This is a genomic window from Salinadaptatus halalkaliphilus (assembly GCF_006543045.1).
GTDB lineage: Archaea > Halobacteriota > Halobacteria > Halobacteriales > Natrialbaceae > Salinadaptatus > Salinadaptatus halalkaliphilus.
In genome coordinates this window covers 1-57,347 of record NZ_RBZW01000042.1, presented here as the reverse complement: position 1 = coordinate 57,347, position 57,347 = coordinate 1, and the positions used below count along the sequence as shown (strand labels likewise).

Sequence of the window (57,347 nt, the reverse complement as noted above, 5' to 3'; positions counted from 1 at the left end):
CGCACCGGCGGCGACGGCGATTGCGATCGACTGGTCGAACTGGAGGAGAGAGACGAGGACGACGGTAAACGCGGCGTAGAGGATTGCGAGCACGATGCCGAACCGAAACCACTCCCGGTCGAACTGAACGCCGGTGCCGTCCTGTCTCTCGTCCATCTGAGTCACTACGGGAGCGTAGGGGACGGGACGACGTGTAGTTTTCCCAAGGGCGTCCGAAACGGCGGTGAGCGATTCGTCGACCCCGCGACCGCGGTCACCGCACAACCGGTGCCTCGACGTCGCCGATCGTCTCGACGCTCGCGCGAACGTGATCGCCGGGTTCGATCGGCTCCGCCCCAGGGGTACCGGTACTAAAGAGATCACCGGGCTGTAGGCTCATGACGCTGGAGTGAAACGAGACGATTTCCGCCGGCGGAAACAGCATGTTGCGAACCTCGTTTTCGGCAGCCACACTGTCGTTGACGATCGTCCGGACCGTCAGCTCTTCGAGATCCAGGGGCTCCTCGGGCACGACGAGCGCCGGACCGACGACGAGAAACGAGTCGAAGCTCTTCGAGCGCGTCAGGAATCGCGGATTGCGCTCGAGAATGTCCTCCGCGGTCATGTCGATGACTGGGAGATAGCCCGCAACGACATCGTCGACAGCCGCTTCGTCGACATCGCAACACTCCCGACCCATCACGACGGCGAGTTCGGCTTCCGCCGTCACGCCGTCGGTCCGTTCGGCCGGCGGCAGGCGAATGGGACCGCCCGGCCCCGTCAGGGCGGTGTTGGGTTTCATGAAACTCGCCGGTTCCTCGGGGCGCTGTTCGTCTAAATCGCCGGCGTGTTCCTCGTAGTTCAGCCCGATTCCCCACAGTTTGCCGAACCGCTCGAGGGGTGGACCGAACTGGACGTGCTCGGGATCGATCCGATCGGCGGGTGCGTCCTCGACGGCCGGCAGCGTTCCGGCCGCAGCACGCGGGAGTGCGTCCTGGACGCGCTCGAGGGCGGGATCGGCCGCCGAGAGCGGAACGTAGCCGTCTTCGTCACCGAGCAGCGCTCGCCCGTCGGTGGTTCGTGCGAGATACTGCATCGTCAGTCGTCCCGATCCGTCCAGAAGTCGAACGAGCGACCCGGTGCGAAGACATCGAGGCCGACCGCCAGTTCGTCGCCGGTATTTTCGACTTTGTGTGGCTCGTCGGACTCGAGGAGGACCGAATCGTACTGCTCGAGGGTGACGGCGTCGCCGTCCTCGGTCGTGACGGTCAACTCGCCGTGCAAGCAGAGACAGACCTGTTCGTTCTCGTGGTGGTGCATCGGGGAGCTGTGGCCCGGCGGCTTCTCGAACCACTCGAAGGAGAACTGATCGCTGCCCGCGAGCGAACGGCGCTGCCAGCCCTCGTCGGGCTCGTAGGTTTCGGCCGCATCGAACTCGACGGGTTTCATAGGTTCGCCCCCGTCGAGCCGCCGTCGATGAGCACGCTCTCGCCGTTGATGAATCCGGACACTGGCGAGGAGAGATAGGCGACCGTATTCCCGAGTTCCATCGGGTCGCCGACGCGCTCGAGTGGGTTACCGGCCCAGTCGTCGAGCCCCTCCTCGTAGGAGTCGTAGTCGCCGCGGTCGACGGCCTGTTCGACGAGATCCTGGATGCGTGCCGTCTCGTGGGGGCCGGGGAGGACGGCGTTCGTTCGGATATCCGGCGCGAACTCCTTCGAAAGCGTCTTCTCGAGGCCGATAACGCTCATTCGGACCGAGTTCGATAACACCAGGCTATCGATAGATTCCTTGACGCTTCGGGAGGTGATGTTGACGATCGTTCCCTCGCCGTCGCGGAGGTGGGGTTCGGCCTCGCGAGCGAGCCGGACGACGCTCATCACGAGCAGGTCGTAGGCGTCGTACCAGTCCTCGTCGTCGGTCTCGAGAAACGGACCGGAGGGCGGGCCGCCAGCGCTGGTCACGAGGTGGTCGATGCCGCCGAACTCGTCGACGGTTCGTTCGACCATCGCTTCGAGGTCGTCTTCGTCGGTGAGATCGCCCTGCTGGGCGACGACCTCGCCGGTGGCGACCGATTCGATTGCGTCGACTGCATCCTCGAGTCGATCCTCGTCGCGGCCGTTGATGACCACGTGTGCCCCTTCGCGAGCCAGTGCTTTCGCCGAGGCTTTGCCGAGCCCACTCGAGGAGGCCGTTACCAGTGCCGTGTTGCCGTCGATCTGTAGGTCCATCTCGTCCGTAACGCCCCACGAGAGAGGCAAAAAGATTACCGTTCCGGTAATGCGAAGGGTCGTGGTTTCCGGGGCATCGCTCGCCCGGCCGCATCAGTCGTCGACGACGTTTGCGAGCATCGTCTCGGACATGTTGGCGACGGTTCGGTCGCCAGTCTTCAGTTCGTTCATGACGAACGTCGAGGCGGTTTCGTTGACGCCGTCGATGCTGACCATCTCGTCGATGAGGTCGTTGAGTTGCTCTCGGTCCTGGAGCCGTGAGATGACGACGAAATCGATGTCACCCATCGTATAGTAGACCTGCGACGTCCCGTCGAGATCGGTGAGTTGCTGACCGATTCCCTCGGCGTAGCCCCGCTCGTGGACGACCGAAACCTCGGTGATGACGAGCATATTGAGCCCGAGTGCGAGCGGATCGATGTCCGCCGACACCGACGTGATGACGTCGGCGTCTTTGAGCTTGTTGAGCCGGTAGTGAACCGCCGACTTCGAGAGGCCCAGTTCGGCGGCGAGTTCCTCGAGGTTCGCCTCGTCGTCGCGCTCGACGCGTTCTAAGATCGCGAGGTCGGTCTCGTCGAGGTCGACGTCGGTTCGTTCCGCGTGTTCCATACTCGGGGTTCGATTGGACGGCGTTTAATACTCTCGGCTCGAGTGGAGGAGTATTCGGACAGCGTCCAATACGATCGAAAATAGGCGGGGATCGGTGCCGCTCGCGTATCGGATCCGTACGCCCGATACCGAACTGACACCGACGCGGTGGCGTTCAACGGTCCGTATCAGTCGAAGACATCCGCGATCGCTTCGCTCACCGCGTCGACGGCCGTCGTGATGTCGTCCTCGTCGGCGACCAGCGGTGGCGACAGCATAACCTGGTAGCCCGGTCGGCCGCTACCGATGAGGACGCCGCGGTCGGCTGCGCCGTCGACGACGTCGTCGACGGGATTGTGCCCGTCCTCGGCCAGCGGATCGTGGTACGGATCGCCTGTATCCGGATCCGTAAACTCGATCGCACGGTGAAAGCCACGGCCGCGTACGTCGCCGACGGCGTCGTGATTGGCCTCGAGGTCGGCCAACGCGGCCTCGAACGTCGGTGACTGCTCGCGGACGTTGTCGATGATACCGTCGCGGTACTCCTCGATGGCGGCGTTGGCGGCGGCACACGCGACGGGGTGGCCGCCGAAGGTCTGGCCGATCGGGAAGCCGTCCTCGCGGATCGACTGGGTTATCTCCGGGCGCGCGACGACGCCAGCGAGTGGCGCGTAGGCGCTCGTAACGCCTTTCGCGAACGTGATCATGTCGGGTTCGACGCCCTCCGTCTCGATCCCAAACCAGTCGCCACAGCGCCCAAAGCCGGTGATGACCTCGTCGGCGATCAGCAAGACGTCGTACTCGTCACACAGTTCTCGCACCCGCTCGAAGTAGCCCGGCGGCGCCGTGTACGCGCCACTCGTTCCGGCGACCGGTTCCATGACGATTGCGGCGACGCTGTCGGGGCCTTCGTTGCGGATGACGTACTCGAGGTGGTCGGCGGCCTGCTCGGCCAACTCCTCGGGCGAGTCGGCGTCGAAGGGCGAGCGATGTGAGACCGCCGGTAGGAACTTCGTGGCGCCGGTCGTCCCAGCGTGAGATTCGACCGCCTTCCGCGTCGAGGGATCGCCGGTCAGGCTCCCGGCACCGTAGGTCGACCCGTGGTAGGATCGCCATCGCGTCAACACCGTCGAGGCGTCGGTATACTCTCGAGCGAACTGGACCGCAAGTTCGTTGGCTTCGCTACCCGATACCGAGAGGACGACGTCGGAAAGCGAACCTGGGGCGACCTGCTCGAGCCGTTCCCCGAGTTCGGCCCGCACGGGGGTGCGCTTCGAGGCCGAGACGTACTGCACCCGCTCGAGTTGCTCGGTCATGGCCTCCTGGATCGCCTGGTTGCCGTGGCCCGCATTGACGCAGTACAGCTGGGAGAGAAAGTCGAGATAGTCGGTTCCGTCTTCGTCGGTCACGCGAACGCCGTCGCCGTCGGTAATCGAGATCGGCGGCTTCTCCGGATCGTACCAGTGTGGAATAGACGGACCGTCAGTACGTGTCATGGTACTAGCGGACACGGTGCGGAAGAACATAATATTTTGCAATACGGAATCCTGTTCGACTCGAGTTCGTCCGATGGCAGAAAGTAGTGGACAATATTCTGCTGTTACTCAATAGGGTTAAACAGTGCCCAAATATATCGGTTTGGGACCGAAAGAGCGGACGACACGCGTCGTCGTCGCATCGGTAAGCCGGCCCCGAGCCGTTCAAGTGGCGCTCGAGACAACCTGAATACGGTCCGAGGTACGACGGCCAAACGCAATCGCAACCCGTCCTGCAGTCGCGTCGGCACTGGCCGACAACAGGCCGTATGAGGATAATCGAACGAGTATGGTGGTATAAATCGGTGAGATTTCGCGTGGTTTTGCCCGCCGAGTGGTAATTCAGGACCGACACAAACGACGTTCAGCACATTCCGGAGCACAGAATCCCGTCGAACGACACGGGCGGACGGAATCGGACGCATTCCTGGATTCGTGGGTCGTTTTCGGGACTGACGACGACATCATTTACAGAAGTATGTATGTAATAACATTGGTGGAAAAACCCCACTAATAGATTAGCTGGTTCCGTGGAGTGATAAAGACCAGAACCAGCCACGGACGTTCGAGATCGTCCCTCTGCACTCCATTTTACCGTTCTAGTTGCTAGCCGAGAGTTAAATAGGATTCCGCTGTGCAGAATATATAAATACGCCGAGTAACAAATGAACGTATGACAGGCGAAAATCAGGCCACGGGGGACGGCGGCATTCAGAGCACGAAAACGAGTTTCGCGGTCGTCCACGCACTCGAAGAGCTCGGGCCGGCACGGCTCTCGGAGATCGCAGATCATCTCGAGCTCGCCGAAAGCACCACCCATCGCCATCTCAGTACCTTACGCGACCTCCGTTACGTCTCGAAAGACGGTGAAATGTACCAGATCGGCCTTCGGTTCGTCCGGTTGGGGCGGGGTGCTCGAACGCGAGACTCGGCCTACGAACAGGTCGAACCCTACGTCCAGACGCTGGCAGACGAGACCGACGAACGGGCGCAGTTCGTCGTCGAGGAGCACGGGCTCGGTACGTACCTTCACATGGGAACCGGCGACCGCGCCGTCAGGGTGGTCTTCGGCGTTGGACACCAGATCCACCTCCACTGTTCGTCGGCGGGGAAAGCGATCCTCTCCCAGTATCCACGCGATCGAGTCGACGAGGTCGTCGACCGTTGGGGACTGCCGGCCCACACCGACAAGACGATCACCGAACGCGAGAATCTCCACGCCGAACTCGAGGCGACCGCCGAACGTGGCGTCGCGTTCAACCGCGAAGAACACGTCGAAGGGATCAACGCGGCCGGCGTACCGGTCGTCCGCGACGGCACGGTACTAGGTGCGATCGCCGTTGCGGGTCCCTCCCACCGACTGACCGGTGAACGACTCGAGGAGACGCTCCCAAACGCGATGCTCGCCGCCGTCAACGAACTCGAGTTGAACATCACCTACGACGGGCAAAACGCCGCCGACTACGTCGTCGAATAAGCCAGTGACGGCTGGCAGACATACTCGTCGCCCCAGATCAGCCGAACTGCCGGCAAGCGGGTGATAACCGGGTCGACGACATCGATCGAAGAGGGGAAAATTGCCGCGAGACGATCGCTTTTGCCATTCGTTCGCAAGGGTATGCTGTGGAGATCACAGAGATCACGAGCGTTCCGGTAGCGATCCCGCTGGCCGAGCCAGTCTCGTTTTCGAACCGGACGCTTACGTACCGCGACCACGCGATCACGTACGTCCGTACCGCCGACGGTCGCGAAGGGGTCGGCTACTCGCTCGGCTACGAGGCCGCCGAGCTGATCGCCGACACCGTCGAATCGGTGCTCGCGCCGATGCTCGTCGGGGAGGATCCACGCGATACCGAACGACTCTGGCGAAAGATGTTCGACGGCACGGTCCAGATCGGTCGTTCAGGACTCGTCCTGCGCGCGATTTCGACGGTCGATATCGCGCTGTGGGACGTGAAGGCCAAAGCCGCGGACCAGCCGCTGTACAAGCTGCTGGGTGGATACGCCGACGCAGTGCCGTCCTACGCCAGCGGCGGCTACTACCGCGACGAGAAGGGCCACGAGGGACTCCGTGAGGAGATACAGCGGTATCTCGAGGAGGGTCACGATGTCGTGAAGATGAAGGTCGGCCGACGATCGATCGACGAAGAGGTCGACCGCGTCGCCGCCGTTCGCGACGAGATCGGGGAGGAACGAACGCTGTTGCTCGACGCCAACGGCGCGTGGTCGCACGCGACCGAGGCGATTCGTGCGTGTCGGGCGTTCGAACCGTACGATCCGTACTTCATCGAGGAACCGGTCATGATCGACAGCGTCGAAGCCATGCGCGAGGTCAACGAGGCCATTCCCTACCCGGTCGCGACCGGCGAACTCGAGGGGCCACGCTACGACTTCGAGCGACTCTATAGCGAGGGTGCAGCAACCATCCTGCAGCCCGACGCCACGGTCTGTGGCGGCATCACGGAGTGGCTCAAGATCGCCCATCACGCGGCCGCGCTAGATGTTCAGATCGCCCCCCACTACAACTGGAATCTCCACGCGTCGCTGCTTGGCGCGATCGAGAACGGCTGCTGGGTCGAGTACTTCTATCGCGACATGGACGTCAAGGTCTTCGACGACCTCGTCGTCGATCCCCTCGAGCCCGACGGCGACGGGACGATCGAGCTTCCGGACGACCCCGGCCACGGCGTCGAACTAGACCCCGACGCGATCGACGAGTTCCGAATCGAATAACGAACCGACGAGACGCCAGACGAAACAGGCCACACAAAACGAAACGTACACGAAACGACGAGATATGAAAGACTTCTCCAACCAGATATCGAACCGAGCCGAATCGCGCGACGTCGAAATCACCGACATCAGCACCGCCGTCGTCGAGGGCAACTTCGAGTGGAACCTGATCAAAATCGAAACCGACGCCGGCATCACCGGGATTGGCGAATCCTATCGCGGCGGCGGCGTCCCCGAACTCGTCGAGTACACCAAGCGGTTCCTCATCGGCGAAAATCCCCTCGACGTCCAACGACTCTACCGCCAGATCATCCAGGAGATGTCGGGCCACGGCGGGACGACCGGGAAAGTCGTCACCGCCGCCTCCGGCATCGAGATCGCGCTCTGGGATATCGCCGGAAAAGTCCTCGAGCTACCGGTCTACCAGCTACTCGGCGGCAAGTTCCGCGACGAGGTGCGGATCTACTGTGACTGCCACGCCGGCGAAGCCTACGCCGTCGACGACGGCTCGACCGAGTACGCCGAAGCCGACGCCTACACGCCACAGGCCTACGCGAACGAGGCCCGACGCGTCGTCGACATGGGCTTTACCGCGCTGAAGTTCGATCTCGACCTCGAGATGGACAACGATCCGGACCCGTTCAACGGCCGGCTGACCAACGCCGCGATCGAGCACAAACGCGAGATCGTCGACGCGGTGCGTGAGGAGATCGGCGACGACATCGATCTCGCGTTCGACTGTCACTGGGATTACTCCGTCGAGAGCGCGAAGCGACTCGCCTACGAACTCGAGCCCTACGACCTGATGTGGCTCGAGGATCTGATCCCACCAGAGAACATGGACGCCCAGACGGAAGTAACGAAGGCGACACGGACGCCGGTCGCGACCGGCGAGAACCGGTTCCGGGTGCACGAACTTTCCGAGTTGCTCTACGACCACGGCGTCGACATCGCCACCCCGGATCCGACCACCGTCGGCGGCCTCGCCGAGACGATGCGCATCGCGGATCGGGCCGAGGAAAACTACATCCCCATCTCGCCACACAACGTCTGTAGCCCCGTCGGCACGATGGCCTGCGTCCATCTGGGTGCGGCGATTCCGAACTTTGATCTCCTCGAGTACCACGCGCTGGAAGTCGAGTGGTGGGACGACCTGCTCGCACGCGACGAGGCGCTGATCCAAGACGGCTACATCGACGTCCCCGAGGAGCCCGGTATTGGCGTCGAGTTGGACGAAGATGTCGTCGAAGAACACGCGCTCGAGGGAACGTCTACGTTCTAGGACCTTCCCAACCGTCGACCGGCGCCGGTGACGGTCCGAGACAGAAACGGCAAACGAATCGTTAGCGATCGGTCGCCGACGCGAACGGGAGTTTGTTTCCGTTTGCTACGTACTTCTCGCCGAGGAAGACGATCACGAACACGGCAGCGCCAATTCCCTGCAACAGCCAGCCGGGATAGACCATCACGAACGCCCCGAGCCAGAACAGCACGAAGCGTACCGGATACGTATACCGCCGTTTCAACGGGAACGAGTAGTTGAGCGCGTAGATGATGGTAAACGAACCCATCAGGATGATGCCACCGCTGATCAGCGACTCGACATCGATCGCCGTCGAGACGATCTCCGGATGATAGATAAAGGAGATCGGCAACACGAAAAGCGGTGCGGCGATAGTGATCGCCGTCGCACACGATTTCCAGAAGTTCGACCCCGCAATCCCGGAGGCAACCACGACTGCGATGGCGACCGGCGGTGTCACCCCAGCCATCACCGCCGCGTAGAAGACCATGAAGTGAGCCGCCAGCTCGGGAACCTCGAAGACACTGATGAACGTCGGCGCAACCAGCGTTGAGACGATGACGTAGGCTGCGACCGTCGGCATACCGACGCCCATGACGATACAGACGGCCATCCCGAACAGCACCGCAAGCAGCAGTATGCCGCCGGACAGTTGCATCAGCATGATCGCGATTCTCGAGGGGACACCGGTCGTCATCAGCAAGTCGACGACCCCGTTGACGGCCGCCAGAATGATCGCGATCGGCGCGAGGATAACTGCGCCGCGTCGGAAGCCATGGATCGTGTTCCCGACTTCCGCGAGGAAACTATCGACGACGCGGTTGCGTCGAACGACGGATAGTTTCGGCCGGACCAGTCCCGACGACCACTCCTCCTCGAGGTCGACGTGTCTCGATTTGGCACCGTTCGAGACATCGTAGATGCTCTGAAGCACCGGCGTCGTGATCCCGAGGCCAATCATCGCAACGATCGTGTACAGCGCCGCCGTCATGACGGTGTACTGGAGGTAACCAAGCGTGATGAGCAATATCGCGAAGGGGATGCCAAAGCGGACTCCCTGCACGATTTTGTCGCTCTGGGTCATCTCTTCGTCGAAGTACTCGTCGAAGTCCATCTCCTGTTCACCGATCTCGTTGATCGACGTGTAGTGGACGGCGACCAGGATACTGAGGACGAGGATCGTAGCCGGAATGAGTCCGGCGACGATGATGTTCCAGTAGGGAATGCCAAGCACCGACGCCATCACGAAGGCGGACGCTCCCATCACCGGCGGGAGGACCTGTCCGGAGGTCGAGGCGGTTCCCTCGATGCCGGCTGCGGTCCGGCCCGAGAGTCCCGAGTCCATCATCGTCGGGATCGTAAAGGAACCGGTCATACCGGCGTTGGCCGCGTAACTGCCGTTTATCGAGCCGATGATCGCGCTCGAGATGACGGCCGTCTGGGCGACGCCGGATTCGATGTATTTGGCACTGATGATCGCGATTCGCAGGATGAGGTCGAACGCCCCGAACGCGAACAGCAACCCTGCATACAGCAAGAACGGGGCGATCCACGCGGCCGTCAGTTGTGTGAGTGAGCCGTAGAAGCCGGCGAGATCGGTGATCAGCATCTGCAGCATGAAAATCGTATCGAGGCCGCTGTGACCGAAGAGGCCCGGCACGTAGTTACCGTACATCGCGTACAGCATCACGCCGCCGATGAGCGCGAGGAAGACGTTGCCGTACGACCGCCAGGTCAGATAGAGGATGACCCCGATCACCAGCCACGCGAGTCGGTACTCGTGGTCGTAGGCCCACCCCTGTCTATTGATGTAGAAGCCTTCGTACCCGGTGTAGATGTAATACGTCGCGGCAACCATCACGGCCCCACAGGCGACCAGTATCAGCAGGTCGAGATAGTCGCCAGCTTCGACCGATTCCTTGGCTTCCGTGATGAGATACAAAAGGAGGATCCCACCGAGGAACAGTATGGCATACTGCGTTCGACCGATCCCTTGCGTCGCTGCCCACCACAGGACGATCGCCCAGAACGCAAGCGCACCGACGGTGATGAGGTTGTCGAGCACCCTAACCTGTATGGTCGACGCTCGTGATTCAGTGGTTGTGCTCATTTGTATTGGGTGTGTGTATCTATCATAAATATCTGTACGTGGGGCCAGGTGGTCCCGCCGCCGTTAGTTGAAGTATCCGCCGACGTTGTCGCGGTCGCCGACGACCCAGTCGTCGTTCCAGACGCCTTCGTCCTGGTAGTACTCGGCGACACCCGGATGGAACGGGTACTCGTCGAGTGCCCCCTGGACGAGACCCTCCGGATCTTCGGGGAGGAAGCGCTCTTCGGCCTCGCGAATGAGGTCGTTCTCCTCGCCGGCGACGCGAGCCAGTTCGTACGCAGCGTCGTCTTCCGTCTCGGGGTGGATCGCGATCGTCGGGGTGAAGTCCCACGTGACGATCTCGTCCGTGCCGATGTCCTGATCCCACAGGAACGTATCCTCCGGATCTTCGAACTCGGAGAGTCCCGCACCGTCGAACGCCTCGATCGAATCGACGAGCGCGTCGGTGTGTTCGACGTAGTGGACATCGACGCGGGCGTCGTACTCGACGTTCCAGCCCGTGTTACCGATCCCGGGCGTCCCGTACGCGATAGCGGCTTCGATTCGACCCTCCTCCATCGCCCCCGGCGCGTCGGAGACGTCCATGTCGATGATGTTCATCTCCTCGTAGATGTCGGCGGTCGGCTCCTGACTCCACACGTCGAGCGACGTCGCTCGCGTCGAGTAGCCGGGTTCCGCCGGATAGACATCCGCCCCAGCGAGGTCGTCGAACGTTTCGATCCCCGTCCCGTCGACGGCCATCATGTAGATGTTGTAGTCGAACGCCCGGAACCCCTGCCAGGCGAGTTGATCGACAGGATCGTCCTCGAACATGTCCAGGTTGTTTTGTGCCTTGTTCATCGTGTTGATGTCGATGAACCCGGCGTCGAAGGCGTCCTCGTTCATCCGGTACATCGTGCCGACGTAGCCCGGACTCTCGACCGTTGAGTAACTCAGCGTATCGCTGCCGTTGGCGACACCTTGTTCGACTGCGAGGCCGACGTCCATCGTCCCACCGGAGGAGGTCCCGCTATCGATGTGATACTCGCGATCCTCGTCTGGGTCACTTCCCGTCCCGTTGCCGCCATCGTCGTCATCGAGCGGATCGTCGCCATCCGGATCGACATCGTCGTCTCCGATGCACCCTGCGATACCTACTGTCCCCGTAATTGCAGCAGCTTTCAGGAACCGTCGTCGGTTCGAACTGCGGTTTGGCATGGTAACATTACACGGTAGTGTGGCTATTGCATATATACTCTTCGAAGATGATGATCAATATGTCAGGTTATGTTATTTCTAGGCTATACGTTCCGCCTCCATCGCCGTGGTGGGCACCTGCTGGACAACGATTATACCGATGGGCTTTGAAACGTCTCCACATGGATCTCCAGATCGACAGTAACGTTGCACTCGTCACCGCCTCGAGCGGCGGACTCGGCAAAGCCGCCGCTCGAGCGCTCGTCCAAAACGGAGCGTCCGTCGTCGTCAACGGCCGCACGGAAGCGAGCCTGGACGCGACGGCCGAAGAGCTCCAAGCGGAGGCAGCCGACGGGGCGACGGTACTGCCAGTCAGCGCGGATCTCACCGATCCGGACGACGTTTCCCGGTTAATCGAGACGACCGTCGACGAGTTCGGCGGCATCGACCACCTCGTGACCAGCGCGGGCGGCCCGCCCTCCGGTCCGTTTCTCGAGACCGACGACGAGGACTGGTACGACGCCTACGACCTGCTCGTGATGAGCGTCGTCCGAACGATCCGGGAGGCGGCGCCGCATCTCCGGGCCGACGACGGCGGAACCATCGTGACGATCGCGTCTCGAACGGTGAAAGAGGCCGTCGATCAGATGGTCCTCTCGAACTCGGTGCGTATGGGCGTCGTGGGACTCGAGAAGACGCTCTCCCAGGAGTTGGCTCCCGAGGTGCGAGCGAACGCGGTGTTGCCGGGGTCACACGAAACCGAACGCGTCGAGAATCTTATCGAACAGGGGGTCGACCGCGGTGACTTCGACTCCTACGAGGAGGGGTACGCCGACCGCGTCGCCGAGGTCCCCCTCGATCGTCTCGGGACGACCGAGGAGTTCGGGGCGACGGTCGCGTTCCTCTCCTCGCCGCTGTCCGGATACGTCAACGGCGCTGCAGTTCCGGTCGACGGCGGATCGCTCGGATCGAACCTGTAACTGTACCATCGATCGGCACGCGAAAATCAGCGCTCGTCGCGTCTCGAGCGGATCAGAATTCGTGGGCGTCTCGCTCGAGGTCGGCGACCGTCGCGCCCCCGTCGATCTTCGACTCGACCAGCAGTTCTTCGCCCAGGATCTCCTCCGCAGTCTCGGCGACATCGGCGACCGCGTCGGCCGGGACCGCGACGACGCCGGTCGCGTCGGCGACAAGCAAGTCGTCGGGGGAGACGGTGACGTCGCCGATCGTCACCGGCTCGCCGATTTCCTCGACGGTGAGCCGTTTCTGTCCGGTCTTCGGCGTCGGCGCGCGGCCAAATACCGGGAACGACCCCGCACGAATTTCGGCGACATCGCGATAGCCGCCGTCGACGACGAGCCCTTCGACGCCGGCGTTGGCCGCGAGCTGGGACGCGTTGCCGCCCCAGCAGGAGAGCCCTGGACCGCCGCCGTCGAGTACCAGCACCCTGTCGGCGACGAGTTCGTGAAGCATCGCGTACGGAAAGTTCGTCTCCGTGCCCGGGTTCGGCGCCGCCTCGAGACGAAGCGTGTGCGCCCGACCGACGGCAGCGTGGCTCGGGTGGACGGGCTCGAGGCCGGTGATCACGCCGTCGATGCCGTGCTCGTCGAGTGCATCCGACACGATGCTCGTCCCGAACGATCGATACACATCCGTGATACTCCGTGACATAACTCAGAGTGGATCTTCCGACCGCTTATACTTGTTCGTCGAACACCGCCGGGTTGACGACGGTATCCGGCCGCCCGCCGTCGAGGATCGTCTCGATTTTCTCGGCGGCGAGACGAGCGCCGCGCTCGAGGTAGCCGTCGGTTACCCCGGCGACGTGGGGCGTTACCAGCACCTCGGGCGACGTAAGTAGCGGGTCGTCGGCTGTCGGCGGTTCGGCCTCGAGAACGTCGAGGACGACGCCGCCGAGACGGTCCTCGGCGACGGCGTCGGCCAGCGCGTCCTCGTCGACGATGCCGCCGCGAGCGACGTTGAGTAAGTAGTCCCCCGAAAGCGCCGCCAGTTCGTCGGCACCGATCATGCCGCGGGTAACGTCGGTCAGAGGGGCGTGTAACGAGACGACGTCCGCTCGCTCGAGCAAGGCATCGAACTCGACCAGGTCGACGCCCGCGGCTTCGACTGTCGCGCGGTCGGTGCGCGGGTAGATCGCCGAGTCCGATCGATCGCCCGTAACGTAGGGATCGTAGCCGAGCACGTCGGCCCCGAACGCGTCGACCTTGCGTGCGACGTCGAGCCCGATAGTGCCGAGACCGACGACGCCGACCGTGGTCCGGCCGAGTTCGCGGCCCATGCTCTTTGCGGCCTGCCACTCGCCGCCGGTCGTCCGCTCGTGGATGCCGAGAAAGTCCCGGAGCAACGCGGTCATCGCCGCGAGCGTGTACTCGACGACGGCGGGACCGGGTGCCCCCGGCGAGTGCGTGACGACGACGTCGTGGTCGGTGGCGGCCGCGAGGTCGACGCGGTCGTACCCGGAGCCGTAGACGGCCAACGCCCGGAGCGAGGGCGCGCGTTCGAAGACGTCTCGAGTGACCGTGCCGGGGCGAAGCACCAACGCGTCGTGTCCGTCCACGGCCGCTGCCAGCTCGGCCGGTGAGGCGTTCTCGAGACCGGCCGCGTCGACCTCGTGGGTCTCGACGCGCCAGTCGTCGGCTAGTTCACTCTCGAGGACGTCCGCTCGGACGGGCCGAGATCGGCTCGTCGTGATCACAACGGAGCGCATACCCGCCACACGGTCGGCGACCGGAATGAACGTTTGCAATAGCGGGAGTCTCTCCGGAACGCTCACCGGGGCGGCCCGCGGGTTTTTATCCGTCGGCACGTGAACACAGCCCATGGCTTCGACCGACGATCCGCTCCGTCTCGGCAGCGGCGCGGGGTACGCAGGCGACCGAATCGAGCCGGCAGTCGAGTTGTCGGGGGATCCGACGCTCGATTACCTCTGTTTCGAGTGTCTGGGCGAGCGAACCGTTGCCCTCGCCCAACAGCGCCAACTGGCCGACGGAACCGGATACAATCCGCAACTCGAGGACCGATTCCGCGCGGTGCTGTCGAACTGCGTCGACAACGATATCACCATCGTCACGAACATGGGCGCGGCCGATCCGTCCGCGGCGGCGACGGCGACGACCGAACTGGCGGCCCAAGCGGGACTCGAGGGAGTTCGCGTCGCCTCGATCACCGGCTCCGACGTCGCCGACCGGTTCGACGATCTTCACGCCGAAACGTTCGACGGCGACCCGGTCGAGAACTACCGCGAGCGGACGATCGCCGCGAGCGCGTACCTGGGTGTGGGCCCGATCGTCGACGCGCTCGAGGCGGACGCGGACGTCGTCATCACCGGTCGCGTCGCGGACTCCTCGCTGTTTCTCGCGCCGATGATCCACGAGTTCGGCTGGGCGTTTCCCCACGCCGAACCCTCCCGGAAGATCGGACAGGGGATCACCGCCGGCCACCTGCTCGAGTGTGCCGGACAGATCACGGGCGGCTACTTCGCGGACCCCGGCCGTGCGGACGTCGACGGGCTGGCCGAACTCGGCTTTCCGATCGGCGAGATCACGGCCGACGGCGACGTGACGATCACGAAACGTCCCGACACCGGCGGCGCGGTGACGACCGAGACCTGCACCCAGCAACTCCTCTACGAGGTCCACGATCCCACGGCCTACCTCGTCCCCGACGGCGTCGTGAATCTCTCGGCGGTTACGTTCGGCGAGACCGGCCCCGATACGATCAGCGTCGACGGCGCCGTCGCCGAGGCCCCGCCCGACACGCTGAAGGTCTCGCTCGGCTACGACGCCGGCTACCGTGGCGTCGGCGAAATCTCGTACGCCGGACCGAACGCCCGCGGGCGAGCGGCACTCGCCGATCGCATCGTTCGCGAACGCCTCGAGATTCGCGGCCTCGAGCCCGATCGGCTCCACACCGACCTCGTCGGCGTCGACGCGCTTCACGGCGACGTTGGCGCGGCCGATCCCTACGAAGTTACCCTCCGCGTGGCCGCCCACTGTGAGGACGAGGCGACGGCCTGCGGCGTCGCTCGCGAAGTCGAAACGCTGTACACGAACGGCCCCGCTGGCGGTGGCGGCGCGCGCAAGGACGTTACTCGAGTCGTCGGTATCGTCTCGACACTGATCGATCGCGACCGCGTCGCGCCGACCGTCTCGGTCACGGAGGTGGGCGCATGACGACCGTTCGCGATCTCGCGCTCGTTCGAGCGGGCGACAAGGGCAACACCTCGAACATCGTCGTCGTCGCCAACTCGGACACAGCCTACGACCGCCTCGAGGCGGGGCTCACCGCCGACCGTATCCAGGAGCGGTTCGCTCATCTCGGCGCCGAGGGAGTCACCCGCTACGAGGTCCCGTCGACGAGCGCGCTGAACTTCGTTATCGACGGGGTGCTGGCGGGCGGCGTGACGACCTCCCTTCGGCTCGACAGCCACGGCAAGTCCCTCTCGTCGCTCGTCGCCGGAATGGAGCTTCCGGACGCGTAGAGTCGGTCGGCGAATTCGGGTACCGGGACCGAAACCATGACGTAAGCTCACACCTCACGGGAGGTATGGCGAACACAGACGAGACAGCCACCGGCAGCGAGTACATCCTCGAGGCGATCGCTGCGGAAGGTGTGGAGACGGTGTTCGGGATCATCGGCGAGGGGAACGCGCATCTGATCGACGCGATGAACGACCACGATCTCGAGTTTAGCCAAGCTCGTCACGAACAGGCAGCCGTTTCGATGGCCGACGGTCACGCCCGAACAGTTCAACAGGTCTCGGTCTGTACGCTCACGCACGGACCCGGCCTCACGAACGGCGCGACGGGAATCGCCGCCGCGGATCGCGACAACGTCCCGCTGGTCGTCCTCGTCGGCGACACGAGCGTCGAGGGACGAGAGACCTCGCTGCAGTATCTCGACCACCAGGCATTTGCGGCGCCGATCACCAGGTACACGACTCGGATCGAGCGCCCGAAGACGATCCCCGAAACCCTCTCCCGGGCGTTCGACCGTGCTCGGACCCGCAGCGGCCCGGTCGTCGTCGAGATTCCAGAAGAGATCCAGGAGCGCGAGCCACCCGAGTCATCCTACCGGCCGGTTTCGCGCCCGAGCCAGCGACCGCGTCCCGACGACGGACGCCTCGCGGAGGCCGTCTCGGTCCTCGAGGATGCCGACGAGCCGATGCTGCTGGCCGGCGGCGGTGCGCTGCGGTCGGACGCCGGCGAAGCACTCGAGACGCTGGCCGAGCACCTGGGTGCACCCATCGCGACGACGTACTTCGGCCGCGGCGTGTTACCGGACGCCCATCCGATGGTGAGCGGGATCGCGGGCACGTTCCTGTCACCGGCGAACGACGAACTGGCGTGGGACGTGGACGTCCTCGTCGCGGTCGGCGCGCGACTCTCGGGGAAGACAACGCGATACGGCGAGCTGTACGCCGACACCGACGTGATCCAGATCGACCTCGATCGAGAGGGGATCGGTGCCTACCAGCAGCCGGCGGTCGGCATCGTCGCCGACGCTCGAGCGGCACTCGAGGAGGTGACGGCGCGACTCGACGCGAGCCCGGATCGTGCGTCGCGCGTCGCCGACGCGATCGAGAGCGCACCCGATCCCTGGGCGGACGGCTTCGAGAAGCGGTCGGGCGAGATCGATCCCCGCGAGTTCACGATGGCGCTGTCCGATCGCGTCCCCGACGATTCGATCGTCGCGGTCGACTCGGGGAACAACACCGGGTTTCCGGCAGTCTTCCACGACATCGGGGCGTCCGGACGGCTGCTGGTCAACGGTAACTTCGGGACGATGGGGTACGCCCTGCCGGCCGCACTGGGCGCGAAGGCGGCGGCGCCCGACCGCCCCGTCGTCTGCTACATCGGCGACGGCGCGACGCTACAGGTGATCCAGGAGATCGAAACCGGCGTTCGCCTCGGTTTGCCGATCGTCCTCGCGGTGCTCAACGATCGAAGCTACGGCATCATCCGCCACCGACAAAATCTCGTTTACGAGCGCGAGACCGCGAGCAGCTACGACAGCCCCGCGTACGCCGACATCGCGAGAGGGTTCGGCGCCAAAGCGGCGACGATTCGGTCGGCCGACGAACTGGACGTCGTCGACGACTACCTCGACTCGGATCCGGACGTGCCGCTGGTCCTCGACGTGCGAACGATTCCTGAGGTCTCGCGGCCCGGCTTTCCGCCGTACTGAGTCCGTTCGAGTGTCGTCCGTCGTCGACGATCCCGCTTGCAATCAGCCAGACCGGCGCTCACTCTCGGTCGTCGACGATCCGCGCGAGTGTCGCGTCGTCGACGACCTCAGAAAGAACGCTTTCGGTGTGTTCGCCGAGCTGCGGCGGCGTGTGCCCGGATCGAGTCGTCCCGCCGGCGAAGTCGATCGGGCAGCGCGGATACGGAAATTCTTCGCCGCCGATAGTGAGTTCGTCGTCGAGGATGCCGCTTTCACGGATGTGTTCGTCCTCGAAGAGTTCGTGCGTGTTCTTGACCGGCGCGCCGGGAAGTCCGTGCTGGCGGAACGTCTCGAACCACGCCGCGTTAGTGCGGTCGCGAAACAGCGGTTCGAGCTCGCTCACCAGTTCCTCGCGGTGCTCGACCCGATCGTTGTTCGTCGTGAACCGCTGGTCCTCGAGGAGGTCCGGTCGGTCGATGGCCGTACAGAACGACTGCCAGGTTCCGTCGCTCGCAATCGCCACCGCGAACCAGCCGTCGGCCGTCTCGAACGTCTGGTAGGGGGCAAGCGTCGGGTGGGTCGTTCCCAACCGGGGGTACGGTTTGCCGGTGGCGAACGTCCGTCCGGCCCGCTCGGTGAGCCACGAGACCAGTCCCTCGAACATCGGTACCTCGACGTACTCGCCGCCACCGCCGTACAGCGAGGTGACGACACCGACGACGGCGTACATGCCGGCACAGATGTCGCCGATCGCGATCCCCGGTCGCATCGGTGGGCCATCTTCCTGGCCGGTGATACTCATACTGCCGCTGAGAGCCTGTGCGACCATATCGAACGCCGGGAGGTCGCGGTAGGGACCTTCGAGGAAGCCGGAGATCGAGCAGTAGACGATTTCCTCGTTGAACGTCCTGACGTCGTCGTCGCCGAGTCCCCACTTCGCCATCGTTCCCGGTCGGTAGTTCTCGACGAGAACGTCGGCGTCCGCGGCGAGACACGCGAACGCCGCTGCGCCGTCCTCGCTCGAGAGGTCGAGTTCGACGCTTCGTTTGCCCCGGTTCAGCGACGAAAAGTACGCGGAGAGTCCCGAATCACCGACATCGGGACCGGTTGATCGCGTGATATCACCGTGACCTGGGCGCTCGATCTTGACCACGTCCGCACCCAGATCGGCGAGCAGTTGCGTCGCGAACGGACCGGCGAGCATCTGCGTACAGTCGAGCACCCGAACACCCTCGAGCGGCGCCGTTGACGTATCGGTGGCCATCGATTGGTACACCCTTTCGTCCCAGACAGCATAATGCATTCCGTCCCCGCTCGGGCGGGACGGTCCATCCCGGACTACGCACCGGTGACGTAGACCCAGTAGACCCAGTGGGAAAGAACCGCAAGGAGGGCCAGTGCCAGTACGACCTCGATCACCCGGACGACCGAGGGCGTATAGTGGCGGACGCGATTTTCGACCCGGTCGTACGTATCGTGAACCTGAGAGAGATAGCCGGCCACGCGGTCACCGACCGACCGATCGGGAGCGTTCTCCGAAGACATAGTTGGTCTATAAACCCGAAGATATTAAAAATTCACCCCCTCGGCGTCACTCGCGGAACGAATCGACGGCATCGTCGTCCAGTTCCACACCGTGTCCGGGCTCGTCAGACAGCCGGATCGTCCCCGCATCGGGCCGGAGCGGTGACTCGACGACATCGTCGAAGACGACCACGTCCATGTCGCGATAGAAGTACTCGACCCAGCAGCCGTTTTCGATCGCGCCGACGAGTGGCGCGTGGAGGTTCCAGTTGTAGTGGGGCGCGATTGGGACGTCGTAGGCGGCCGCGTGGTGGGCGATCCTGAGCCACTCCGTAATGCCGCCACAGACCGTGGCGTCGGGCTGCAGGATAGTTGCAGCCCCCTGATCGCGCAGTCGAGCAAAGTTGTGACGGGTCCCCTCGAGTTCGCCGGTCGCGACCGGATACGAGATGGCGTCGTTGACCTGCGCCATCGTCGCTACCTTGTCGATCATCACTGGTTCCTCGACGAAGTACGGATCGTACGGTTCGAACGCCCGACACACGCGGGTCGCCTCGGTCGCGTTCGACCAGGCGCCGTTGGCGTCGAGCAACAGCGTTCGTTCCTCCCCGATCTCGTCGCGAACGGCGGCAACGCGGTCGACCTCTTCGTCGATCGATCGTCGGCCGACCTTCATCTTCACGACGTCGTGGCCCTCGTCGACGTACCGGCGTACTTCCGCACGGAGCCCCTCGTGGCCCTTCTCGTCGCGGTAGTAGCCGCCGCTGGCGTAGGACGGCACTGCGTCCGCGTATCCACCCAGCAGCTTGTACAGCGGCTGGTCCGCCGCTCTGGCCTTCACGTCCCACAGCGCGATATCGACCGTCGAAATCGCACGGAGCAGGATACCCGTACGGCCCACCTGGATGGTCCCCTCGTACATCTCGTGCCAGAGTCGTTCGGTATCGCGCGGATCCTCCCCGACGAGCATCGGCGCGAGCACCGATTCGACCGCATCGGCGATCAGCTCGGCGGCCTCGTAGCCGAGCGTGTAACCGACGCCGTTCCGGCCGTCGGTCGTTCGAACGTATGTGATCGCGTGATCCCGATACGTGAGTGTCCGATTCGAAAACGAAACCGGCTCCTCGAGGGGAATCTCGATCGGTACTGACGTTACCTCGGCAATCTCCATAGCGAACTGATGATGTCCAGTTACTTATGCGTATTCGCTACTCCGACAACGTTGAGATGACCACTCGAGTATGGGTCGTGAAATAGACAGTCTATCTGCAAGAACGAATATGCCACCAGCGGGGCTCACGACGAACGCCCACCGTGGTCGGCCTGGCTGGACCGGATAATCGAGACAATCACAAGCCCGACGTGACACTTTACTTATTAACCAATGGATCAGTACGTTTCGAACCGGCGGACGGTAACCGACGTGTCGGTACATCGACCCTACTATCAGAAATCTATGGTATTACGACTAGTGCCTTCCCAACCGTCGACTGATGAGTGAAATCATGCGGTGGGTATCAATGTCGCTCACCAGTCGACGCGTGGGGAGTATTAGCCTCGAGCGCTCTCCGGACGACGACCGAGATACGTTCTCGAGAGTTAGCCCGACAGTAAGTTCGTGATCTATAATTTAAATCACTATTAGCACACTATCGTGCCGCTCATCCACAGATTTTTGGTCGCATGTCCGAAGTGACTGGTATGTCATTAGAAGACGACTCACTCGAGTACCACGAACGTGAGCCACCCGGAAAGCTCGAGGTAACGACAACGAAGCCAACGACCAGCCAGCGAGAATTGAGCCTCGCGTACTCCCCGGGGGTCGCGGGGCCGTGTCGGGCGATCGCCGACGAGACCGACGATGTCTACCGGTATACGGGGAAGGGAAATCTGGTCGGCGTCGTCTCGAACGGCTCGGCCGTGCTCGGGCTCGGAGATATCGGTCCCGAGGCGTCCAAACCGGTGATGGAAGGGAAAGGTGTGTTGTTCAAACGCTTTGCCGACATCGACGTCTTCGACATCGAACTCGAGTACGACGACCCTGACCGGTTCGTCGACGCCGTCGCGGGGATGGAGCCGACCTTCGGCGGGATCAACGTCGAGGATATCGCCGCCCCGGCCTGTTTCGAAATCGAACAGGCGCTACGCGAGCGAATGGACGTTCCGGTCTTTCACGACGACCAACACGGCACCGCGATCATCACCGGGGCGGCGCTGTTGAACGCGACCGAACTCGTCGGGAAAGACCTCGAGAACCTCGAGGTAACGTTCGCCGGCGCCGGTGCGGCGGCGGTCGCGACGGCTCGCTTCTACGTCTCACTCGGCGTCCGCAGAGAAAACGTGACGATGGTCGATATCGACGGCATTCTCACGACCGAACGCGCAGAGGCGGGCGAACTAAATCCCCACAACCGCGAGTTCGCTCGAGACGTTCCCGAAGGCGACCTCGGGGACGCGATCGCGGGGGCGGACGTCTTCGTCGGGCTAAGCGCAGGCGGGATCGTCTCCCAGGAGATGATCCGCTCGATGGCCGACGATCCGATCGTCTTCGCGATGGCGAATCCCGACCCCGAAATCGGCTACGAGCAAGCGAAGGCGGCCCGCGACGACCGAGTGATCATGGCCACCGGTCGCTCCGACTACCCGAATCAGGTCAACAACGTGCTGGGCTTTCCGTTCCTCTTCCGGGGCGCACTCGACGTCCGCGCGACCGAGATCAACGAAGCGATGAAAGTCGCCGCCGCCAGCGCCCTCGCCGACCTCGCGAAAGCCGACGTCCCCGACGCCGTCCGCAAGGCCTACGGCGATCAACCCCTCCAGTTCGGTCCCGAGTACATCATTCCGAAACCGATGGATCCCCGCGTCCTGTTCGAGGTCGCGCCCGCGGTGGCCCAAGCGGCCATCGACAGCGGCGCGGCCCGAGCCGACTTCGAGCGTGCGAGCTACGTCGAGGAACTCGAGGCGCGATTGGGCAAATCCCGCGAGATGATGCGCGTCGTCCTGAACAAAGCCCAGAGCGACCCCAAACGGCTCGCACTGGCAGAGGGCCACGACGAGACGATCGTCCGCGCGGCCGCCCAGCTCGCCGACCGAAACATCGCCAAGCCGATCTTGATCGGGAATCGAACGCGCATCGAACGCGTCGTCGCCGACCTCGAGTTGGCGTTCGAGCCGGAGATCGTCGACCCCGAAACCGCCGACACCGAGGCCTACGCCGATGCGCTCTACGAACGCCGGAAACGAAAGGGAATCACCCGAACCGAAGCTGCCGAGCGGATCCAGGAGAGCAACTACTTCGCGTCGGTGATGGTCGAGCAGGGCGACGCCGACGCCATGCTGACGGGGTTGACCTACCACTACCCCTCCGCGCTTCGCCCGCTCTTGCAGGTCGTCGGCACCGCCGACGGCGTCGATCACGCGGCCGGCGTCTACATGCTGACGTTCAAGAACCGCGTCGTCTTCCTCGCTGACGCCACGGTCAACCAGGATCCCGACGCCGAGACCCTCGCAGAAGTGACCCGTCACGCCGCCGATATCGCGCGCCGGTTCGACGTCGAACCGCGTGCGGCGTTGCTCTCGTACTCCGATTTCGGTAGCGTCGACAACGAGGGTACCCGCAAACCGCGCCGTGCCGCCGACCGACTGCGAACCGATCACGACGTCGACTTTCCGGTCGACGGGGAAATGCAGGCCGACACCGCCGTCATCGAAGACGTCCTGCAGGGCACCTACGAGTTCACCGACCTCGAGCAGCCGGCGAACGTGCTGGTCCTGCCGAATCTCGAGGCCGGCAACATCGCCTACAAGCTGCTCCAGCGACTCGGCGGCGCCGACGCCGTCGGCCCGATGCTCGCCGGGATGGCAGAACCGGTTCACGTCCTCCAGCGCGACGACGAGGTCAGAGATATCGTGAATCTGGCGGCGGTCGCGACGGTCGAGGCCCAGCAACGGGAGTAACACCGCGAGCGAGCCGGGTAATTCCACACTGCGGAACGCGACCGGCACCCTCGTTGGCCCAGCGCGTCGCTCGAGCAGAAACGACCAGCCACTCTCGACGGCCTCGACCGTCACAAGAACGAGTCGAGCTGAAAGCGCCACAAATATATAAAGATGTAGTATGACAGACTTAGTATATTTGGGACAGGGATCAGCCGAGGCCGACAACCGATCGACGATCGATAGGCGGAACACGACCGCTCGTCCGACCCCGGCTGTTCGTCCCTGGCGTGCACGCTGGCTGGTGCGGATCGTTGTAGCGTATTACCGCTGATCGATGCCCCACTCGAGCGATCAGTAGCAACGAACGGCAACGGACCGTATGACCGGTACCGTCGTCCCGTTGACAGCGTAGGCCTACCGATGGCGCATCGATTCGTCGCGACAGTTGTCGGGTAAAGACAGTACGGTACCAAACTCCAGCCACGGTTGTATTCCTCGCCCACTGATGGCTGCACCGATCGCGGACGCCGATCCAGGATAGAACACGAGGGAACCGAACCGCCGCGTCGAAATATAACTATATTTATTATATATCGATCGTACTAGATAGCTGTTAAATTCGTGAGACGCTACCGACAGCCGACTCGAGAGCGACGCACGCTGTCGAAAAGGCGACTGACGCTCGAGAACGAGTTACGATGCCGGCAGATCGGCGTCACCCTCGAGATTGATCGCGACGTTTTTCGTCTGCAGGTAGGAATCGAGGGCTTCGAGTCCCTTTTCCCGGCCGATGCCGCTTCGTTTGTAGCCCCCGAACGGCGTCTGGTTGGTGTCGCCGAACCACTTGTTGACGTAGACGTTGCCGGCCTCGAGGTCGCGGGTAAGTTGATGAGCGCGCGTGATATCTGCGGTGAAGACACCGGCTACGAGTCCGTAGTCGGAGTCGTTTGCGATCTCGACGGCCTCCTCGACGTCCGAGAACGAGAGAACCGAGAGGACCGGTCCGAAAATTTCCTCGCGAGCGATGCGCATATCGGGCTCGACGTCGGTAAAGACCGTCGGCTCGACGAAATAGCCGTCTCGGTCCTGTTGCTGGCCACCGGTCGCGAGGGTCGCGCCCTCTTTCCGACCGACCTCGATGTAGCGTGTGATCTTCTCGAGTTGGGTCTCGGAGACGACCGGGCCCATATCTTCGTCTTCGTCCCCGGCAGCGACGACCGTCGACGCCGCGATATCGACGATCTTCTCGACGAGGTCGTCGTAGACGGACTCGTGGACGAGGGCCCGATCCGCGGCCGAACAGATCTGTCCGGCGTTCGTGAAGATGCCGGTGGTAATCCACTCGGCTGCGGCATCGAGATCCGCGTCGGGGAAGACGATCGCGGGGTTCTTCCCGCCCAACTCGAGCGTGACGGGCGTGATCGTCTCGGCGGCCGTCTGCATGATGTGCTGGCCGGTCGGGACGCTCCCGGTGAACGTGATCTGGTCGACGCCCTCGTGTTCGGTCAGTGCCTGTCCCGTTGGATCCCCGAAGCCGGGAATCGTGTTGACGACGCCCTCGGGAACGCCGGCCTCGACGCAGAGTTCGGTCAACCGAAGCGAGGACAGCGGCGTCTGCTCGGCCGGCTTGACGACCGTCGCGTTGCCGGCGACGAGTGCCGGTGCGACGCCGCGGGCGAAGAGATTGCCGGGGAAGTTCCACGGCGTGATCTGTGCGCTGACGCCGTAGGGTTCACGAACGGTGTAATCGACCTGGTCCGTCCCGATGGGGACGCTTTTGCCCTCGAGTTTGTCGGCTGCGCCGGCGTAGTACTCGAAGTACCGGGCTGCACCGATCATGTCGCTTTCGGCCTGCGAACGGGGTTTCCCCTGATCGAGACTCTCGATGGCCGCGAGTTCGTCTTTGTGTTCGCGAATGAGTTGGCCGATCCGATAGACGATCCGCCCGCGCTCGTCAGGATCGACGTCTCGCCACGCCGGGAACGCCGCCCGCGCCGCATCGACGGCAGCGTCGACATCGGGTTCCTGGGCCGCGGCGACGTCCGTGATCGCGTCTCCCGTCGCCGGATCGACCGTCGCGAACGTCTCGCCATCGGCCGCCGGGACCCACTCCCCGTCGATGTAGAGGTCGGTGCTCGGAAGCGACTCGAGTGTCCCCTCGTCGCGTTGCTGATCGATAGGCTCTGACATGGTGGTCACCGGTAGTTTGCCCGGGAGCGAAATGAACGCTTCGCTCGGATACTCCCAGGCGGTTGTTGAACGGAAGTGTCGAAAACGGCGATCGATCGAACGTCTCCCGAATTAGTCGGCGTGGGAGTGGGGATGCAGCGCCGCGCGGGTGATCTCCCGCGTATCGGACTTGGCCAGCGCCTCCTCGACATCCACGAGGTCGAACTCCGCGTCGATGAGATCCTCGTAGGGATAGTCGTCGCCGTGTTTCGAGAGGAACCGAAGCGCCTTCCGGAGATACCACGGCTGATACCGGATCGCGGTGGTGATATCGATTCCCTTCCGGGTGAGCGTCCCGGTATCGAAATCGGCGTTGATGCCCGGATTGACGTTACCGACCTCGAGATACCGTCCGCCATCGCGCAGGAGAAACGGACCCTCGGCGAAGGCTTCGGGGACGCCAGCGACCTCGACACCGACGTCGGCACCGACGCCGTCGGTCAGTTCGCGGACGCGCTCGGCCCGTTCCTCGACGGTCCCGTACTCGCGGAAGTCGATCACGTGGTCGACGCCGAACTCCTTGGCGCGTTCGATTCGGCCGTCGATGCCCTCGACGACGATGGTGTCTGCGCCGCGTTCGCGAGCGATCGCGATCGTGTTCAGACCGAGACCGCCCGCGCCCTGGACGACGACGGTGTCGTCCCAACCGACGCCGACCTCGTCGAGCCCGTACAGCATCTGCGAGAGCGCGCAGTTGGCCGCGGCGGCGACGTTCGGATTCACGTCCTCGGGGACCTTGTAGAAGTACTGGTCAGGGTGGATGAAGTAGTGCGTCGAGAAGGTGCCGTGGAAGTGTGGCGGCTCTTCCGGCGGTTTCGACCAGAACTTGTAGGCGTTCTCACAGAGGTTGAACTGGCCGTTCCGACAGGGCGCACAGCGCTGACACGTCAAGAAGTAGGCGGGAGCGACGATGTCGCCTTCCTCAAGCGGTTCGCCGGCGAAATCGGTTTCGACACCGTCCCCGAGTTCGCTGACGCGACACACCGCCTCGTGGCCCAGAACGCCTTCTTTGACCTCCGGATGATGGCCACGCCAGATGTGGAGTTCGGACCCACAGACGTTGGCTTGTTCGATCTCGGTCAACACGGCCCCCGGTTCGGGCTCGGGGACGTCGTATTCTTTGATCTCGAGCTGTTCCGGCTCCGATAAATAAACGAGCTTGCCACTGGGTCGTGCTCCCATACCACGATGTTTCCGGCACGGAAAATAAAACTTCCGTCCCCTGTATCAGCGGCGTCGAAGCGACGGACAGCCGATCGCGCGACGCCTCGCCGCCGGTCACTCGCATCGCGGTTCACCCGTCGAATTCGATCTCGAGCAGATGCTCGCCGAGGTCTTCGCCAGCGGCCCGCGGGTTCGTCGGCAGTCGCCGCTCCTGGATCAGGGTGTTCTCGACGATGGTGTCGACATCCTCGGGGCCGAGACCCAGCGCCGCCATCCCCGTCGGGAGGTTCAGCGACGTTCGCAGCCGACCACACTCTGCGATCAGCGCGGTGGCCGCCTCGCGATCGGACGCGCCGGCGTCGACGACCTCGAGCGTGCGGGCGACGTCGGCGTACTCGGCCCGCCGGACGGGAAGGTTGTAGGTGAGTCCGGCCTCGATCGACGCGGCCAGACACGCACCGTGAGGGTCGTTCGTGAGTCCACCGAGGGTACTCGCGATCGCGTGGACGATGCCCAGTCCGGAGATCGAAAACGCCGTTCCCGCGAGGTGCGAGCCGACGCTCATCGCTTCCCGCGCATCGCGGTCGTCGCCGTCGAACGTCGCCCGCTCGAGCGAGTCGTGAACCTGCAGGAGTGCTTCGCGAGCGAGCGCCCGCGAGGCCGGATTCGCTCCCTGATAGGTGATCGGGCGCGATTCGACCCACCGGTAGTCGCGTGCAGTCAGGGACTCGAGGGCGTGGACGAAGGCGTCGAACCCCGACCGGGCGGTCTGTGCCGACGGGAGGTCGGACGTAAGCGACGGGTCGACGAGGGCGTAATCCGGGCGGAGGTGTTCGTCGCTGATGCCGCGTTTGACGCCGTCGTGAGAGACGACCGCGGTCTGGGTGGCCTGCGAGCCGGTGCCGCTGGTGGTCGGAATGGCGATCAGCGACGCGACCGGCCCGGGAACCGCGTCGACGCCGAGGTAGTCCGCGGCGTCGCCGCCGTGGGCCAGCAGGGTCGCGACGACTTTCGCGGTGTCCATGCAGGACCCGCCGCCGATCGCGACGACGCCGTCGACGGTCTCGGTCGGGAGGTTCTCGAAATCCGCGACCGCTGGTTCGGTCGTCGCGTAGTGGACCGTCGCGTCGGCGTCGATCGCATCGACGATCGGCCCGAGGAGCCCGGCTGCCTCGATTCCCTCGTCGGTAACGACGAGCGGGTCCGTGACACCCGCGCGTTCGAGCACGTCGCCGACGGTCGTCGCGACGCCCCTTCCGATCCGGGCGTCGGGAGCCTTGAACGCAACCGACATCGACTCGAGTTGCCGTCCGTCCGTGTGGGTTCCATCCATACCCCCGCATTTTGTCGGCCGTTACTATACGTTTGCGTTGTGCGACCACGTAGCAATGTCTCGAGTGAAGACACGTGATTACGGCGTTCGAAACGACACCGCACCGAGACGGTATGGCGAGGGCGGACAAGTTGGGGCCGGGCCGCCAGTGCAACACACCACCGTCTGCTCAGCAAAGCGTCGGCGGGATCGACGGAACCGACCGCCCGTCACATGTGGCGAGTGTAGAACTCCTCGAGTACCTCGATCTCCTCGATTCTCGCGGTGCGGCCGGTCAGGTCGCTGACGGCGAGACTCTCTTCCATGCTGCCGTAGTCGATGACCCAGTAGGGCGTGTAGACGAGTTCCAGCTCGTCGAGGGAGTACTCGGGCATCTCCGTCGCGCGGTGGTATCGCCCGACGTACTTGAACAGCCACTCGCGCCACGTCGATTCGGCTTCCTCCGCGTCGATCTGTGGCGGGATCACCAGTTCCTGGTCGGCGTCGATCGTTCGCTGGGTGGGTAACTCGACATCGACTTCACCCGCCCGGCCCGTGACGGCGTCGACGGCTGCAAGAAATTTGAGCGTCTTGTTTCCCCGCAACGTCTGGCGGATCGTCGCAGTCGTATAGGCGATGTAATCGGGATAATATACGATCATCACGTCGAACTCCTGATCGTCGAGCTCCCAGCCGAGACGATCGGCGAGCCAGGTATAGACGTACTCTTTGGTACTCAGATTCCGTGTCCGCTCGATCGCCGTCGTCTCGTCGAGGCGTTTCTCGAACGCGGTGATCTCCATATCTACACCGATAGCAGCGACCCTCGTTTAATCCGTCGGTCGAAAAATGAGTCGGCCGACGTTAGTCGTCGCTTTCGGACGCGCTTATGCCGCCCGGCGCACCGTCGTGTGTGTCATCCTCGATGAGTCGCTGCTCGGCGGAGAACACCTTCTCGAGGTGTTCGTCGCTGGGCGGCTCGGTGACGAAGCTCACGACGACCGTGGTCACCGCACTGACGATGAGACCGATACCGGTCGACGCGTACGGGTTCTCGTTCAAGGGCCAAATACCCTCCATAACGCCGAACTGCGGCCCGAGGTGGATGTAGAAGTACACCGCGAATCCGATCACCGTTGCGGCGAGGGCCGCGTGTTTGGTCGTCCGTCGCCACAGGGTCCCGACGAGGTACGGTCCACCGAAGGAGGCGATGATACCGCCAATTCCCGTCCACATGAAGACGACGAGATACTGTGGCGGCGAGATGACCGCTGCAACGGCGATGAAGACGATGAAAATCGTCGAGATACGCGAGATGAGCAGGGCGCGCTGTTGGACCTCCTCGGCTTCCGGATCGCCCCCTTTCCAGGGCACGTAGGACTTGCGGTAGAGGTCGTTCGCGAAGATCTGTGAGATCGAGATGACCAATCCGTCAGACGTCGAGACGATCGCGCTGAGGATCGCCACTCCCAGGAACGCCGCCATGATCGGATGGATGTTCTCGACGAACAACGTCGGGATGACCGCGTCGGGGTCAGCGACTTCGATTCCCTGTGCGGCCCCGAGGACGCCGCCGAGGAACATCACCGGAAGGAAGATCCCGACCAGCGACGTCACGAGCAGGAACCGACGGATGTATCGGTTGCTCTTGATCGCGAAGAACTTGTTGCCGAGATGTGGCTGTGCGGTAAAGCCGATGTGTGCGACCATCAGCAGGACGATCGCCCACCAGCCTGGGAAGATCGCGTTATCCGAGTCAGTGTGTTGGTCCCACTGCTGACTGCTCTCGAGGGCGGCGTTGACGGAGCTGATACCGCCGTCCATCCCCCAGCCGGTCACGAACATGACGAAGATCAAAAACGTGATTCCGATCATGATCGCCCCCTGGATCGCGTCCGTCAGGATGTCGGCGTGGGAGCCACCTGCCGCCAAGTAAATCAACAACAGGAGTCCAGCGACCCAGATACCGATGACGTACTCGACGCCGAGGATGACCTCGAACATCCAGCCGGCCGCCGAAATCTGTGCCATCGCGTAGAAAATCAGGAACAGCGACAGCAATGCCGTAATGACTCTGAGTGCGGGACTCTGGAATCGGTCACCGAGCAAGTCCGGCACCGACTGCGAGTTGAACCGGTCACTGACCTTCTTGCTCACGCGGGCGACGATCAACGCGCCGAGGAAGATACCGATAGGATAGATCATCGCGTAGTAGCCCGCCATGAATCCCATGTCGTACCCCATCCCCGGAATACTCATGAACGTCGCACCGGAGGCGACCGTCGCCGCATACGCGAGTGCCAACGCGAGGAATCCGAAGCCGCCGCGAGCAGTTGCGTACTCGTCTTGCGCACTCGTCCCACCCATCCCGTCTTCGACTCGCCGGTAACCGAGATAGCCCAGGAAGAGAATCAGGATCAGGTACGCTGCCAGGAAGATCCATCCCCACTGGATAACCGTCTCGTGACCCAACTGGTCGGCCTGCAAGACGAACGCTGCAGCAGCCGTCTCCCCCATCATCAGCTACCACCCTGCTGGGTCTGTTCGACAGTATCCCCCTCGGGGGATGTCTCTGCGCTCGAGTTACGCCGACGTTGCGTTCGAGACAACTCCCGCTGTTCGAGCCATTCTTCGACGTACACCACCCAAACAATCGCGAAGACGACGAACAGTATTGACGTCGTTGCAAGCACTTCTAATACGTTCATGTATGCTACACCCACCCATCCACATCCCCATCACTTAATAATTATGATGTTCTTTATAGATATTGAAACAAAACGAACAGATAGAACGGGGCAACTCACCGGCCGTGAGACGACGCGACGCTCACTTGCAGTTATCCTGTCCGACAGCAATCACTGCAGCGAATCCGCCGGACAAGAGCGGCGAATTCTCACAGTAGTTCGTCCGGCAGTAGTAGTGCGACTCGAACACGCGCTCGGACGTTATACGGTCTGCTGTACGTCATTTACCGGCGCAACCGCGATCCGGACGGCGGTTGCACCGGTTGATTCGCTTCGCTCTGCAACCGAGGCTCGTCTCACACAGTTCGACTCACCGCCAGGACATCGGTACAGCAAACCGTATTACTTCCCGGGGCCGTACTCCGGGCTGATGTCGTCTCGGAGCCGCGCCTCCGCGGAGAGCCGGTGGGCGTGTGTCCCCTCGAGTTCACAGATTTTGGCCGCCCACGGCGCGATCCGGGCGCCACCAGCTTCGGTGGCCTCCTGATGGGTGAGCGTCTTGCAGTAGGTACCGGCCCAGATACCGCCGCTGTAGCGAGCGACCTCGAGGGTCGGGAGACTGTGGTTGGTTCCGACGGCTTTGTCGCCAAAGACGACGGGGGAGTGGGCGCCGAGAAACAGCGATCCGTAGTTCGTCAGCTCGTCGACGATCGAGCGTGGCTCGTCGATCATGACCTGCAGGTGTTCGATCGCGTACTCGTTAGCGACCTCGATGGCGTCGGCCATCGTCTCCGCGAGGACGACTTCACCGTTTTCCGTCCAGCATTCCCGGGCGACATCTTCGGTCTCCAAGTTCGGTAACTGCTCGGAGAGTGCGCCGACAGTCGCTTCGGCGATGTCCCGATCGGTCGAGACCAGGATCGGTCGCGAGTTGGGATCGTGTTCGGCCTGGGCCAGCAGGTCCGTCGCGACGAGGTCGGGATCAGCCGTCTCGTCGGTAAGGATCAGCACCTCCGAGGGGCCGGCGAGGAAGTCGATGCCGACGTGGCCGAAGACCTGTCGCTTGGCTTCGGTCGTAAAGACGTTGCCCGGGCCGGTAATCTTCGCGACGCTGGGAACCGTCTCGGTGCCGTAGGCCATCGCGGCGATCGCCTGTGCACCGCCGACGCTGTAGATTTCGTCGGCACCGGCCTGGTCCATCGCGTACAACTGGGCCGGCTGGATGCTCCCGTCATCCTGGGGCGGCGCACACGTAACGATCCGTTCGACGCCGACGACGTCGGCAGGAACGATCGTCATGGCGGGCGCAGCGACGAGTGGGTGACGACCGCCAGGGACGTACGTCCCGGCGGATTCGACCGGGACGATACGCTGTCCGAGCCGAACGCCTTCCTCGAACTCCGTCTCGAAGTCCGAGATGTGCTCGCGCTGTTGCTCGTGAAACGCACGGACGTTTGCGATCGTGTTGTCGATCGTCTCCTTCTCGATGTCGGTCAATTCCTCGCGGGCCGCGTCGATTTCGGCGTCGCCGATCCGAACGTCGTCGACCTCGATGCCGTCGAACCGCTCGGTGAACTCGTAGACGGCGTCGTCACCGCGGTCTCTGACGGCGCCGACGATATCCTGAACTGCGTCCGTTACCTCCTGATCGATTTCGATCGAGGCATCGTCCGCTTCCTTGAGATACTCGATGGTAGCCATATGGGCACGTCGCGATAACGGTACCGCCGTATAAATGACGTATGGTTCGTTCAGCTTTCGCGCGGGACACAGTGGACCGGCACCGGGCTCAATCGAAGAACTTTCTCCGCCGTACTGCCGAGCAACACGCGATCGAGTCCGGATCGGCCGTGCGTTCCCATCACGATGAGATCGACGCCGGTCGCCTCCGTATACTCGATGATCTGCTCGTGTGGAACGCCCTCGCGGACGGCCGTCGTCAGTGAAATACCAGCGTCCGCGGCCGTTTCCTCGAGTTCCGCAAGCGAGCGCGAGCCAGCCTCACGGAGCTGGTTCTGGATCGCTTCGCGGTCCATATCGTTGGGATGACCTGCGTAGGTCGTCTGATCGACGACAAACAGCGTGTGCAAGTCAGCGTCGTAGGTCTCTGCGAGGGTTACAGCGTTGTCGATGCCTTGTTCGGCGAGTTCGCTTCCGTCCGTCGGAAAGAGAATGGTATCGTACATACGCCAGGAGGTTTCGAGTGTAGGTAGTTATAGATGTGTGCGTATTTCCACCAGCCGGGAACACAGATCGTTCGTCCTCGAGACCGTACAAATATCACGCTGACAGCACCGATCGAGGGTGTGAGCGGCTTAACGACTGGCCATACTCAACTCGATCGCGTTCGCTGCCCCGGTGACGACCTCCGGGAGCTCCTGTCTGAATCGATCGCCGCGAAACCGGTTTTCCGGCCCAGACACTGCGATCGAGCCCAGCAACTCCCCATCGTGAACCAGCGGCGCGCCGACAGCACGGAATCCCTCGAAGGTCTCGCCGTCGTTCAACGAATAACCGCGCTCCCGCGTCGCCTCGAGGTCTGCAAGCAGATCGTCGATATCGGCGAGCGTGTTCTCCGTGTGCTTCGATAGCTGCTGTTGGTCACAGATCTCCCTGACCCGTTTCTCGGGCAGGTGAGCGAGAATGGCCTTGCCGGAAGCGATATCGTACAGCGGGACGCGCTTTCCGACTTCGCCGTAGGGTTGGACCGCGCGCTCACCCTTTGCTTTTTCGATGAAAACGCCTTTGCCGTACTCCTCGACCAGTAACCAGACGATCTCACCCGTTTCGTCGGCCAGTTGCTCGAGTGAGGGCTTTGCCACCTGGGCGAGTTCGATCCTATTTTTCGCCTGAATGCCGTAGTAGAGACACTTGAGTCCGACCCGATAGGTCGATCCGTCTTTGATCAGAAATTCGTGTTCGACGAGCGTGGTGAGGTGATCGTGGGCCGTACTCTTGGCGATATCGAGCCGGCTAGCGACGTCGGTCGTTCCAGCACCATCGAGTTCGTGAACGGCGTGGAGTACCCCAAAGAGGTTGTCCGCTGATTTGACCGTCCGATCTTGCGTATCCGGCATAGTTGGCCATTGCTGTCACATACCATAAGCACCGTGATTTTCCGCGCTCGAGCAAGCATCGTTCGGAGATACCGAACGTCAGTTCGCTGTCTCCGGTAACGGACACCGCCATCCGACTGATCGCCGGGTAGAGTGTTCGGTATCGACGAAAATTTGGTGTGGCAGATACCCACAAATCGTTCATATAGAACCCATAATACCGATCCATAGTGGCCTGGAATCTACGATAATCGTCCAACATATTACAACCATACTTGTGTAAATGCTGTCGAGTTCGCTATTTCCGAACAACCGGGCGCCAACAGCGCCCTTCGTCGACGGACCAGCATCTATAATTGGTCAGGGCGTGTCGTTTCAAACGAATGTACGAATCCGATACTGTGTGGGAATTTTCGATCACAGATCGAATCACGTTCGGCATGGGTGCCAGTAGCGAACTGGGCGACGACCTCCTCGCTCGAGACGCCTCGAGCCTGCTCGTCATTACCGACGACGAACTTCGAGACGCCGGTGTCGTCGAAACCGCCCTCGAGTCGGTACCCGAGGAGACGGCTGTCTCGGTGTTCGAGGGCGTCGAGCCGGATCCTGGACTGGACATCTACGAGGCCGCAATCGAGGCCGCTCGGGAGTGTGGGCCCGATGTCATCGTCGGGCTGGGCGGCGGAAGTTCTATAGACGTCGCGAAAGTGACCGGTGGACTCGTCGCGTCCGATCGGGACGTTCTCGAGTACGTCGCCCCGCCTATCGGTGACGGTGTCGACGTCCCTGCAGCTGACACACCCGTTATCGCGATACCCACGACAGCCGGAACCGGCTCGGAGAGTTCGCCTGCCGCGGTCGTCTCCTTGCCCGACCGTGAACTCAAAGTCGGTATCTCGAGTCGCCGTCTCTATCCCGATCTCGCGATCGTCGATCCGCTGTTGACCGTTTCGCTGCCACCCGCAGTCACTGCAGCGTCGGGGTTAGATGCGCTCACACACGCGATCGAAGCATACACGACTCGTCACTTCGAGACGAAACCGGCGCCCGATCGAGCCGACGAACGACCGGATTACGGCGGTCGAACCGAACTCACGGACCTCTACGCCGAGAAGGCGATCGAGCTCATCGGTGACAGTCTCCGCCAGGCGGTCGACAACGGTTCGGACCTCGAGGCTCGTCGGGACATGTCCCTTGCCAGTCTCCTCGCCGGTATCGCGTTCACGAACGCGGGATTGGGTGCGACCCACGCGATGGCCTACCCCGTCGCCGGGGAAAATCACACGCCACACGGGGTTACTGTCGCCGTCCTCCTGCCCCACGTCATGCGTTACAACGCGCCGACGGCACGCGAGCAGTACGGTACCGTCGCCCAACGGCTGGGCGAACCGGTCGACGGACTCAGCGACCGCGAGGCGAGCGAACGTGCCGTGGCTGCGGTCGAATCGCTACGCGACGACGTCGGCGTTCCCGACGATCTCGAGCACCTCGGCGTCGAGCGCGACGACCTGTCGCGACTGGCCGAAAAGACCGAACAGATACAGCGACTCCTGGTCGGAAACCCCCGTCGCGTCGACCAAACCGACCTCGAGACGATCTTCGAGAACGCCTATCGTGCCGACTGATACGGTTTACTGTAAGTCATTTCCGGCCCAGCCGCGACCCGGGCGGCGGCTGGGCCGGTAAATCGTTACAGTAAACCGTATGATACGGACTGCTGTACGTCGGGACCCCCACGACCGCGGCCCACCGTAGGGTCGTGCCGGTAAAACGGTACAACAGACCGTCCAAAAGGAAGTACACACCGATTGCACACCCCTCGTATGATCGGGAGTACAGTGACCGTCATACTGTCTTATACACGTTCCCTTCCTGCGACACATACTTTCTCGAGGCCAACGATAACGTACGCATGGTCGATATCAGACGCCCGCGGGACGGATCGGTCAGTTGGACGCCAGCGCACGAGACCGCTGTGGAGGCCCTTCGGAGTGGAATCGAAGCCGCACATCCCGCCACGCGCGTTGCCGAAACACTCTCCCTTCAAGCGGAGCAACTGTCCGTCGAGGGCGTCGACGGGACGACTGCCAGCTACGATCTCGAGACCTACGACGACATCGTCATCGTGGGCGGCGGTAACGCTGCAGGTGCATTCGCCGCGGCGCTCGAGGACCGCCTTGACGATCGGCTGACCGATGGGGTCGTCGTTACAGACGCCCCCGAACCGACGACGACAGTCGACGTACTAACCGGCGATCACCCGCTCCCGAGCCCCGAAGGGGTCCACAACAGTGCTCGGGTACTCGAACGTGCTGATCGGGCCGGCGAGAACGATCTCTTGCTCACCGTCATCACCGGCGGTGCGAGTGCCCTGCTCGCGGCTCCCGCGGGGCAACTGTCGCTGTCGGCCCTTCGAAACCTGACCGAACAGCTGCTGGCCTGTGGCGCCTCGATCGAAGAGATCAACGCCGTCAGAAAACACTGTTCGGCGATCAAGGGTGGCCAACTGGCTCGAGCAGGTGCACCCGCAACCGTCGTGACACTCGTCTTGAGTGACGTAATCGGCGACGATCCGAGCACCATCGGCAGTGGACCGACTGCCCCCGACCCGACGACTTACGCCGACGCGATCGCGGTCCTCGACCGGTACGAGATCGACGTTCCAGCGGCCGTTCGCAACCATCTCAGCGCCGGCAACGACGGCGACCGACCGGAAACGCCTACCGCGACCGAACCAGCCTTCAGAAACGTCGCCACGCATTTGCTTGGAACCAACCGGACGGCACTCGAGACAGCGAGCGCAGTCGCAACCGAGCGCGGGTACACGCCGCTGATCCTCTCTTCGCGAGTCCGTGGCGAGGCACGCGAGGCCGCACTCACACACGTCGCGATCGCCGAGGAGTGTCACGAAACCGGGACACCGATCGAACCACCCGCCGTACTGCTCTCGGGTGGCGAAACGACCGTGACGCTATCCGATCGATCCGGCCGGGGCGGTCCCAATCAGGAGTTCGTAACGAGCGGTTCGCTCGCGCTCGAAATCGAGGATGTCGTCATCGCCAGCATCGATACCGACGGCATCGACGGCGCGACCGACGCCGCAGGAGCGATCGCCGACGGGACCACGGTCCTGGCCGCCGACGGTCGTCGTGCACTCGAGTGCCACGATGTCTACCCGCTGCTCGACGCCCACGGGGCACTCCTCGAGACGGGACCGACCGGCACCAACGTCAACGACCTCCGGGTACTCGTAATCGACTCGTAGCGACACGTTGAGTAGTTATTCGGCTGGGAAACCTGACTGCCAGCAATCCGTATCAGCAGCCGGTACTCATTATAGCCGACCTATATATTATATGCCATACAGATAGAGATAACCATCATATTTTGTGTAGTGGTCTGATCGCAGTAGAGACTCGCCGAGCGATGGCGAATGGAGCTACTATCGGCGATCAGCGAGAAAACGCTTCCAGAGCAGCGGCCGGCCGTTCGTTACGGACGTATTACCGTAAACTCTCCGTTGTCGGAACGTTTTTGATGGTGAGTAGACTACTAACGGGGTAATGAGCCAACAACCCACCGATGCAGCGGACAGTTCGTCCTGCAATTGCAAGGTCGGTCGAATTGGCGGTCGATACGACCTCACAGACCTCGACGACGAACTCGTCCGTTACTGGACCGACGAGACGGACGACCGATACAGTACCCGAGCACTGGCGACACACGTCAATCAACGCGTCCTCGAAGCGGCACTGGACGACGCCGGACTCCAGTACAAAGACGGCGAAATCGAGAATCTCCACCGGCTGCTTACCGACGACGACGTCAGTAGCGGGACCCGCGTTCAGACCCGGAAAGAACTCGAACGCGACGACGTCCCGGTCGAGGACGTCGTCAGCGATTTCGTCTCCCACCAGACGGTGTACAACCACTTGACGGACTGTCTCGAGGCGGAACTCTCCTCGCCGAGCGACGAGGAGCGACTCGAGCGCAGCCGCGACAAACTCGGCGCGCTGCGCAATCGAACCAGCGCCGTCACCGAGGATACGATCGCCCAACTCGAGCGCAACGATGTCCTCGAGATAGGCGAGTTCGACGTTCTCGTCACCGTCAGCGTCAATTGCAAGGAGTGTAAACAGCAGTATACGGTTCGGGATCTGCTCGAACAGGGCGGTTGTGACTGTGCGACGCAGTAAGCGACGACTTCGCCACTCGCTCGGACGCCCCCGAATACCGCACGGATCCCGTCGAACGCCTCGAGCAACCGTTTCCCGTCCGGAACGTTCCCAAGAATCACTACGGTTTCGCTATCCTGCTTCGTCGCCCGGTCGACGAGGGTCCGTAACTGCGCCCCTCGAGTCCCGTCGAGAGCAACAGCGTCTCGACCGCACGTACTCGAGTGCGTGTCCTCGACGAATCGGCCGAGGCGCACCCATCGCGTTCGATCACGAACGACCCGTCCGTCCAACGAGGTTCAGATATCGCCTCGAGCGTCTGGACGAACGGTGTGGCAGCTGCTGCTCATCGAGCTATGTCGATTCTTCGTGGCTGTGTAGCGACCAGCATTCGCACACATATCAGTTTGAAATACAGCTAATCGAGTATAGCTAACTGCGTCAGATTAATCGGTGAACTGGTCCAGCGTCGTCTCGAGACCGTTTCGAACGTCGCTAACCAGTGCGCCGTCGATGTCCAGCCCGAGCACCTCGACGGCCCCACGACCGACGCGGTCGCGCATCGCGGCGGGTGAGTAGACGCCGAGACGCCACTGAGAGTGCTGGGCTGCTCGAAGCGCCTCCACTAGTGGCGACTGTTCGTCGAGCCGCCGGATATCACCGTTTACCAGCACTCGAGAGGTCGACTCGGTCATCGAGGGGCGACCCGGAACGTCGAGAATAACGCAGTCGGAATCGACGGCCGCGGCGTCGGCGATGTCGCGCTCGAACGCTCGGATCGTCTCGTGATCAGCTTCGATAACACCACCCGGAACGTCGTCCATCTCGGCCCAGACGGCTCGTTTGAAGAGGTCGCGCTCGTCCAGCCGTCGCGAGAATTCGTCGGTCGCCTCGCTCGAGCGCAGGGCAACGAGCAAGTCGGCGTCGTCCATTCGCTGTAGCGTCGCTGCGTCGAGATCTGCCGACGGTGACTCGAGGAGTTGTTCGGTTCCCCGTCGGAGCATCGCCTTACTGATCCGGGCGACGCTGTGGCTGTAGACCGTCGGGTTCATTAATGCTCGAGCGACCAGCAGGCTCTCGGCGGTCTGGACGTTCCCCTCGTCGAGCACGAGTGTCCCGTCGGTAAACGTCAGTTCCCGGACCAGGCGGCCGTGGTCGATCGTCCCGTAGGGGACGCCGGTGTGGTGGGCGTCCCGAACGAGATAATCCATCCGATCGACGTCGAGTTCGCCGGAGACCAGTTGGCCGAACTGACCGTCGCCAGCGACGAGCTCGGCGACGGCTTCGGGATCCAGATCGTGATCACGGAGGACATCGCCAACCGTTCCGCCAGCGAGGAGATCGTGGACATCGTCGTGGTAGCGTCCGGTTCGTCGATAGGTCAGTGACTCGAGGTTGTGACTGAACGGTCCGTGACCGACGTCGTGTAACAGCGCGGCGGCCCGAATGCGCGTGGCCCGTTTCCCGTCGACGCCCAGCTGTTCGAGGGCCTGACAGGCCAGGTGGTAGACGCCGAGGCTGTGCTCGAAGCGCGTGTGGTTGGCCGAGGGGTAGACCAACGAAACGGTCCCGAGTTGGCTGATCCGCCGAAGTCGCTGGAGGGCCGGCGTATCGAGCAGATCACGCGCGACGCCGTCGACCTGGATGTGGTCGTGGACGCTATCCTTGATGACCTTCATACCTGTCGTTGGTCTGGTTCGCACAAAAACTGTCGTGTCGCCACACACCGACTACAGCGATCGGTACGGTTTTCATCGCCGAATTCGAACGCTCGTTATGGACGCACCACAGCTCATGACGATCGCACTGTTCGTCATCGTAATTCTCTGTCTTATCGCGCTCCTGTATATTTCGACCCAGTGGGATGAGTAGGCTGCCAGCGGTATCGCGTGTGGTTGGGCGTCCGATGCTCCCTCGAATCAGTAGTCTAGACTCGGGTTCGAGAACCACACGCGAGCTGGTAATTCGATATAGCAATAACGGATTTATTCGCTGAGATCGTCGAGGGCACCGAACGAACCATCCTCGATCGAGGCCGCGATATCGGCTGGTGTGGGGTCCTCGGGAATGAGTTGGGGGTACTTGCGCCGGAAGTACCCAACGAGATTGTCCACGTCTCGCTCGAGGAACTCGCTCGCGTTGTCGTGGTCGGTCGAAACTGCCTGGGGCCAGTCGAAAATCGTCACGCCGCTCTCGTCGATAAAGATGTTGTACTCGCTCATGTCGGCGTGGACGTATCCGATTTCGTGTGCGCGGGCAAGTTCCGAGAGCAACAACTCGAGGACGCCAACAACCTGTTGGTCTTCGAGTTTCGCTCGCGAAAGTTCGACGCCGTCCATCTTCTCCATGACGATGGCGTGGCGATTTTGGTCGATGGGCTGGGGTACCGAGACCTCGGGGTAGAGCTCCTCGATGATCCCGTATTCGCGTTCGGCGGCCTTCCGGGCAGTGTACATCCAGGAGACGTGATCGCGATCGGACGTGTAATCACGTTCCTTGTGAACTTCCCGAAAGTTGGTGTAGCCCTCACGATGGTACTTCAGCGCGAGCGGTTTGTAGGATCGGACTTCGTAGACATCACTTTCCTTGCCGACGCCGAGTGGCGAACCGAATTCCGAGATGGTATCGCGTTCGACCAGCGACCGCAAGGCGAGCAGATCGTACCCCTCGAACTGGAGGGTGTATCCTTCGTACTGGATCGTCTTTTTCTCGATCAGCCCCCGTTTGAGACAGCGCTCGAGGCGGTAGTCGATCTCCTCCTCGGTGAGATTCGCAAAGGAGGGCAACTTCTCGCGTTGGACCCACTCCGAAAACCGCATCCCCTGTTCGACCCCAGAGAGCAGATAGTAGTCTTCGTCCTCGAGTTCCGGGAGCAACCCGGCGACGTTGCGCACCATAGGTGTCGTTGCCGGCCGGGACCTAAAAACGTCGCGTGAGCCGAGTAGCCGCGCCTCGGTCGAGACCACTCGCCGACCAGCTAGCAGTTCGAACGAGTGGAATTATAAATTCCATATCGCGATACAAAATTCAGTCGGTTCCCACGAACCGGCCCTGCGCGGCGATGGCCGTCGTCGTGCGGAACCGATTTCCTACTCGCAATCGTCTCTCGAGATATGACGACACTCGCCGATCGAGACTGGCGACTCATCAGAGACGAACCCCGCGCCGGAGCCACGCAGATGGCACTCGAGGAAATGGCCGCCGAGACCGCCCTTTCGGAGGATCTGCGAACGGTTCGGGTCTACGACTGGGAGCCGAGCACGCTCTCGCTTGGCTACCGACAGGACGCCGAAACGGTCGACTGGGAGTACTGCCAGCAGAAGGGGATCGACGTGACGCGACGCCAGACCGGCGGCGGCGGCATCTATCACGACCGATACGCCGATATCTCCTATACGATCGTCGCGCCGGCCGACGAGGTGCCGGGGGACCTGATGGAGTGTTACGCACTGTTTTGCGAGCCGATCCTCGAGGGACTCAAGCGAATAGGCGTCGACGCCGACTTCGCGAGGGTCGAGCAGTCGGCGATCTACCAGCCCTCGTGTTACCTCCGGAACATCAACCCCGCCCACGATGTCGTCGCACCCGCCGAAGATGGCGACGAGGCCGGAAAGATCAGCGGCAACGCCCAGTACCGACAGCGCGAGGTCGTCATCCAGCACGGCTCGATCAGCTTCGATCGGGAGGCGACTGCCCACGTCGGCGTCTTCGATACGGATCTCGAGGAAACGACGTTCACTGATCGGGTGACGAGCATCCGCGAACAAGCAGGGATCGACCGCGAGCAGGCGGTCGACACACTCGCCGATGCGCTCGGAGATTGGTGTGGCGCCGCGGAAGGGGAGTGGGCCGACGACGAACTCGAGGCCGCTTGCGACCTCGCCGACCGGAAGTACGGCGCCGACGCGTGGGTTCGCGATCGGGAGACCCTCGAGGCGAGCGGATAGGATCGAAGACCGACACTCGAGAGAGTCCGGTATCCCTATCACGAATCGGTGCTGACGGGATCGTATGACACTGCAGGTCGGCGCACACGTGTCGATTTCCGGCTCGCGCGTCTCCTCCGACGACGAAACGCCGCCGTACGACGACGTTCGCAACGCAGTCCACCGCCAGCGCAACTTCGGCGGGAACTGCGGCCAGATATTTACGACGTCGCCACAGGTCTGGGCCCAACCCGAGATCAGCGACGAAGCCGCCGACGGCTTTCAAGAAGAGACCGACGAGTTACTCGAGGGGCCGTGGGTGATCCACTCGGCCTACCTCGTGAACCTCTGTACGCCCAAAGACGACCTTCGGCGGAAATCCAAAGAGAGCATGCAGGCCGAACTGGACGCCGCCGAGCGGCTCGGCGTTCCGTACGTCAACGTCCACCTCGGCGCCCACACGGGCGCCGGCGTCGAGGGCGGATTGGACAACGCCGCGAGTCTGATCGACGAACTCGAGGTCCCCGAGGGCGTCCAAATTCTGATCGAGTCGGACGCCGGCAGCGGTACGAAACTCGGCGGCGAGTTCGACCATCTCGCGGGCATCATCGACCGGACCGAGACCGAGATCGGGATCTGCATCGATACCGCCCACACGCTGGTCGCGGGCAACGACCTGACGACGCCCGACGCCGTCGACGAAACCGTCGGCCGCTTCGACGACGAGGTCGGCTTAGAGTCCCTCGAGTACATCCACCTCAACGACTCGAAACACGACGTCGGCACGCACAAGGACGAACACGCCCACATCGGCGAGGGCTACATCGGCGAAGACGGGATGAAAGCGATCGTCAACCACCCGGATCTGCGGGACCTGCCGTTCGCCCTCGAGACGCCGACTGAAGACGGACGCGGGTTCGCCTGGAACATCGAGAAGGTTCAGGAGCTTCGCGAGGACTGACCGCGTTCTACTCGGGGCGGGGGTCGAATTCAGCCCGGGTGCTCGAGCGCCGGAGAGACGACTTGCAATCGCTGGGGTGCCGACTCGCGAGCGCCGGGAAGCCGACTCACGAGGGGAATATACAGGGTAGTTCACGCCAAACGACAGGTATGGCAGACACCAGATCGACACCGACGGTCGGTATCGCCCTCGGAATCGTCCTCATCGTGGTGGGTATCGCCGCCTACGTCATCTCGGAGTTCGCGAGCGTCACTGCGCTCATCCCGACCGTCTTCGGGGCCGTCATCGCGGCGCTGGGGATCGTGAGTCGACAGACGAACCGCGCTCGACTCGCGACGATCGGGATCGGCGCGCTCGCACTGCTCGGCGTGCTCGGATCGCTCCGTGGCGTGCCGGACGTGATCGCGCTCGTAACTGGCGGGACAGCCGACTCGACCGTCGCCGCGGTCGCACAGGGGTCGATGATCCTGGTCGGCCTCGTCCTGCTCGTCGTCGCCGGCCGAGACCTCCTGACCGAGTAGCACCGTCCGATCGAGCCACCTCCCGGAAACCGACTCGTTTTTACTCGTAACCGGCGAACGAACCCCCGTGCGGGAGTTCTCCGAGACCTACCTCGAGCGCACGCGCGAGGGCATGTGGGACGACTCGAGGGTGGCGCTCGAGCCACTCGATCTCGAGGGTCGCGAGCGTATCCTCGACGTCGGCTGTGGCACCGGCGAACTGAGTCGTGTCCTCGCCGGCGACTCGCCGGCCGACTGCGAGGTGGTCGGCTGTGACGCAGACACCGACCTGCTCGCCGTCGCGGCCGAGCACGTGCCGGTCGTCGCGAGCGACGCGTACCAGCTACCGTTTCCCGACGATAGCTTCGATCTGGTCGTCTGCCAGGCGCTGTTGATCAACCTCCCCGAGCCGGCGGCCGCGATCCGGGAGTTCGCCCGCGTCTCTCGCGACCTCGTCGCCGCCGTCGAACCGAACAACGCTGCCGTCGAGATCGACTCGAGCGTCGATTCCGAGAACGCCCTCGAGCGTCGAGCGCGCCGGGCTTATCTCGACGGGGTCCCGACGGACGTCGCACTCGGTGCCGACGCCCGCGACGCCTTCGAGGCGGCCGGCCTCGAGGTGCTCGAGACCCGGCGCTACGACCACGTCAAGACGGTCGAACCACCCTACAGCGAGGCTGCTGTGCTCGCGGCACGACGGAAAGCGACCGGGTCGGGGCTCGCTGACGATCGGGAGACGATGCTCGCCGGCGCGCTGACCGAATCGGACTACGACGAGTTGCGACGCGCGTGGCGCGAGATGGGGCGAGACGTCGTCGAGCAGATGGAGGCCAGAACCTACCACCGAGCGGAGTCGGTCCCCTTTTTCGTCACCGTCGGCAGTCAGTCCTGATACGGATTGCTGTACCGATGTCCCGGCGCACCCGCCGCCCAAGTCGCGGGTCCGGGGGAACTGACGGACAGTAAACCGTATGAAACGCCGGTCGAACGTCGACTCGAGTGTCATGGTCCTCGACCTCGAGACGGACTGGCGGAGTACAAAACTCGAGAACGACGACAGCCTACATACTGTTGGCCAACGTGAACCGACGATATGGCCGCGATCGAACTCGAGGGACTCACGAAAACGTACGGCGACGTGCAGGCGGCCAGGGACATCTCGTTTACCGTGGAGTCGGGCGAAGTGTTCGGCTATCTCGGCCCGAACGGTGCGGGCAAGACGACGACGCTCCGGATGCTGCTCGGGCTGCTCTCGCCGACGGCTGGTGAGGCTCGTGTGCTGGGCGCTGATATCACCGACGAACGAGCGCTCATCGGGGCCAAACGCCAGATCGGCTATCTACCGGACGATCCCCAGTTCGACAAGTCCGCGACCGGTCGCGAGATCCTCGAGTTCCACGCCGATATCAAAGGCGACGAGCGAAGCGACGAGTTGCTCGAACTGTTCGATCCGCCACTCGAGCGACCGATCCGGGCGTATTCACACGGCAACGTCCGCAAGCTCGGGCTCGTGACGACGTTCATGCACGATCCCGAACTGGTGATTCTGGACGAGCCGACCGGCGGCCTCGATCCGCTGATGAAACAGCGTTTCGCCGAGTTCGTCAGAGGCGAACGCGAGCGCGGCCACACGCTCTTTTTCTCCTCGCACATCCTCGGCGAGGTGCGCCGGCTCTGCGATCGCGTCGGTATCATCCGCTCGGGCGAACTCGTCACCGTCGACCCCGTCGACGCGCTGTTGAACCGCAGCGGCAAGGTCGTCCGCCTCGCTACTGTCGATCCCATCCCGCGAACGACGTTCGAACGTGACCTCGAGGGCGTCCACGACCTCGCGGCCGGCGCTGGAGTCCGAACGAGGGCGTCGCCGCGTGGCGAACCAGCAGACGATTCCACGGCGGCCGAGGACAGGAAACAGCGCGGCGACGCCACCGACGACGGCGTGTACCGCGAGTACACGTTTACGTTCACGGGCCACGTCGACGACCTGCTCGCAGCCGTTTCCGACGTCGAACTGGTCGACCTGACGATCGAGGAAGCGCCACTCGAGTCGATCTTCCTGCGATACTATGGCGGTGACGACAATGCTTGAGATCGCCCAGTACGACGGTCGAAATCGCCTTCGCGGGAGTATCTATCTCGCCATCGCGATGTCGTTGCTGGCAGGCATCGTTATCTGGATCTACCCCTCGTTCAGCGAGTCGTTCGACGACGTCGACGAGGCGTTCCTGCAGGCCTATCCCGACGAGGTTATCCAACTGTTCGACATCCAGACGATGGCGACGCTCGAGGGGTTTCTCGCGTTCGAACTCTACATCTTCGGCTGGACGATCCTGCTCGGCCTCTATCTGGCCTACCTCGGGGCGGGGACGATCGCCGACGACATCGAGCGCGGTCGGATCGACATCCTGCTTTCGATGCCGGTATCGCGGTCTCAGACGGTCGTCGAGAAGTTTCTCGCGCTCGCGGTGCCGATCGTCGTCGTCAACGTAGTGACGCCGGTCGTCGTCTATGCGAGCGCCGAACTCGTCGGCGAATCGCTCTCGATCGGGGACATCGTGGCCGTCCACGCGCTGTCGATCCCCTACCTCTTTGCCTGTGCCGGAATCGGTCTCCTCGCCTCGGTCGTCGTCGACCGCACGAGCATCGCCCAGCGGATCGCACTCGGCGTCACCTTCGGCCTGTTCATGCTCGAGTCGTTGCTCGTCGACACCGATTACGAGGCAGTGGGGGCGATCGCACCGATGCGGTACTACGATCCCAACGCGATACTGCTCGAGAGCAGCTACGACCTCGGCGACGTCGGCGTCCTCATCGGGATGACGCTCCTATTGGTGGCCGTGAGCGTGGTGTGGTTCAAACGCCGAGACGTGTGACCGGCCGCGAGGAAATCAGATCAGACGACATCACCCCGAACCGTCACGCCTTCCTGCTCGTCCCGCCAGGCGTGCAGTTCCCGGGCTGCTTCGGTCGCCTGCTCGTCGTCCAGCCCGAGCATCTCGAGGGCCGACGACAGCGTCGGCAGCGCGAGGTCGCTCTCGCGAAGTTTACGAAAAGCCTCGTCGCTGCGAACGCCATCGGCCCACAGACAGACGCCCCGCGGGTCGAGTAGTTGCGTGTAATCCTCGCGTCGTTTGGCCCCGCGCAGGCGCTGGGTGACGTTGTCCTCGAAGCCGGCGTTACAGACCTCGAGGTGGATCGGCTCGTCGTCGCCCAGCAGGTGTGCGGCCAGACACCTCTCGGGGGCCGCGTGGCCGTTCGTGTTCGCCCGAAGGTACTCGGGATACTCGCTGGCCCAGTCGGCGCGAACCGACTGTCCGACGCCCTCGACGTCGAACGCCGCGTCAGCCGACGCTCCGCGGGTGTCGGCGCTGTCGTCGCGCATCAGTATGTCCTTCGTGAGGTATATGTCGAGTCGGTCGATCGGATCGAGCCCGAGCGCGATGTCGCCGAAGGCCCAGACCTCGCGAACCGGAACCGGCATCCGCTCGGTCTCGACGGTATCAACCAGTTCCTCGAGCCGATCGACCGCCTCGGTCCGGTCAAAACTACTCATACGGGAATCGTGGGACCGGAGTCGCAAAATCGTTTCAGTCCATCGGCGAACCGACGCAGCTTCCGGTCGGCGCTACTGTGAATCGTCGTGGCGTTCGGTCGTCGACGGCAACACAACTTGTGTCAAGAGAGCAGGTTTTTATCGGATCCGGCCGTAGGAACGGGTATGCGACACCGCGTCTTCAACGAGGACGGCGAGGCTGATCTCGTCTTCATCATGGGCTGGGGCAACCGCTGGACCCACGAAAACGTCAGCTGGCTCGTCGGACAGCTCACCGACGCCGGCTACCGAGTTCACGCCTTCGAACTCCCGACGAACATCGAGGACTTCAAAGCCGACTGGCTCGAGCCTATCGCCGAGTACGTCATCGAACTCGAGGACGGCTACCAGCTCCTCGGACACAGCGCGGGCGCGCTCGTGGCACAGGCCTTAGACGGCGCGGACAACCACGTCTACCTCAGCCCGTGGTGGGGCTACGGCGACGAGTTCCCGGAACTCGCACTCGAGGCCGTCTCGAAGATCCCCTCGTCGTTCCCGTTTCTCCCCGCTGGCGAGTGGGACGAAGCGACCCTCGGCCGGAAGGCTACCGCCCACCAACTCGCGACGCTCCCGCGGTGGGTCTCGCCTGCCTTCGTCAGAGAGACCCGCCACGCCCAGTCGGAACTGCTCGCGATCGACCACGACGCCGTCGTCTTCTGTTCACTTCGGGACCCCCGCATCGACCTCTCGGCGATCGGCGAACGCGTCCCCGCCGAACACGTCGTCCTCTACGACGGCGGCCACGAACTGTTCTCCTCGGCCACCCGCGAACGCTACGTCGACCTCCTACTCGAAGCCCTCGAGAACGGTGCCGATGTCGTCGAAGAACGCGCTCGAGTGACCGTCTAAATCGGCTCGAGGACACAGCCGACAGCACCCGGTAGACGAAACCGTGATGGGCAGTCATCGACTAGGGCCCGCCAATGGACTGTAATCGGTGTGAGGCAGAGGCGGTGATGCACGCCGCCTACTCCGGGGCCCACCTCTGTGCGGATCACTTTCGGGAGTCGGTCGACAAGCGGGTCCGGCGCCGCGTCCGACGGGACGATCTGGTTCCCCACGACATCTCTCCCGAGGATCCGCTAACCTGGGTTATCGGTCTCTCGGGTGGCAAGGACAGCGTCGTCCTCGCGAAGATTCTCCACGAAACGTTCGCCGAGGACCCGCGGATCGAACTCGTCGGCCTGACGATCCACGAAGGGATCGAGGGCTATCGCGACAAGTCCGTCGACGCCTGCGTCGAACTCGCCGACGACCTCGACATTCGCCACGAAGTCGTCTCCTACGCCGAGGAGTTCGGCATCGAGATGGACGACGTCGTCGAGGACGACCCCGAGAACATGGCCGCCTGTGCCTACTGTGGGGTCTTCCGTCGAGACCTCCTCTCGAGATACGCCGACGAACTCGAGGCCGACCTCCTCCTGACTGGCCACAATTTAGACGACGAAGCCCAGACGGCCCTGATGAACTTCCTCGAGGGCGACGTCGAACAGATCGCGAAACACTTCGACGCCAGCCTCGGGCCCCTTTCGGAACGCGACGAGCAAGACGAGTTCGTCCCGCGTGCGAAACCGCTTCGCGACGTTCCCGAGAAGGAAGTCGCACTCTACGCCCACCTCGAGGACCTGCCCGCACACATCACCGAGTGTCCCCACGCGAGCGAGGCCTACCGCGGCGAGATTCAGCAGTTGCTCTACGGGCTCGAGGAGAATCATCCCGGCACCCGCCACTCGATCATCTCGGGCTACGAGGAACTGGCCGGCGTCCTCGCCGACGAGTACAGCGGCGACGACGGCGCCGACCTCCGGGAGTGTGGCGAGTGTGGCTCGACCACCACCCGGGAGATCTGTCGGAAGTGCTCGCTGCTCGAATCACTCGCGTAAGTCAGCCGAGTCACTCGTATGACGCTAGTCGAATCACTCGAGTCGGGTACGTGACGACGGTTACTCGCTGTCGAGTCTCAGACACCGACGAGCGACGCGACACCTTGAATTCCCCGTGCAGCGCCGACCAACAGGGCGACGTACAGGCAGTTCCCGAGCGCCGACGCGAGCAGGAACCGACGGCGCGGATATTCGCTGACGCCGGCGACGATCGTCATCAGCCCGCGAACCCCCGGCACCGCGTTCGTCACGCAGATTCCGACGCCACCGTGGGCCTCGAATTGGCGTTCAACGTACCCGAGTCGCCGATCACTGATCCGCGATCGAACGATCGTCGGCAGTTCCTCGAGGTAGGGGATCGTCCGACGCAGTCCGAGATACTCGGGCGACTCATCGTTGAACCCACGATAGAGCGTCCACTGTCCGAGAGTCGCACCACCGACACACAGCATCGCGACGACCGCCCCACGATAGGGGCTCGGATCGACGACTGTCACGTAGCCGACGAAGACGACCGGCGGCTGCAGGAGTTTCCCGACGACGAGCCCCTCGAGGTAGAAGAGTCCGACGAGCAAGGGAACGCCGATCGAGACAGCTATCGCAACGAGATCCACCGACCATCACCTCCGTCAGGACCACACGCGATTCGCTCGTGTCGCTCGAGCGCGACGGTCGGCGACTCCGATGGTTCTCGAGACAACCCCTCGCATTCGACACCATCATCTCAGCCCCGGCTTATGTGTGTTCGGATCCAGCATCGTCCGTTCTCTACGTGTCTGTGGAGCCAGCGTCGACAGTGTAAGACGAACCGACGAGAGGACCGATCGCCGATAAAATGGACCGGCGACACCGGACCGGCGATACGAGGAAGCGACGAGAGGACACACTAGCCGACGACGAACTTGCGATGCGACGCACCGTCGATGATAACCGACGATGGCCACCGCCGACTCTGGGGTGACATCGCTGTTGCTTCCGTCGACGACGATTGGAGAGAAAGTTCGGTGTAATACGATCGACGCCCGTGAGACGCTCGCGTCGCCTATCGGATGACGTCGACGCCGTTCTGTTTCTCGACTTCGTTTCGGCCGCCGTCACTCTGGGCACCGAAGTTCGAGCCACCGCTCTCGACGTTGTTGCTCGCGTCGAAGTCGGCATCGTTCAGTCCCTCGATGCTCTTTCGGGACTTATCGGCTTGCTTTTGGGTCGTCGGACCGAGGACTTGCGCGCTCTGGACGCCGGTCATGATGGCCATGACGCGGACCTTGCCCTTGTAGTTCTCCTGGATACGGGCGCCCCAGATCACGTTTGCGGAGGCCTCGAGTCGTTCGGTGATATTGTCGGCGATGCCTTCGGCCTCTTTCAGCGTGAGGTCGGGACCGCCAGTGATGTGGACCAGTCCGCCAGACGCGCCGCGGTAGTCGACGTCCAGCAGCGGATGGTTCATCGCGTCTTTGACCACTTCGTTGGTCTTATTTTTGTCCTGGGTCTCCCCGACGAGCATGACGGCGACGCCACCCTGGTTCATGATCGTGGACATGTCGGCGTAGTCCAGGTTGATCAGCGAGGGTTGGGTGATCGTCTCCGAAATACCCTTGACGGTTTCGGCGATGATCTGGTCCATCACCGAGAACGCCTTGCCGATCGGGAGGTTCGGGACGTAATCGAGCAGTCGGTTGTTGTCCAACACGATGATCGAGTCGGCCTGCTCGCGCAGCTTCTCGAGGCCTTCTTCGGCCTTGACCGTGCGTGCGCGCTCGACGTTGAACGGCGTCGAGACCATGCCGACGACGATCGCACCTTGCTCCTTGGCGATCTTCGAGACGACGGGGGCGGCACCGGTTCCGGTACCACCACCCATGCCCGCGGTCACGAACACGAGATCAGCATCGCCGAGGACCTCTTTGACCGTCCCCTGGGCCATCTCGGTCGCGCGCTCGCCCATCGACGGATCGCCACCCGCGCCGAGGCCGTTCGTCAGCGACTTGCCGACGAGGATCTTCGTGTCGGCCTCGATCATCTTCAGGTGCTGTTTGTCCGTGTTGATCGCGACGGTGTCGGCGCCGTCGACACCGATGTTGTACAGCCGGTTGATCGTATTGTTACCCGCGCCACCGCAGCCGACGATGACGATTCGGGGATCGCCGAACTCGTCGTCGTCCATGTCGGCATCCATCTCTCGGGCTTCCTGTTCGGCGTTTTCGAGGGCGTCTTGTACGATATCCTGCATCGTTACACCTTGGCCCACGTTCGTTTGCCGGACTGCTCGGCCTGTCCGTCGTACTGTTCGTTGATCATCTCACGGACGGCCGACCGGATCGCTTCGCTCCGGTTCGGGAACTCGCCCGTCTCGACTAGCTGTTCGACCTCCTCGATCTGCTGTTTCGGAATTCGCAGTGTCACACGCTCCATGGTTGTATTCCCCGTTGGGTAAGACGGCGCGCCCCTGTCAGACGCGGAGTGTCTTACACCGGGAACCGCCCGAAGGCGATCAGTTTTCGGCGTTTGCCGCCCGTTGTAAGACGACCGTCTTACGCGAGTAAACGGAATACGGGCCTAGATAATAAAACTATCGTCAGACACAATCTCCCGTGTCTTACGACAGTCGCGGAATGGGCTAATTGGACTCGAGGACATCCGCTGTGGGTGTCCGACGGCCACAGCCCGGACAGAACGACCAGTCCGACCGTAGCTCGTCACCACACTCACAGAACAGCCGGTGGGTCGCCTTTTCGCCACAGTTCGGACAGTAGACGTGATCGTCGTCGACGCGTTCGCCACACTGACCACACTGCGTCCGACGTGGCTGTTGTGGACCGTGGCGCGGATCGCCCGACACAGGATCATCCGTTCCTGTCGCTGCAGGTTGGGCGTCCTGTCTGACATCTCTCCCCTCCTCGATACCCTCGAGCGTAATCGAGACGTTGACATCCTGCGTCTCGTTTGCGTGTGCGGGCGACCGGCGTTGGCCCAACCGGTCGGCCAACAGCTCGTCGACCCGCTCGCGAACGACATCGTCGATAGCCGTCGCAGTTCGATCACGTTGATCGCCGTCGCCGTCGGAGAGCCCGCGCTCGCCGGTCTCGAGATACGCACGCAGTGCCTCCCGCATCGCTTCGCTTTTGGATAGCTCGAGCCCCTCGAGTTGGGCGACGAGATCGTCATCGGCCCGAAACGTGATCTTGCTCATGCGCGTCGTTATGCGGTGTATTATCAGCCACCTATATCAATCATTCCACCGTTCATCGCCGGACCGCGGCAATCCAGAATAATAACCCTTATGTCCCCTACACCGGCTACGTCAATATGCGACCGCCCTTAGCTCAGACTGGTAGAGCAGTCGACTGTAGATCGACTTGCCCCCCGTTCAAATCGGGGAGGGCGGACTCGGATACCTTGTTATCCAGATTCACTGGACGGCGAGAGGATTCACCTCTCATTGGCTCCAAAACCCTCCTTGGGTGAACTTGGTCACCAAGTTGGACTGCTCGCCTTCCATCGATTCACTATGGCAGACGGTCGCATAGGTAATAGAATCTGCGCATGAACCCTTGAGGGACTCCAACTCGCTTGAAGGGGACGAACCGAGAGGAACGGTCTGACCCTCGCATCGATGTAGCGGAACGTCTCGACTCACTCACGGACTTGCGAGCGATCGGAGAGGGTAACATCGCCGATCGTCTCAATCCGCCTCTCGCTCTTCTCACGGAATATGGTGACCCTTACACCTGGATCAGAAAACTCCCACGAAGTCACTCAATGGAATATCGACTAATAGTGCTGAAAATGTTAATATTAATCCGAGTATCACAATAGGGAGCCTATATTGCTCAGTCTTACTATTGACATGAATTGTACTTTCGGCCCTTGACTGCTTGACGACATTATCGCCGCCATAGGTGAGGATTGAGGTAATCTCATAATCACCGGGTGAGGCGTCTGAGGCCAAATTAAGAGATATTGAAATTGGAGCATATCCACCATGATCAACTTCTGAAACTATCGGACGGAAAGAAAATGATGGATCAACATCATCCTTTTCGACAAAGTAATAAAATCCAGTTCTATGAATAAATGAGGGAGAATCAGCATCAATTTGTAACTCATCTACCACACTTGAGCCTGCTACTGTAGCAACATCATCTTCCGACTGAGTTTCATCTTCTATCACTTCATATTCTTCAGACGCCTTTTCAGCCGGGACTAAATCAACTGCTGTGGTGATTTCACCGGGATCCTCAGAATTGAGTTTTAACCCACCAAAATTGATATACAGCTTAGTGTTTGGTGGTGGGAAACCACTTCCAGAGAAATAAAAATCGATCTTAATCGTATCACCGTTTGTGATTATATCCCCCGGATAAACAACAGGCTCATCAACAATCGGTACTACCTCGTAGCTTGCCCGGTCTGCAATATTCGAAACTTTGGAAATACTGTTCGACACAAATATCCTAACTCAACGGAATCCTATAAATCACCTCGAATAACCAATGTGGTCACCAACTGACCACTGCGGCGCTCTTCACTGTCGGCTTATTAGGTTTGGTCTGGTCCCTCGGTCCCCACTGCGAGTAATACGCCTCCTCGTCAACTTCGATTTCCAGATCCTCATTGAGCGTTCTGAACCGATGGGCGTCGTCCTTCGACTGTTTCACATGGTGTCGAAGGTTGGCTGGAGAATCGATCACTGTTCGATCACACCCGTCGATCGGGCATACAAGTACCTCCGGTTCCTCGCCCTGGTCTTCTCGACCTTCCCGCGCTTCTCGAATGCGCTCGAGGTCTCGTCTCGCTTCAATCCCTCCGTCAGTCATCAACTTCTGTTCCGTCTCCTCACCGTTCGGCTCCGGTTCAGGTTCTCGCTCTTCACCGTTTACCTTCACCCACCTGGCATCCTCTGGGTCCGGTAGTCCTTCGAGGTAGTAGACATGGCGCTCTCCGTTGGGTCTGTACGGACAGTAAGCGTGCGCAATCTCATCGGACTCTCGACAGAGTTTCTTTAGTTCCTCCTCGAAGTATGACGCCTTCCGTTCAGGATTCAATTCGGCGCAGAGTTCCCCGACTTCTTTCGCTGTGGGATACTGTCGCAAATCGCAATCCGATGTGGACCCCAGGGGGGTAAACATTTGTCTACAGTTGGTGTGTGTGGTAGAGAGGTCAAGACGGTACATCCTCTCCACCTCCTCGATGCTCCGACCCTTTGTGAGAATCTGCATCGTGGCTCGAATTGTATCGAGGGTGACATCGCTCGCTCTACCGTCTTTATCGTAGTCTTTCCAGGGTTCGTCTTCCTCGGGGTCCCATCCCCCATCATATTCGGAACGGAACCACTTTCGCCAGATACCTATATCGAAGTCTTCACGAACGCCGTCCATCACTCCGTCCCAGTTGACCCCTTCACCGGTCAGATACGACTCGCCCTTTTGGAGCCACTTTCGGAGATTCCCGGTCTTATCGTAAGGATTCTCGATGTTGTAGTGTTTGAACAGTTGAAGCGCCATGTCTTCCGCTTCGTTAGGTTCGTATCCGTATTCGAGGAAGATACCGTAAAGTCCCATGAGGGCGGCACTATCTGCTCTGCTTCGGTCGATGACTTCTGATTCATCTCTCTGGAGTTCTGACCGACCGGTTCCACCTTTCAGCAGGTCCATTATGTCTTTCTGGAACTGGTCAGTCTTCGGAAGGACTTCGCTACAGAGAATGTGGTTCCCTACATCGAATATCTCATCGTTTGGGAGGGTGATTTTACCACCACTGTATTCCTCACTCTTACTTCGACTCCTCCCACTACTGGTGCCGGTACAAGTCTCTCGAAGTCCATCGAGATGGTCACCAGTGAGCGCCGCTATCGGTTTGTCGGTATGGATGGTATAGGCGTCCGTTCCGATTTTCTCGCACTTGTCTTTACAGTAGGTGTCGTGGTTGACGGTCGAACCTGGACCAATAGCGACCCACCCGTCGTATCGGATACTTCCCCAGTCCATCGAACCGGTGTTCGAGATGCCGCCATCGTCCTCGATACGGTAGTAGAGATGGTACCCGCCGTGGACAGTCTCAATGATGAACGTTTCAGGCAGGTCTCGGAGCCACTGTGGTAGTTCGGAGAGGTCATCTACGTCAATATCGAGAATGACCAGTCCGTCGCCACCGTGGACGGTGTAGTTCCCGTCGATGTCGGTAGGACTGAATTGATTCGACGGGTTCGTATGGTCGTTCTCATGTGGTTCTTTGGTTCCATTCTCAACGTTCACACTCCGAGCGACTCGAACACCTACTTCACGTAGCCTCTCCTCGATTCTTTGCTTGCTGACGGTCTCTCGACCGGCAAAATCGTTTTCACTGTTGGTTTCGAAGTTGGACATGGATTCGAGAGGTCACCTCCACGGTATCGCCTCTGGGTCCACTTGATCGAAGCTCGACTTCATCACCGATCCGGCAGGGGTTCCGGCTGGGCACCTGACCCCTGTTCGTTGCTCCTTCCATCGTTGTTACCTACTGGTCTGGGTCTAACTCCTCGGTGGCCTTCTGGATGAATTCGTCCCAGGTGACACCGAGTTTTGCTTTCACGACTCTCGCTTCGTCTCTGGTCGATTCTGTGGCTTGGATGAGCGGTTTCGTTACTTCACTGGACGACATATCACACCATACGTCCCCTATCTCCAAATGTGTTGCCCGATGGTCAAATTCGACATTATTCGTATCCTGTTTGGTGGTTTCTGTCCGAGAGAGAATCCGGCAACGGCGATGGTAGCTGTGGGTTCTCCCATGACCCTTATCGTGGTGGTTTTCGTATTGTCAGGTGTCGGAGATCAAAACTCCGACCGAGATTCACCGTGATCTCCGAGATGAGGACTCACGTTCAAAACCCGGCCTGACTGGGTTCGAGGGGACCGACCCCTCCATCGTCGTTTTCGATGTCCGATCAATCGCCCAGATTCGTATAGCGCCGTCAGATTGAGCGTGAGTGTTGATCGAAAGGGTAAGCAGTACGTTTGGTCTCCAGCCGAAGGGAATACGACACACGGAATCTGACGGACGCTAACGGAAACGATATTCTCCGATAGTGATGTTTTATTCCTCGCTGTCTCATACGGCTGGCTATGACCGAGATATGGCCTTGTCCCTGGTGCGAGAAGGTGTTTCTGGAGGAAGACGTACTTCGAGGCCATGCTGGGCAAGTACACTGGGAGGAACTGGATCGAGGTGAGGTCGAACCGGATCAATTGTGGTCGGACGAGAAAATCGCCGAGAGACCGGGTGTCGCAAAGTACAATCTCCAATCGGTATCAACCTCCGATTGATTTCTCTACTGGTCAAATCGGTGTGGTGAGGGTGTGTAGCCGGTTGATCTCCCGCAGCGGATATGCGTGAAGCGAATAATTCTCTAATATGGCAACGCCCAGTCAAGAGTTAGAAGCGGAGGTCGAACAACTTCGGAAGAACGTCAACGAGTTGGTGGAGGCCTACGGTCTCGATGATGACGATGACGAGAGCGAAACTGTCGAGATCCCTGTCGGAGGTCGAACAAATCACAAGGAGGGAGTGACGGAATCGCTCGAGACTAATCAAACGGGTTCGAGAACAGAAACTCAAGAGGTTCGAGTTCCAACAGGTGGTCGGTCGAACTACGAACAGGGGAACGGTGGGACCATCGAGCGAGAGATTTCAGTTAATGATGACCCCAGTATTCTGGAGTGGAGAGCCACCCTCAACGAAATGCAGGCTGAAATGGAACAGGAACGGGTGAATCGCCGTCAAGGGTCTTACGAACGGCTCCACGGAGAGGGTGAGCGAGAGGTCGATCCCGAGAAGATCCCTGCCGGTGGTCGGACCAACTGGGAGCGCCGTCAGGAGGACTGACCGATGAAAGACTCACTGCAGGACGAGGTCGAAGCCAACCGAGACCTGCCGGATGATGCCGACCTATCGGAGGAGGCCAAGAAGTTCGTCAAGATGGAGTGGAACAAGGTGTATAACCCGGCCATCTCGACAGAGGAAGTCGCAGAGGAGTTCGGTGTTAGCATGGAGGAGGCACACGACGCTCTCGACCAGTCACCATACCTCGAAAAGAAATCAGTCGGGGACCAGCACATTTGGTGGTAGGAGTCCCTGAGAAGGGTTAGGAAGTTTGAACATGCTTGCCAGTAGACAGGTCGATCGCAATGACAGAAAAAGCTCCGATAACCGAGTGGGCATATGGTTTTAGACCGAGTCAGAAAAGACGGAATTATCTTGTCGGCATCCTCTATTTCATCACCTGGCCAGTTTCGATTTGGGTTCTGATTTACGCACACTGGAAGCGAGACAAGAGCAGGGACTCCGAAGACGGTGAGTCAAAGAAAAAGAAATCAGGTATCGATTGGATTCCGGGAATGAATAAACAAAACTCCACCCGTCGAAACGTGCTGGTCGGATCAGGATATTTTCTCGTCGTCGGTGTAATAGCGGTTGAAGAACTAATGCCTTGTTTTGCCGCCGAATGACGACAGTCTCAGACGCTCTCACGGTTATCTTCCGTCAGATTAACTGGGAAATGGACGCCGTCTGGCGATATG

The 57,347-nt window shown here is 61.9% G+C and carries 54 protein-coding genes and 1 tRNA gene (1 of these 55 running past the window's edge); 23 read left to right on the top strand and 32 right to left on the bottom strand.

All coding sequences use genetic code 11. The annotated features are described in order from the left end of the window. From D8Y22_RS14545 to D8Y22_RS14520, 6 genes are all read right to left on the bottom strand, one after another. Positions 1-156, bottom strand: the 5' portion of a protein-coding gene (locus D8Y22_RS14545; RefSeq protein WP_141465427.1) for a hypothetical protein. It extends 78 nt beyond the left edge of the window; the window shows 156 of its 234 coding nt (coding positions 1-156); the start codon lies at positions 154-156; its stop codon lies beyond the left edge, outside the window. A gap of 97 nt (positions 157-253) precedes the next feature. Beyond that, positions 254-1,075, bottom strand: a complete 822-nt coding sequence (locus D8Y22_RS14540; protein WP_141465426.1) for a fumarylacetoacetate hydrolase family protein — start codon at positions 1,073-1,075, stop codon at positions 254-256. A 2-nt stretch (positions 1,076-1,077) separates the two neighbouring features. Next, positions 1,078-1,428, bottom strand: coding sequence for a cupin domain-containing protein (locus D8Y22_RS14535; protein ID WP_141465425.1), 351 nt, complete (start codon positions 1,426-1,428; stop codon positions 1,078-1,080). Further along, complete coding sequence (locus D8Y22_RS14530; RefSeq protein ID WP_141465424.1) at positions 1,425-2,210, bottom strand: SDR family oxidoreductase; 786 nt, start codon at positions 2,208-2,210, stop codon at positions 1,425-1,427. Before D8Y22_RS14530 ends, D8Y22_RS14535 begins: the two co-directional genes overlap by 4 nt. A gap of 93 nt (positions 2,211-2,303) precedes the next feature. Further along, positions 2,304-2,819: an Lrp/AsnC family transcriptional regulator gene (locus tag D8Y22_RS14525; RefSeq protein ID WP_141465423.1), complete on the bottom strand. Its 516-nt coding sequence runs from the start codon at positions 2,817-2,819 to the stop codon at positions 2,304-2,306. Between the two features lie 167 nt (positions 2,820-2,986). Then, a complete protein-coding gene (locus tag D8Y22_RS14520) occupies positions 2,987-4,294 on the bottom strand; it encodes an aminotransferase family protein (protein ID WP_141465422.1) in 1,308 nt (435 codons plus the stop codon). 712 nt (positions 4,295-5,006) lie between these two features. Here D8Y22_RS14520 and D8Y22_RS14515 point away from each other — a divergent pair. The 3 genes from D8Y22_RS14515 (at position 5,007) to D8Y22_RS14505 (ending at position 8,348) form a co-directional block, all read left to right on the top strand. After that, the gene (locus D8Y22_RS14515) at positions 5,007-5,810 is read left to right on the top strand and encodes an IclR family transcriptional regulator (RefSeq protein WP_141465421.1); all 804 of its coding nucleotides are present in this window, start codon (positions 5,007-5,009) and stop codon (positions 5,808-5,810) included. 146 nt (positions 5,811-5,956) lie between these two features. Then, positions 5,957-7,066: a mandelate racemase/muconate lactonizing enzyme family protein gene (locus D8Y22_RS14510; protein ID WP_141465420.1), complete on the top strand. Its 1,110-nt coding sequence runs from the start codon at positions 5,957-5,959 to the stop codon at positions 7,064-7,066. Between the two features lie 64 nt (positions 7,067-7,130). Continuing rightward, positions 7,131-8,348, top strand: coding sequence for a mandelate racemase/muconate lactonizing enzyme family protein (locus D8Y22_RS14505; RefSeq protein WP_141465419.1), 1,218 nt, complete (start codon positions 7,131-7,133; stop codon positions 8,346-8,348). 61 nt (positions 8,349-8,409) lie between these two features. Here the strand turns inward: D8Y22_RS14505 and D8Y22_RS14500 are convergent, their stop codons facing one another. Both D8Y22_RS14500 and D8Y22_RS14495 read right to left on the bottom strand, forming a co-directional pair. Continuing rightward, positions 8,410-10,479 carry a TRAP transporter permease gene (locus D8Y22_RS14500; RefSeq protein ID WP_141465418.1) on the bottom strand — a complete coding sequence of 690 codons (2,070 nt, stop codon included), beginning with the start codon at positions 10,477-10,479 and terminating at the stop codon, positions 8,410-8,412. 63 nt (positions 10,480-10,542) lie between these two features. Then, positions 10,543-11,676, bottom strand: a complete 1,134-nt coding sequence (locus D8Y22_RS14495) for a TAXI family TRAP transporter solute-binding subunit (protein ID WP_141465417.1) — start codon at positions 11,674-11,676, stop codon at positions 10,543-10,545. 161 nt (positions 11,677-11,837) lie between these two features. Here D8Y22_RS14495 and D8Y22_RS14490 point away from each other — a divergent pair, with 161 nt between their 5' ends. Continuing rightward, the gene (locus D8Y22_RS14490) at positions 11,838-12,635 is read left to right on the top strand and encodes an SDR family oxidoreductase (RefSeq protein ID WP_141465416.1); all 798 of its coding nucleotides are present in this window, start codon (positions 11,838-11,840) and stop codon (positions 12,633-12,635) included. 52 nt (positions 12,636-12,687) lie between these two features. Here the strand turns inward: D8Y22_RS14490 and D8Y22_RS14485 are convergent, their stop codons facing one another. After that, entirely contained in the window at positions 12,688-13,326 is a 639-nt protein-coding gene (locus tag D8Y22_RS14485) for an RraA family protein (protein WP_141465415.1), read from the bottom strand. A 25-nt stretch (positions 13,327-13,351) separates the two neighbouring features. Further along, positions 13,352-14,383, bottom strand: coding sequence for an NAD(P)-dependent oxidoreductase (locus D8Y22_RS14480; RefSeq protein WP_174811861.1), 1,032 nt, complete (start codon positions 14,381-14,383; stop codon positions 13,352-13,354). Positions 14,384-14,495: 112 nt separating this feature from the next. Here D8Y22_RS14480 and D8Y22_RS14475 point away from each other — a divergent pair, with 112 nt between their 5' ends. The 3 genes from D8Y22_RS14475 to D8Y22_RS14465 all read left to right on the top strand — a co-directional run bounded on the left by D8Y22_RS14475 (position 14,496) and on the right by D8Y22_RS14465 (position 17,862). Continuing rightward, positions 14,496-15,848, top strand: a complete 1,353-nt coding sequence (locus D8Y22_RS14475; protein ID WP_141465413.1) for an acyclic terpene utilization AtuA family protein — start codon at positions 14,496-14,498, stop codon at positions 15,846-15,848. Further along, the gene (locus D8Y22_RS14470) at positions 15,845-16,156 is read left to right on the top strand and encodes an AtuA-related protein (protein WP_141465412.1); all 312 of its coding nucleotides are present in this window, start codon (positions 15,845-15,847) and stop codon (positions 16,154-16,156) included. Before D8Y22_RS14475 ends, D8Y22_RS14470 begins: the two co-directional genes overlap by 4 nt. 65 nt (positions 16,157-16,221) lie before the next feature. Continuing rightward, a complete protein-coding gene (locus D8Y22_RS14465) occupies positions 16,222-17,862 on the top strand; it encodes a thiamine pyrophosphate-binding protein (protein WP_141465411.1) in 1,641 nt (546 codons plus the stop codon). Between the two features lie 58 nt (positions 17,863-17,920). Here the strand turns inward: D8Y22_RS14465 and D8Y22_RS14460 are convergent, their stop codons facing one another. The 3 genes from D8Y22_RS14460 to D8Y22_RS14450 all read right to left on the bottom strand — a co-directional run bounded on the left by D8Y22_RS14460 (position 17,921) and on the right by D8Y22_RS14450 (position 20,536). After that, positions 17,921-19,105 carry a CaiB/BaiF CoA transferase family protein gene (locus D8Y22_RS14460; RefSeq protein WP_141465410.1) on the bottom strand — a complete coding sequence of 395 codons (1,185 nt, stop codon included), beginning with the start codon at positions 19,103-19,105 and terminating at the stop codon, positions 17,921-17,923. Between the two features lie 74 nt (positions 19,106-19,179). Then, positions 19,180-19,386 (bottom strand): hypothetical protein, encoded by a 207-nt coding sequence (locus D8Y22_RS14455; protein WP_141465409.1) that lies wholly within the window; start codon positions 19,384-19,386, stop codon positions 19,180-19,182. A 46-nt stretch (positions 19,387-19,432) separates the two neighbouring features. Next, complete coding sequence (locus D8Y22_RS14450; protein WP_141465408.1) at positions 19,433-20,536, bottom strand: mandelate racemase/muconate lactonizing enzyme family protein; 1,104 nt, start codon at positions 20,534-20,536, stop codon at positions 19,433-19,435. 530 nt (positions 20,537-21,066) lie between these two features. Here D8Y22_RS14450 and D8Y22_RS14445 point away from each other — a divergent pair. Beyond that, positions 21,067-23,322 carry an NADP-dependent malic enzyme gene (locus D8Y22_RS14445; protein ID WP_141465407.1) on the top strand — a complete coding sequence of 752 codons (2,256 nt, stop codon included), beginning with the start codon at positions 21,067-21,069 and terminating at the stop codon, positions 23,320-23,322. 675 nt (positions 23,323-23,997) lie between these two features. Here the strand turns inward: D8Y22_RS14445 and D8Y22_RS14440 are convergent. From D8Y22_RS14440 to D8Y22_RS14400, 9 genes are all read right to left on the bottom strand, one after another. After that, positions 23,998-25,494, bottom strand: a complete 1,497-nt coding sequence (locus D8Y22_RS14440) for an aldehyde dehydrogenase family protein (protein ID WP_141465406.1) — start codon at positions 25,492-25,494, stop codon at positions 23,998-24,000. 111 nt (positions 25,495-25,605) lie between these two features. Beyond that, entirely contained in the window at positions 25,606-26,715 is a 1,110-nt protein-coding gene (locus D8Y22_RS14435; RefSeq protein ID WP_141465405.1) for a zinc-binding dehydrogenase, read from the bottom strand. A gap of 112 nt (positions 26,716-26,827) precedes the next feature. Continuing rightward, positions 26,828-28,030: an iron-containing alcohol dehydrogenase gene (locus tag D8Y22_RS14430; protein ID WP_141465404.1), complete on the bottom strand. Its 1,203-nt coding sequence runs from the start codon at positions 28,028-28,030 to the stop codon at positions 26,828-26,830. A 209-nt stretch (positions 28,031-28,239) separates the two neighbouring features. Next, positions 28,240-28,812 carry a hypothetical protein gene (locus D8Y22_RS14425; RefSeq protein ID WP_141465403.1) on the bottom strand — a complete coding sequence of 191 codons (573 nt, stop codon included), beginning with the start codon at positions 28,810-28,812 and terminating at the stop codon, positions 28,240-28,242. A 61-nt stretch (positions 28,813-28,873) separates the two neighbouring features. Further along, positions 28,874-30,529: a sodium:solute symporter family protein gene (locus D8Y22_RS14420; RefSeq protein WP_246084454.1), complete on the bottom strand. Its 1,656-nt coding sequence runs from the start codon at positions 30,527-30,529 to the stop codon at positions 28,874-28,876. Then, the gene (locus D8Y22_RS14415; protein ID WP_141465402.1) at positions 30,529-30,717 is read right to left on the bottom strand and encodes a hypothetical protein; all 189 of its coding nucleotides are present in this window, start codon (positions 30,715-30,717) and stop codon (positions 30,529-30,531) included. Before D8Y22_RS14415 ends, D8Y22_RS14420 begins: the two co-directional genes overlap by 1 nt. A 381-nt stretch (positions 30,718-31,098) precedes the next feature. After that, positions 31,099-32,397, bottom strand: a complete 1,299-nt coding sequence (hisD, locus tag D8Y22_RS14410) for a histidinol dehydrogenase (protein ID WP_141465401.1) — start codon at positions 32,395-32,397, stop codon at positions 31,099-31,101. A gap of 50 nt (positions 32,398-32,447) precedes the next feature. Further along, positions 32,448-32,882: a universal stress protein gene (locus D8Y22_RS14405; protein ID WP_141465400.1), complete on the bottom strand. Its 435-nt coding sequence runs from the start codon at positions 32,880-32,882 to the stop codon at positions 32,448-32,450. Between the two features lie 129 nt (positions 32,883-33,011). Next, positions 33,012-33,773 (bottom strand): IclR family transcriptional regulator, encoded by a 762-nt coding sequence (locus tag D8Y22_RS14400; protein ID WP_141465399.1) that lies wholly within the window; start codon positions 33,771-33,773, stop codon positions 33,012-33,014. Between the two features lie 362 nt (positions 33,774-34,135). Here D8Y22_RS14400 and D8Y22_RS14395 point away from each other — a divergent pair, with 362 nt between their 5' ends. From D8Y22_RS14395 to rdfA, 3 genes are all read left to right on the top strand, one after another. Next, positions 34,136-35,377 (top strand): hydroxyacid-oxoacid transhydrogenase, encoded by a 1,242-nt coding sequence (locus D8Y22_RS14395; protein WP_141465398.1) that lies wholly within the window; start codon positions 34,136-34,138, stop codon positions 35,375-35,377. Positions 35,378-35,664: 287 nt separating this feature from the next. Continuing rightward, entirely contained in the window at positions 35,665-37,017 is a 1,353-nt protein-coding gene (locus D8Y22_RS14390) for a glycerate kinase type-2 family protein (RefSeq protein WP_141465397.1), read from the top strand. Between the two features lie 298 nt (positions 37,018-37,315). Beyond that, entirely contained in the window at positions 37,316-37,948 is a 633-nt protein-coding gene (gene rdfA, locus D8Y22_RS14385) for a rod-determining factor RdfA (protein WP_141465396.1), read from the top strand. A 425-nt stretch (positions 37,949-38,373) separates the two neighbouring features. Here rdfA and D8Y22_RS14380 read toward each other — a convergent pair whose 3' ends face one another. Together D8Y22_RS14380 and D8Y22_RS14375 are read right to left on the bottom strand one after the other, a co-directional pair. Beyond that, the gene (locus D8Y22_RS14380; protein ID WP_141465395.1) at positions 38,374-39,606 is read right to left on the bottom strand and encodes an HD domain-containing protein; all 1,233 of its coding nucleotides are present in this window, start codon (positions 39,604-39,606) and stop codon (positions 38,374-38,376) included. Between the two features lie 306 nt (positions 39,607-39,912). After that, on the bottom strand, positions 39,913-40,824 hold the full coding sequence (locus D8Y22_RS14375; RefSeq protein ID WP_141465394.1) for a serine/threonine-protein kinase RIO2: 912 nt from the start codon (positions 40,822-40,824) through the stop codon (positions 39,913-39,915). Between the two features lie 216 nt (positions 40,825-41,040). On the opposite strand from D8Y22_RS14375, the gene D8Y22_RS14370 reads away from it, so the two are divergent. The 6 genes from D8Y22_RS14370 (at position 41,041) to D8Y22_RS14345 (ending at position 46,187) form a co-directional block, all read left to right on the top strand. Then, the gene (locus tag D8Y22_RS14370) at positions 41,041-41,874 is read left to right on the top strand and encodes a lipoate--protein ligase family protein (protein ID WP_141465393.1); all 834 of its coding nucleotides are present in this window, start codon (positions 41,041-41,043) and stop codon (positions 41,872-41,874) included. Positions 41,875-41,944: 70 nt separating this feature from the next. Next, positions 41,945-42,814 carry a deoxyribonuclease IV gene (locus D8Y22_RS14365; protein WP_141465441.1) on the top strand — a complete coding sequence of 290 codons (870 nt, stop codon included), beginning with the start codon at positions 41,945-41,947 and terminating at the stop codon, positions 42,812-42,814. Between the two features lie 149 nt (positions 42,815-42,963). Then, positions 42,964-43,335: a hypothetical protein gene (locus D8Y22_RS14360; RefSeq protein WP_141465392.1), complete on the top strand. Its 372-nt coding sequence runs from the start codon at positions 42,964-42,966 to the stop codon at positions 43,333-43,335. Positions 43,336-43,402: 67 nt separating this feature from the next. Then, positions 43,403-44,206: a class I SAM-dependent methyltransferase gene (locus D8Y22_RS14355; RefSeq protein WP_141465391.1), complete on the top strand. Its 804-nt coding sequence runs from the start codon at positions 43,403-43,405 to the stop codon at positions 44,204-44,206. A gap of 201 nt (positions 44,207-44,407) precedes the next feature. Further along, positions 44,408-45,403: an ABC transporter ATP-binding protein gene (locus D8Y22_RS14350; RefSeq protein ID WP_141465390.1), complete on the top strand. Its 996-nt coding sequence runs from the start codon at positions 44,408-44,410 to the stop codon at positions 45,401-45,403. After that, positions 45,396-46,187 (top strand): ABC transporter permease subunit, encoded by a 792-nt coding sequence (locus D8Y22_RS14345; RefSeq protein WP_141465389.1) that lies wholly within the window; start codon positions 45,396-45,398, stop codon positions 46,185-46,187. The genes D8Y22_RS14350 and D8Y22_RS14345 overlap by 8 nt, the downstream gene beginning before the upstream one ends. A gap of 20 nt (positions 46,188-46,207) precedes the next feature. Here D8Y22_RS14345 and D8Y22_RS14340 read toward each other — a convergent pair whose 3' ends face one another. After that, entirely contained in the window at positions 46,208-46,867 is a 660-nt protein-coding gene (locus D8Y22_RS14340) for a DUF7095 family protein (RefSeq protein ID WP_141465388.1), read from the bottom strand. Positions 46,868-47,032: 165 nt separating this feature from the next. On the opposite strand from D8Y22_RS14340, the gene D8Y22_RS14335 reads away from it, so the two are divergent. Together D8Y22_RS14335 and ncsA are read left to right on the top strand one after the other, a co-directional pair. Then, positions 47,033-47,755, top strand: a complete 723-nt coding sequence (locus D8Y22_RS14335) for an alpha/beta hydrolase (protein WP_141465387.1) — start codon at positions 47,033-47,035, stop codon at positions 47,753-47,755. 74 nt (positions 47,756-47,829) lie between these two features. Continuing rightward, a complete protein-coding gene (gene ncsA / locus D8Y22_RS14330; protein WP_141465386.1) occupies positions 47,830-48,789 on the top strand; it encodes a tRNA 2-thiolation protein NcsA in 960 nt (319 codons plus the stop codon). 77 nt (positions 48,790-48,866) lie between these two features. On the opposite strand, the gene D8Y22_RS14325 is transcribed toward ncsA, so the two are convergent. The 4 genes from D8Y22_RS14325 to D8Y22_RS14310 form a co-directional block, all read right to left on the bottom strand. Continuing rightward, on the bottom strand, positions 48,867-49,403 hold the full coding sequence (locus tag D8Y22_RS14325) for a DedA family protein (protein ID WP_141465385.1): 537 nt from the start codon (positions 49,401-49,403) through the stop codon (positions 48,867-48,869). 428 nt (positions 49,404-49,831) lie between these two features. Further along, the gene (ftsZ, locus tag D8Y22_RS14320) at positions 49,832-51,019 is read right to left on the bottom strand and encodes a cell division protein FtsZ (protein WP_141465384.1); all 1,188 of its coding nucleotides are present in this window, start codon (positions 51,017-51,019) and stop codon (positions 49,832-49,834) included. 2 nt (positions 51,020-51,021) lie between these two features. Further along, entirely contained in the window at positions 51,022-51,201 is a 180-nt protein-coding gene (locus D8Y22_RS14315) for a ribbon-helix-helix domain-containing protein (RefSeq protein ID WP_141465383.1), read from the bottom strand. A 205-nt stretch (positions 51,202-51,406) separates the two neighbouring features. After that, positions 51,407-51,979, bottom strand: coding sequence for a double zinc ribbon domain-containing protein (locus D8Y22_RS14310; protein ID WP_141465382.1), 573 nt, complete (start codon positions 51,977-51,979; stop codon positions 51,407-51,409). Between the two features lie 122 nt (positions 51,980-52,101). On the opposite strand from D8Y22_RS14310, the gene D8Y22_RS14305 reads away from it, so the two are divergent. Continuing rightward, positions 52,102-52,175 (top strand) — tRNA-Tyr (locus D8Y22_RS14305). A 347-nt stretch (positions 52,176-52,522) separates the two neighbouring features. Here D8Y22_RS14305 and D8Y22_RS14300 read toward each other — a convergent pair. From D8Y22_RS14300 to D8Y22_RS22435, 3 genes are all read right to left on the bottom strand, one after another. After that, positions 52,523-53,236, bottom strand: coding sequence for a hypothetical protein (locus D8Y22_RS14300; RefSeq protein ID WP_141465381.1), 714 nt, complete (start codon positions 53,234-53,236; stop codon positions 52,523-52,525). A gap of 52 nt (positions 53,237-53,288) precedes the next feature. After that, positions 53,289-55,154, bottom strand: coding sequence for a bifunctional DNA primase/polymerase (locus tag D8Y22_RS14295; RefSeq protein WP_141465380.1), 1,866 nt, complete (start codon positions 55,152-55,154; stop codon positions 53,289-53,291). Between the two features lie 130 nt (positions 55,155-55,284). Next, positions 55,285-55,428: a hypothetical protein gene (locus tag D8Y22_RS22435; RefSeq protein WP_174811860.1), complete on the bottom strand. Its 144-nt coding sequence runs from the start codon at positions 55,426-55,428 to the stop codon at positions 55,285-55,287. A gap of 753 nt (positions 55,429-56,181) precedes the next feature. Here D8Y22_RS22435 and D8Y22_RS14290 point away from each other — a divergent pair. The 3 genes from D8Y22_RS14290 to D8Y22_RS14280 are packed head-to-tail and all read left to right on the top strand — an operon-like array spanning position 56,182 to position 57,275. Next, positions 56,182-56,652: a hypothetical protein gene (locus D8Y22_RS14290; protein ID WP_141465379.1), complete on the top strand. Its 471-nt coding sequence runs from the start codon at positions 56,182-56,184 to the stop codon at positions 56,650-56,652. A 3-nt stretch (positions 56,653-56,655) separates the two neighbouring features. Then, positions 56,656-56,895, top strand: coding sequence for a hypothetical protein (locus D8Y22_RS14285; RefSeq protein WP_141465378.1), 240 nt, complete (start codon positions 56,656-56,658; stop codon positions 56,893-56,895). A gap of 59 nt (positions 56,896-56,954) precedes the next feature. Continuing rightward, a complete protein-coding gene (locus tag D8Y22_RS14280) occupies positions 56,955-57,275 on the top strand; it encodes a hypothetical protein (RefSeq protein ID WP_141465377.1) in 321 nt (106 codons plus the stop codon). Positions 57,276-57,347: the final 72 nt, after the last annotated feature.

Coding starts and splice junctions, on each gene's coding strand:
- D8Y22_RS14370 (WP_141465393.1), top strand. CDS start 41,041: ATGACGACACTCGCCGATCGAGACTGGCGACTCATCAGAGACGAACCC.
- D8Y22_RS14460 (WP_141465410.1), bottom strand. CDS start 19,105: ATGGCCACCGATACGTCAACGGCGCCGCTCGAGGGTGTTCGGGTGCTC.
- D8Y22_RS14530 (WP_141465424.1), bottom strand. CDS start 2,210: ATGGACCTACAGATCGACGGCAACACGGCACTGGTAACGGCCTCCTCG.
- D8Y22_RS14295 (WP_141465380.1), bottom strand. CDS start 55,154: ATGTCCAACTTCGAAACCAACAGTGAAAACGATTTTGCCGGTCGAGAG.
- D8Y22_RS14315 (WP_141465383.1), bottom strand. CDS start 51,201: ATGGAGCGTGTGACACTGCGAATTCCGAAACAGCAGATCGAGGAGGTC.
- D8Y22_RS14345 (WP_141465389.1), top strand. CDS start 45,396: ATGCTTGAGATCGCCCAGTACGACGGTCGAAATCGCCTTCGCGGGAGT.
- D8Y22_RS14280 (WP_141465377.1), top strand. CDS start 56,955: ATGACAGAAAAAGCTCCGATAACCGAGTGGGCATATGGTTTTAGACCG.
- D8Y22_RS14425 (WP_141465403.1), bottom strand. CDS start 28,812: ATGGAGATCACCGCGTTCGAGAAACGCCTCGACGAGACGACGGCGATC.
- D8Y22_RS14445 (WP_141465407.1), top strand. CDS start 21,067: ATGTCATTAGAAGACGACTCACTCGAGTACCACGAACGTGAGCCACCC.
- D8Y22_RS14535 (WP_141465425.1), bottom strand. CDS start 1,428: ATGAAACCCGTCGAGTTCGATGCGGCCGAAACCTACGAGCCCGACGAG.
- D8Y22_RS22435 (WP_174811860.1), bottom strand. CDS start 55,428: ATGTCGTCCAGTGAAGTAACGAAACCGCTCATCCAAGCCACAGAATCG.
- D8Y22_RS14520 (WP_141465422.1), bottom strand. CDS start 4,294: ATGACACGTACTGACGGTCCGTCTATTCCACACTGGTACGATCCGGAG.
- ncsA (WP_141465386.1), top strand. CDS start 47,830: ATGGACTGTAATCGGTGTGAGGCAGAGGCGGTGATGCACGCCGCCTAC.
- D8Y22_RS14500 (WP_141465418.1), bottom strand. CDS start 10,479: ATGAGCACAACCACTGAATCACGAGCGTCGACCATACAGGTTAGGGTG.
- D8Y22_RS14430 (WP_141465404.1), bottom strand. CDS start 28,030: ATGGATGGAACCCACACGGACGGACGGCAACTCGAGTCGATGTCGGTT.
- D8Y22_RS14475 (WP_141465413.1), top strand. CDS start 14,496: ATGGCTTCGACCGACGATCCGCTCCGTCTCGGCAGCGGCGCGGGGTAC.
- D8Y22_RS14390 (WP_141465397.1), top strand. CDS start 35,665: ATGGTCGATATCAGACGCCCGCGGGACGGATCGGTCAGTTGGACGCCA.
- D8Y22_RS14490 (WP_141465416.1), top strand. CDS start 11,838: ATGGATCTCCAGATCGACAGTAACGTTGCACTCGTCACCGCCTCGAGC.
- D8Y22_RS14540 (WP_141465426.1), bottom strand. CDS start 1,075: ATGCAGTATCTCGCACGAACCACCGACGGGCGAGCGCTGCTCGGTGAC.
- D8Y22_RS14310 (WP_141465382.1), bottom strand. CDS start 51,979: ATGAGCAAGATCACGTTTCGGGCCGATGACGATCTCGTCGCCCAACTC.
- D8Y22_RS14480 (WP_174811861.1), bottom strand. CDS start 14,383: ATGCGCTCCGTTGTGATCACGACGAGCCGATCTCGGCCCGTCCGAGCG.
- D8Y22_RS14485 (WP_141465415.1), bottom strand. CDS start 13,326: ATGTCACGGAGTATCACGGATGTGTATCGATCGTTCGGGACGAGCATC.
- D8Y22_RS14400 (WP_141465399.1), bottom strand. CDS start 33,773: ATGCCGGATACGCAAGATCGGACGGTCAAATCAGCGGACAACCTCTTT.
- D8Y22_RS14420 (WP_246084454.1), bottom strand. CDS start 30,529: ATGATGGGGGAGACGGCTGCTGCAGCGTTCGTCTTGCAGGCCGACCAG.
- D8Y22_RS14450 (WP_141465408.1), bottom strand. CDS start 20,536: ATGGAGATTGCCGAGGTAACGTCAGTACCGATCGAGATTCCCCTCGAG.
- D8Y22_RS14505 (WP_141465419.1), top strand. CDS start 7,131: ATGAAAGACTTCTCCAACCAGATATCGAACCGAGCCGAATCGCGCGAC.
- rdfA (WP_141465396.1), top strand. CDS start 37,316: ATGAGCCAACAACCCACCGATGCAGCGGACAGTTCGTCCTGCAATTGC.
- hisD (WP_141465401.1), bottom strand. CDS start 32,397: ATGGCTACCATCGAGTATCTCAAGGAAGCGGACGATGCCTCGATCGAA.
- D8Y22_RS14380 (WP_141465395.1), bottom strand. CDS start 39,606: ATGAAGGTCATCAAGGATAGCGTCCACGACCACATCCAGGTCGACGGC.
- ftsZ (WP_141465384.1), bottom strand. CDS start 51,019: ATGCAGGATATCGTACAAGACGCCCTCGAAAACGCCGAACAGGAAGCC.
- D8Y22_RS14350 (WP_141465390.1), top strand. CDS start 44,408: ATGGCCGCGATCGAACTCGAGGGACTCACGAAAACGTACGGCGACGTG.
- D8Y22_RS14360 (WP_141465392.1), top strand. CDS start 42,964: ATGGCAGACACCAGATCGACACCGACGGTCGGTATCGCCCTCGGAATC.
- D8Y22_RS14395 (WP_141465398.1), top strand. CDS start 34,136: ATGTACGAATCCGATACTGTGTGGGAATTTTCGATCACAGATCGAATC.
- D8Y22_RS14335 (WP_141465387.1), top strand. CDS start 47,033: ATGCGACACCGCGTCTTCAACGAGGACGGCGAGGCTGATCTCGTCTTC.
- D8Y22_RS14285 (WP_141465378.1), top strand. CDS start 56,656: ATGAAAGACTCACTGCAGGACGAGGTCGAAGCCAACCGAGACCTGCCG.
- D8Y22_RS14375 (WP_141465394.1), bottom strand. CDS start 40,824: ATGGTGCGCAACGTCGCCGGGTTGCTCCCGGAACTCGAGGACGAAGAC.
- D8Y22_RS14440 (WP_141465406.1), bottom strand. CDS start 25,494: ATGTCAGAGCCTATCGATCAGCAACGCGACGAGGGGACACTCGAGTCG.
- D8Y22_RS14455 (WP_141465409.1), bottom strand. CDS start 19,386: ATGTCTTCGGAGAACGCTCCCGATCGGTCGGTCGGTGACCGCGTGGCC.
- D8Y22_RS14525 (WP_141465423.1), bottom strand. CDS start 2,819: ATGGAACACGCGGAACGAACCGACGTCGACCTCGACGAGACCGACCTC.
- D8Y22_RS14470 (WP_141465412.1), top strand. CDS start 15,845: ATGACGACCGTTCGCGATCTCGCGCTCGTTCGAGCGGGCGACAAGGGC.
- D8Y22_RS14290 (WP_141465379.1), top strand. CDS start 56,182: ATGGCAACGCCCAGTCAAGAGTTAGAAGCGGAGGTCGAACAACTTCGG.
- D8Y22_RS14495 (WP_141465417.1), bottom strand. CDS start 11,676: ATGCCAAACCGCAGTTCGAACCGACGACGGTTCCTGAAAGCTGCTGCA.
- D8Y22_RS14435 (WP_141465405.1), bottom strand. CDS start 26,715: ATGGGAGCACGACCCAGTGGCAAGCTCGTTTATTTATCGGAGCCGGAA.
- D8Y22_RS14415 (WP_141465402.1), bottom strand. CDS start 30,717: ATGAACGTATTAGAAGTGCTTGCAACGACGTCAATACTGTTCGTCGTC.
- D8Y22_RS14405 (WP_141465400.1), bottom strand. CDS start 32,882: ATGTACGATACCATTCTCTTTCCGACGGACGGAAGCGAACTCGCCGAA.
- D8Y22_RS14340 (WP_141465388.1), bottom strand. CDS start 46,867: ATGAGTAGTTTTGACCGGACCGAGGCGGTCGATCGGCTCGAGGAACTG.
- D8Y22_RS14515 (WP_141465421.1), top strand. CDS start 5,007: ATGACAGGCGAAAATCAGGCCACGGGGGACGGCGGCATTCAGAGCACG.
- D8Y22_RS14465 (WP_141465411.1), top strand. CDS start 16,222: ATGGCGAACACAGACGAGACAGCCACCGGCAGCGAGTACATCCTCGAG.